This window comes from Cupriavidus yeoncheonensis (genome assembly GCF_905397275.1).
In the GTDB taxonomy this organism is placed as follows: Bacteria; Pseudomonadota; Gammaproteobacteria; order Burkholderiales; family Burkholderiaceae; genus Cupriavidus; species Cupriavidus yeoncheonensis.
The window spans coordinates 113,351-169,273 of the sequence record NZ_CAJPUY010000015.1 but is presented as its reverse complement, the minus strand read 5'-3'; the positions used below and the strand labels follow the sequence as shown (position 1 = coordinate 169,273).

Here is a 55,923-nt window from a genome sequence, read left to right as displayed (position 1 = left end):
GCGCTCCATGTCCTCGCGCGAAGCGTGGCGGACATCGGTCCCCTTGACGATATAGATGATGAACTCGGCAATGTTCTTGGCATGGTCGCCGATGCGCTCCACCGCCTTGGCCACGAACAGGAAGTCGAGCGCGACCGAGATCGTACGCGGGTCTTCCATCATGTAGGTAATCAGCTTGCGCACAAAACCGCGGAATTCCTCGTCGATGGCCTTGTCGTCCTTGACGATACTCGCGGCCGCCACCGTATCCAGGCGGGCAAAGGCGTCCAGCGCCTGGCGCAGCAGCGAGATGGCCATCTCGCCCGACAGCTTCACTTCGGCGTAGTTGATATTATGCGCCGCCGCGTCTTCCAAGATGTGCTTGGTGCGCTTGGCGATCTTCTCGGCCTCGTCCCCCGCGCGCTCCAGGTTCGTGATGGTCTTGGAGATCGCCATCACCAGGCGCAGGTCGCGCGCGGTAGGCTGGCGGCGCGCAATGATGTTGCCGCAGTCGGCGTCGATCTCGACTTCCAGCGCATTGAGCTGCTGTTCGCGCTCGATGACCTGGTCGGCCAGCGAGGCATCGAAGTCGGCCAGTGCCCGCATGGCGAACTGGATCTGCGACTCGACCAGACCACCCATCTGCAGCAGCTTGGTGTTGATGGCATTGAGGTCGGCGTCGAATTGCGTTGACAGGTGCTTGTCAGTCATGGGTATCTCCAGACCGCTATGGGTTTCCGGGGAGGTGGCGTGGCGCAGCGGCCGGCATCAGCCGAACCGGCCGGTAATGTAGTCTTCCGTTTCCTTGCGGTGCGGCTTGATGAAGATCTTCTCGGTCTCGCCGAATTCGATCAGCTCGCCCAGGTACATGTAGGCGGTGTAGTCCGAGCAACGCGCAGCCTGCTGCATATTGTGGGTCACGATCACCACCGTATATTCGTCTTTCAGCTCGGCGATCAGTTCCTCGATGCGGCCCGTGGAGATCGGGTCCAGCGCCGAGCACGGCTCGTCAAGCAGCAGGACTTCGGGACGGATGGCAATGCCGCGTGCAATGCACAGGCGCTGCTGCTGGCCGCCCGACAGGCCATAGCCCGACTGGTGCAGCTTGTCCTTGGCCTCGTTCCACAGCGCGGCCTTGGACAGTGCCCACTCCACGCGGTCGTCCATTTCCGAGCGCGACAGCTTCTCGAACAGGCGCACGCCAAAGGCGATGTTGTCGTAGATCGACATCGGGAACGGCGTCGGCTTCTGGAACACCATGCCCACCTTGGCGCGCAGCAGCGCGATGTCCTGGCGGCTGGTCAGCAGGTTCTCGCCGTCCATGTTGATCTCGCCCTCGGCACGCTGCTCGGGGTAGAGGCCGTACATCTTGTTGAAGGTGCGCAGCAGCGTGGACTTGCCGCAGCCCGACGGGCCGATGAAGGCCGTCACCTTGCGGTCCGGGATCGACATGTTGATGTCCTTCAGGGCATGGAACTGGCCGTAGAAGAAGTTCAGGTTGCGCACGTCGATCTTGGCGCGCACGGAGTCGGGAATATCGATGACAGTCGAAGTCATGCTGGTTCTCGCTTGGTATTCAGGTTCCGGTCCGATGCTTGCATCGCACGCCGGTCATTATTTCTTGAACAGGATGCGCGCCAGGATATTGAGCGCGAGCACGCCGATCGTGATCAGGAACACGCCTGCCCAGGCCAGCTGCTGCCATTCCGTGAACGGGCTCATGGCAAAGCGGAAGATGGTGACGGGCAGGTTCGCCATCGGCTTGTTCAGGTCGCTGGTCCAGAACTGGTTGGAGAGCGCGGTGAACAGCAGCGGCGCGGTTTCGCCGGCGATACGCGCCACGGCCAGCAGCACGCCGGTAACGATGCCGGCATAGGAGGACTTGACCGTGATCGACAGCACCATCTTCCACTTCGGCGTACCGAGCGCGAAGGCGGCTTCACGCAGTGCATTCGGCACCAGGTTCAGCATGTTCTCGGTCGTGCGCACCACGATCGGAATCTGCAGCAGCGCCAGCGCGCACACGCCTGCCCAACCGGAGAAATGGCCCATGCGGGTCACCACCAGCGCGTAGACGAACAGGCCAATCACGATCGACGGCGCCGACAGCAGGATGTCGTTGATGAAGCGGATCAGACTGGCCAGCGGCGACGACTTGCCGTACTCGGCCAGATAGATGCCTGCCAGAATCCCCAGCGGCGTGCCGAGCAGCGTGGCGAACCCGACCATCACGAAGCTGCCATAGATCGCGTTGGCCAGGCCACCGCCCGCGGTATTCGGCGCTGGCGTCATCTGCGTGAACAGGTCCAGCGACAGGCCGCCCACGCCCAGCGTGACGGTGGTGAACAGGATCCAAGCCAGCCAGAACAGGCCGAAGCCCATTGCGCCCAGCGAGGCCGTCAATGCGAACAGGTTGGTGCGGCGACGGCGCGCTTGCAGGCGCGTGCGCACGGCATCGGCGTCGGGCCGTACGGCCGGGATCGATGCGGAAGACACAGCGTGGCTGGCCTGGTTCATTTTGCCCCCTCATTCTTTGCCAGTCGCAGCAGCAGCAGCTTGGACAGCGCCAGCACCACGAACGTAATGAAGAACAGGATCAGGCCCAGTTCCATCAGCGCGGCCGTGTGCAGGCCGGCACCCGCTTCGGCGAACTCGTTGGCCAGTGCGGACGTGATGCTGTTGCCCGGCGAGAACAGCGATGCGTTGTCGAGCAGGTTGGTATTGCCGATCACGAAGGTGACGGCCATGGTTTCGCCCAGTGCGCGGCCAAGGCCGAGCATGACGCCGCCGATCACGCCGGCGCGGGTATAGGGCAGGACCACGTTCCACATCACTTCCCAGGTGGTGCAGCCCACGCCGTAGGCGGATTCCTTGAGCAGCACCGGGGTGACTTCAAATACGTCGCGCATCACCGAAGCGATGTACGGAATGATCATGATCGCGAGGATGACACCGGCGCACAGCAGGCCGATGCCCAGCGGGGCGCCCTGGAACAGCTTGCCGATCACCGGCAGCTGGCCGACAGTGGCCGCGAGCGGCTTCTGGAAGTACTCGCCAAAGAGCGGAGCGAACACCAGCAGGCCCCACATGCCGTAGACGATCGACGGCACGGCGGCCAGCAATTCGATTGCGGTGCCGAGCGGGCGGCGCAGCCAGGCCGGCGAAAGCTCGGTCAGGAACAGCGCGATGCCAAAGCTGACCGGCACGGCAATGATGAGTGCGATCAGCGAAGTCACGAGCGTGCCGTAGATGGGCACGAGCGCGCCATAGACGTCTGCGGGAGGATCCCATTCCGCCGTCCAGAAGAAGCGGGCGCCGAATGTCTGGATCGAAGGCCAGGCGCTGATCGCCAGCGACACGATGATGCCGCCCAGCAGGAGCAGCGTCACGATGGCGGCCCCGCGTGTCAGGCCGCCGAACAGGATGTCGCCAATGCGGCTGGGCGGCCGTACGGCTGGGAGATCGGACGAAGTCGCCATGGTGCAGAGAATACGGTCGATGATTTTGGCAGGCGCCGGCGGCAAGCCGCCGGGCCACTCAGCCGGCCGCGGCACACGCCGCGGCCGGCTGCCATGCAGGCAGACAGTGGCTTAGTACAGGGCCTTGCCCGAAGCGTCCTTGACGCTGGTCTTCCAGGTGGTGCGGATCTGGTTCACGACCGCTTCCGGCAGCGGCACGTAGTCCAGGTCGGCGGCCATATTGCCGCCGCTCTTGTAGGCCCAGTCGAAGAACTTCAGCACTTCAGCGCCCTGCGCCGACTTTTCCTGGTTCTTGTGGACCAGGATGAAGGTGGCACCCGCGATCGGCCATGCGGTCTTGCCCGGCTGGTTGGTCAGGATCTGGTAGTAGCTCTTGCTCCAGTCCGCGCCGGCAGCGGCGGCCTTGAAGGCATCGTCACCCGGCTGGACCACGGCACCCGACGAATTCTTCATGTTCAGGTGGGTCATCTTGTTCTGCTTGGCGTAGGCGTACTCGACATAGCCGATCGCGCCGTTCAGACGCTGCACGAACGCGGCCACGCCTTCGTTGCCCTTGCCGCCGGTGCCGCCGCCCGGCCAGTTGACCGTGGTGCCCTCGCCCACCGACTTCTGCCAGTCGGGGCTGACCTTCGACAGGTAGTTGGTGAAGATGAAGGTGGTGCCCGAGCCGTCAGCGCGGCGCACCGGCAGGATGTCCTGGCTCGGCAGCTTGGCGTGCGGGTTCAGCGCCTTGATGGCCGGATCGTCCCACTTCTTGATCTTGCCCAGGTAGATATTGGCCAGCACCTCGCCGGTGATGGTCAGCTCGCCCGGCTTCACGCCTTGCAGGTTGATCACCGGCACCACGCCGCCGATCACCGTCGGGAACTGGACCAGACCCTGCTTGGTCAGGTCCTCGTCCTTCAGCGGAGCGTCGGAGGCGCCGAAATCGACCGTCTTGGCACCAATCTGCTTGATGCCGCCCGACGAACCGATCGATTGATAGTTGACCTTGTTACCCGTTGCTTTCTGGTATGCGTCGGCCCACTTGGAATACACGGGCGCCGGGAAGGAAGCGCCTGCACCGGTAATTTCCGCCGCGAACGCAGTACCCGCTACGACCATCGAAACGATGCCTGCCACGGCAGTCTTGACCAGCTTCATATGTCCTCCAGAGAACATTGGTTGGGAATGACAAATTTTTGACAAGACGAACTCTATGCTCCGCATATGACAATTCCATGACATCTTCAAATCTTCGTGCAAGCCAATGCTGGCGCGGGTCGCGCTCGCCTGACCAGCCCCAACCGAGGTGGGGAAATGCCGTCGGTTAATTGCGTTATCAGGCAAAAAAAAGCGCCGGGGCATGCCCGGCGCAGTGATATCGCTGAATTCGTCTAGCGCGGCTCAGGCACGCAAGGCCTCTGCCAGCGTCTGCGCGGCGCGCTCGGCGGTCTCCGCCTGCTCGGCCTCGACCATCACGCGAACCACGGGCTCGGTGCCGGATGCACGGATCAGCACGCGACCGCGCCCTGCCAGTTCGGGTTCCACCAACGCTCGCGCCGCCTTCAGGCCGGCATGGGACTGCCAGTCGAATCCCTTCTCGACGCGGACGTTGATGAGCTTTTGCGGGAACAGGCTGACGCCCTCGAGCAGGCCAGCGAGCGTCTTGCCGCTGCGGCGCAGCGCCGCCAGCACCTGGAGCGCGGAGACGATGCCATCGCCGGTACTGTGGCGGTCCAGGCAAAGCAGGTGCCCGGAACCCTCGCCGCCAAGTGTCCAGTGACGCTTGTTCAACTCTTCGAGCACATAGCGGTCACCGACCTTCGCTCGCACGAACTCCACGCCGATACGCTTGAGCGCAAGCTCCACGGCCATATTGGTCATGAGCGTACCGACGGCGCCTTCGACTGCCTGCCCTCCGGCCATGCGGTCGCGCACGATCAGGTACAGCAGTTCGTCGCCGTTGTAGAGACGGCCTTCACTGTCCACAACCTGCAGCCGGTCCGCGTCCCCGTCGAATGCCAGCCCCAGGTCGGCACCGTGCTCGCGCACTGCCTCCACCAGCTTTCCGGGTGCAGTGGCACCGTATCCGTCATTGATGTTGCGGCCGTCCGGCTGGTTGCCGATCGCTACGACATCGGCGCCGAGCTCATGGAAGACATGCGGAGCGATGTGGTAGGCAGCACCGTGCGCGCAGTCCACGACCAGCTTGAGACCATGCAGGTCCTGGCTGGTCGGGAACGTGCTCTTGCAGAATTCGATGTAGCGTCCGGGGGCGTCGTTGATGCGCCGGGCCCGGCCCAGGTCATCGGACGGCGCGCAGACCATCGGCTCTTCAATGGCGGCCTCGATCTGCGACTCGACCTCGTCGGGAAGCTTGTCGCCGTCGGCCGAGAAGAACTTGATGCCATTGTCATAGTACGGATTGTGGCTGGCCGAGATCACCACGCCCGCCGACAGCCGCAGCGCGCGCGTCAGGTAAGCGATGCCGGGGGTCGGCAGCGGCCCCGTCAGCAACACGTGCACGCCAGCCGAGGTAAAACCGGCCTCAAGCGCCGCCTCCAGCATATAACCCGAGATCCGCGTGTCCTTGCCAATCAGCACGGTCGGCCGACCCTGCCCCGTGCGGGCGCCATGGGCGAGCACCTTGCCAGCGGCATGTCCCAGCCGCATGACGAAATCCGGCGTGATCGGCAGTTCACCAACCTTGCCGCGTACGCCATCTGTCCCGAAATACTTGCGCGTCATTCCCTTTCGTCCTTTCTTGCTTGCTCTGTCTGGCAACTATTGCTGCGATAACTGCTAGGGCTCGACGGTTGTCACAGCCTCATTCCGGACGGCCCACCACGTCTTGAGGGCATCCACCGTATCCTGCACATCATGCACGCGCACGATAAAGGCTCCGCGCTCCGCCGCACATACCGCCGCGGCAAGGCTCGCCGCCACACGCTGCATCGGCGGCCGGCCACCGAGGATCGCTCCTAGCGTCGACTTGCGCGACAGGCCCACCAGCAGCGGCAGGCCAGCCTTCGCCAGCGCAGGCAATTGCCCCAGCAGGCGCAGATTATGATCCGGAGTCTTGCCGAAGCCAAATCCCGGGTCCAGGGTGATGCGCGCCGGGTCGACACCGGCCTTGTGCAATACAGCCACGCGTTCTTCGAGGAAGTCGCCCACCTCGGCCACCACGTCGGCGTACTGCGGGTCCTCCTGCATGGTCTGCGGGTCCCGCTGCATATGCATCACGCACAGGCCGGCCTGCCCACTGGCGACCGCCTCGATCGCACCGGGCATGCGGAAGCCCCAGATATCGTTGATCAGGTCGGCACCGGCCGACAGCGATGCGCGCATCACCTCGGGCTTGTAGGTGTCGATCGACAGCGGCTTGCCACAGTCGCGCAATGCTTCGACGATCGGAATCACGCGGGCCAGCTCTTCGTCCAGCGGCAAGGCCGCGGAACCCGGGCGGCTCGACTCGCCGCCGATATCGAGGATGTCCACGCCTTCCGCGATAAGCTGCTCGGCATGCCGCAGCGCCGCGTCCCGCGTGGCGTGCTTGCCGCCGTCCGAGAACGAATCGGGCGTAACGTTGAGAATGCCCATGACGAGCGGGCGACGATCCAGCGCGAAGCGATAGCGGCCGCACTGGAAATACCGGGATGGCGAGGTCTGCTGCAAGGTAGGAAAGCGCAATGGGAAAGAAGTGGTTCTGCGCCTGTGCCGCGCAGAAACAAGAAAGCCGGTGCTCGCGCACCGGCTTGTCCGAACTACCAGGCGATCACGGTCCCGCGGACGGCGATCCGTGCCGTCAGGCCGTGGCGGGCGCGTTCGAAGGCGCCACCGGCGAGCCACCAGACGGGGCATTGCCGCCGCCGTTCGAGCCCGACACACCGCGCGGAGGACGCGGCGGCTTGCCAGCCATGATGTCGTTGACCTGGTCCGCGTCGATCGTTTCCCACTCCATCAGCGCGGCGGTCATGGCTTCGACCTTGTCGCGATTCTCTTCGAGCAGGCGCTTGGCCAGCGCGTACTGGTCGTCGATGATGCGGCGGATCTCGGCGTCGACCTTCTGCTGCGTGGCTTCCGACACGGTCTTCGACGACAGCTTGCCGAACATGCCATCCTGCTCGGTGTCGACATAGACCATGGCGCCAAGCTCGTCGCTCATGCCGAAGCGGGTCACCATGTCGCGAGCAATCTTGGTCGCGCGTTCGAAGTCATTGGACGCGCCAGTGCTCATGGCGTTGAGGAACACCTCTTCCGCCGCCCGGCCGCCGAAGAGAATCGCGACCTCTTCCAGCATGTTGTCCTTGTACTTCGAATACTTGTCATGCTCCGGCAGCTGCCAGGTCACGCCCAATGCCCAGCCGCGCGGCATGATGGTGACCTTGTGCACCGGGTCGGCCTTCGGCAGCAGCTTGGCTACCACCGCATGGCCGGACTCGTGGTAAGCCGTGGCCTTGCGCTCTTCTTCGCGCATGACCGTCGACTTGCGCTCCGGACCCATGTAGATCTTGTCCTTGGCATCCTCGAAGTCCTGCATGTCGACCACGCGCTTGCTGCGGCGGGCGGCAAACAGTGCAGCTTCGTTGACCAGGTTCGCCAGGTCGGCCCCGGAGAAGCCCGGGGTACCACGCGCGATGATCGAAGCATCCACATCGTTGCCGATGGGCACCTTGCGCATATGGACCTTCAGGATCTGCTCGCGGCCGCGGATGTCCGGCAGGCCCACGTAGACCTGGCGGTCGAAACGGCCCGGACGCAGCAGCGCCTTGTCGAGGACGTCGGCACGGTTGGTCGCGGCGATCACGATCACGCCCGAGTTGGCCTCGAAACCGTCCATCTCGACCAGCATCTGGTTCAGGGTCTGCTCGCGCTCGTCGTTGCCGCCGCCCATGCCGGCGCCACGATGGCGGCCGACCGCGTCGATTTCATCGATGAACACGATGCACGGTGCCTGCTTCTTGGCGTTCTCGAACATGTCGCGCACGCGGGCAGCACCCACGCCGACAAACATTTCAACGAAGTCGGAACCCGAGATGCTGAAGAACGGTACCTTGGCCTCGCCGGCAATGGCACGCGCCAGCAGCGTCTTGCCGGTACCCGGAGGGCCGACCAGCAGCACGCCGCGCGGGATGCGGCCGCCCAGCTTCTGGAACTTTTGCGGGTCCTTCAGGAAGTCGACCAGTTCGACCACTTCTTCCTTGGACTCGTCGCAGCCCGCCACATCCTGGAACGTGACGGCGTTCTGGTTTTCATCGATCAGGCGCGCGCGCGACTTGCCGAACGAGAAGGCTCCGCCTTTCCCGCCGCCCTGCATCTGCCGCATCATGTAGAACCAGAACACGATGATCAGGAGGGTCGGCCCGAGGTAGTACAGCGCCTGGACCAGCACGTTGGGTTCGTCGTCAGCCTTGCCGGTCACCTGGACGCCGTACTTCATCAGGTCGCCGACCATCCAGATGTCGCCCGGCGAGATGATGGTGTACTTGGCGCCTTCTTTCGGCGACACCACGAGGTTGCGGCCCTGCACGTCGACACGCGACACCTTGCCATTCTTGGCGTCATCCATGAACTGCGAGTAGGTGACGCCGTCCTGTGCACGGGGCTTGTCGAACTGCTTGAAGACGGTAAACAACACCAGCGCGATTACGAGCCAGATTGCCGCCTTTTGAAACAGGTTGTTATTCAAGGCCGAACTCCTTTGCGATTGCCTTGCCAACGGATAGCTGCATTGTAATGCAGCACCCGCCCCGAAGGGGTAACAGCGAAAACTATGGAGCCGATAGCCCCCGGGACCAGACGGCCCCGGCTTCCGCCGGATCCGTCAATTCATGACTTTGAGGTAACGCCCAAGGATAAATGTTTCAGAGGATTTGTCGCGCGACGCCTTGGGCTTGCGTGAGGCGACCACCTTGAACTGCCGTTTGAACTTCTCGACGATCTGGCTGTAACCACTGCCGTGGAAACACTTTACCAGCAATGCGCCGTCCGCCTTGAGATGGGCCTGCGCAAAATCCAAGGCCAGATCACACAGATACTCGATACGCGCAGCGTCGGCAAACGCCACACCTGACAAGTTGGGGGCCATGTCAGACAATACAAGGTCGATTTTTCCGCCGCCGGAAGCCGCCATCACCACCTCCTCTAGCTGGCGAAATACTTCTTCCTCACGAAAATCACCCTGGATAAACGTGACGTCGGCAACGGCCTCCATGGGCAGGATATCGATAGCCACCACCGCCCCATCAGGCTTGCCACCAACCGCCCGCGGCGAGGCCGCCAGCTTGTTGCGCGCGTACTGGCTCCAGCTGCCAGGCGCGGCGCCCAGGTCGACAATGACCTGGCCGGGCTGGATCAGCTTGTCCTGCTCGTCGATTTCCTTGAGCTTGTAGGCCGCGCGCGCACGATACCCGTCGCGCTGCGCCATCTTCACGTATGGGTCGTTGATGTGGTCGTGCAGCCACGACTGGTTGAACTTGTTCTTCGTCTTGCCTTTGGCCATTCTGATTACGCCTGTTTCCTGTCTGCCGGCGCCGCGAATCGAGCGCGCCGCAATTTCTTGCCTGTTTTGCCGTTTTTTGCCGCCAACCTGCACTGATTTGGCGGATAATACGCGCCAATCGCATGCCAGCGGTGGCCAATTCGGGCCGCCATTGCCCGTTCGGGCCGTTGGCAGCACTTATTCCTGCGCCGTCAGCGCCTATTTATGTCCGCACTTCAACTTATTCCAGCCCAGCGCTCCGAACTCCGCTCTCGTGCCCACGGCCTCAATCCGGTCGTTATGATTGGCGCGGAAGGACTCACGCGCGCGGTGCTGGGCGAAATCGACCGCAGCCTGGCGGCCCACGATCTGATCAAGATTCGCGTGTTCGGTGACGACCGCGAGGCCCGCGTCGCCATCTACGAAGCCATTTGCGATGAACTGAGCGCCGCTCCGATCCAGCATATCGGCAAGCTGCTGGTCGTCTGGCGTCCGGGCGAGGCTCGCCTCAAGGAAAACCAGCCGCAGGACCTCGGCCGCCACGCGCCGGCACGCCGCACTGGCGTCGCGCCTCGCACCGTGACGGTGAAGAAGCCCAGCGGTGCGCCCAATCGCCGCCCGACCCGCAAGGAAGTCACGGTGCTGGGCAATGAACGCGTCACGGCCGGCGGCAACGTCAAGCGCTCGCGCGCCCGGCCCGCCAGCCCGAAGAAGAAGGCCCTGGCCTGAACAACGGCGGCCCGGCGCGGGCCGCCCTCTCCGGGTCGCCGGATCGATTCGCCGGCTGGCTATTCGCCGGCCGAGCGCGGCGCCGAAGCGCGCCACACCAGTGCCAGCGCCAACAGGCTCTGCACCAGGTAGAAGGCGCTGGACACGCCGTGCAACATGCCGAACTGAGCCCGGAACGGCGACTCCGACACACCGACACCGAGCGCCGTCGCCTTCTCCTTGAGGCTGCCCATGAAAGGCTGTGTGCCGAAATAGCCCACCAGCACGCAACACAGCATGGCCAGCACCAGCCAGCGCAGGACCCGATAGCGGTTGGCTCCGCGCCGGATCAGCACATTGCACAGCACCAGCTGCAGTACGCCGATGGTCACGCCCAGGATGGCCTCGGTATGGAACAGGTGGCCGGCGATCATGCCCGCCGTCTCGCGGCTGGGCAGCACGGAAAACAGCGTCGGGGCCACCATGTAGCCCACCGTCCAAAGGCTGCCGGCCCAGACGACCGTCAGGAGCAGGAAAATGCGATGGGGCAGCGGCGGCAGGCTTGAGTAGGAGGAAGAGAACACGATCCGCTTGGTCCAGTCGGTCGGGGAACCGACCTCAGATGTAGCGGACGGTGATGACTTCGTACTCGCGTTCGCCGCCCGGAGCCAGGACGGTTGCAACGTCGCCCTCGAACTTGCCGATCAGCGCACGCGCGATCGGCGAACTGACGGAAATCTTGCCGCTATCCAGGTCAGCCTCGTCATCGCCGACAATCTGATAACTCACCGGGCTACCGGACTCCAGGTCTTCCAGGTCCACCGTGGCGCCGAACACAATGCGGCCGTCCGTATCGAGTTGGGTCGGGTCAATGACCTGCGCTGCGGACAGCTTGGACTCGACCTCCAGGATGCGGCCCTCGATGAAGGCTTGCTTTTCCTTGGCGGCGTCGTACTCCGCGTTTTCAGAGAGATCGCCCTGCGCACGCGCTTCGGAGATGGCATTGATCACCGCCGGACGCTCGACAGCCTTGAGGCGCTGCAGCTCTTCCTTGAGCAGTTCGGCGCCACGCTTGGTAATCGGAATGGTGCTCATGTTTTCGATCAACAAAAAAATGAGCCGCAGCGGAGCTGGAACCGTGCCCGGCCTATGTATCTGGCCTGGGGCACTTCCGCTCAACCGCGGCTTTCGGATGGGAAAGGCGCCCGGGGAAACCGGGCGCCGATCAACGAATTCGACGTAGTTTAGGCCAAGATGCCCGCCGGCAGCAACACCGGCAGGCTCGAGGTCCTTGACGGAGCGCAACCGCCCCGTCAGGCGTTCAAGTTACGCCAGCGACGCATGCAGGCCTTGCAGGTCGTAGACCTCCAGGCTCTGCATATGCTTCAGGCCCTCCACCGCGGCGCTCGCGCCGGCGATGGTGGTGTAGTAAGGCACGCGGTTGGCCAGCGCCGAGATACGGATCGAACGCGAATCGGCAATCGCGCCGCGGGTCTCGTCCACCGTAGTGAACACCAGCGCCAGTTCGCCGTTCTTGATCATGTCGACGATGTGCGGACGGCCGTCCTTGACCTTGTTGACCACCTTGACCGGGATGCCCGCGGCTTCGATGGCCGAGGCCGTGCCACGCGTGGCAACGATCGGGTAGCCCATGTCGTGCAGCATGCGGGCCACCGCGACGGCGCGTACCTTGTCGCTGTCCTTCACGGTAATCAGCACGGTGCCCTTTTCCGGCAGGCGCGAACCCGCGGCCAGCTGGCTCTTGAAGAGCGCCTCGCCGAACGACTTGCCCACGCCCATCACCTCGCCGGTGGAACGCATTTCAGGTCCGAGGACCGGATCGACGCCCGGGAACTTGTTGAACGGGAACACGGCTTCCTTGACGCTGTAGTACGGCGGCACCACCTCGTCGACCACCCCCTGCGAGTCCAGCGACTGGCCGGCCATGCAGCGCGCGGCGATCTTGGCGAGTTGCATGCCGGTCGCCTTCGACACGTACGGCACGGTACGCGAGGCACGCGGGTTCACTTCCAGCACGTAGACGGTGTCGACACCGTTGTTCTGCTGGATCGCGAACTGCACGTTCATCAGGCCGACCACGTTCAGGGCCCTGGCCATGGCGGCGGTCTGGCGCTTCAGTTCCGCCACGGTTTCAGCTGACAACGAGTACGGCGGCAGCGAGCACGCCGAGTCGCCCGAGTGCACGCCAGCCTGCTCGATGTGCTCCATCACGCCGCCGATGAACACGCGCTTGCCATCCGACAGCGCGTCGACGTCGCATTCGATCGCATCGTTCAGGAAGCGGTCCAGCAGCACCGGGGAATCGTTCGACACCTTGACGGCCTCGCGCATATAGCGCTCGAGGTCGCGCGGCTCGTGCACGATTTCCATCGCGCGGCCGCCCAGCACGTACGACGGGCGCACCACCAGCGGGTAGCCGATTTCCTCGGCCAGACGCAGCGCTTCGTCCTCGGCACGCGCGGTGCGGTTCGGCGGCTGGCGCAGGCCGAGTTCCTGCAGCAGCTTCTGGAAACGCTCGCGGTCTTCCGCGGCGTCGATCATGTCCGGGCTGGTGCCGATGATGGGCACGCCATTGCGCTCCAGGTCGAGCGCGAGCTTCAACGGGGTCTGGCCGCCATACTGCACGATCACGCCGACCGGCTTCTCGATCGCGACGATCTCCAGCACGTCTTCCAGCGTCACCGGCTCGAAGTACAGGCGGTCCGAGGTGTCATAGTCGGTCGACACGGTTTCCGGGTTGCAGTTGACCATGATGGTCTCGTACCCGTCTTCGCGCAGTGCCAGCGCGGCGTGCACGCAGCAGTAGTCGAACTCGATGCCCTGGCCGATCCGGTTCGGGCCGCCGCCCAGCACCATGATCTTCTTCTTGTCGGTCGGGCTGGCCTCGCACTCGCCATGCTCGGCCTCGTAGGTCGAGTACATGTAGGCGGTGTTGGTGCCGAACTCGGCCGCGCAGGTGTCCACGCGCTTGTAGACCGGACGCACGTTCTTGGCGATGCGCGCCTCGCGCACGGCCTTGGCATCGGTCTTCAGCAGCCTGGCCAGGCGTCGGTCCGAGAAGCCCTTCTGCTTCACGTGGCGCAGCTCGGCCGTCGACAGGCTTTCCAGCGTGCGCGCCTTGATCTGGCCTTCGGTCTTGACGATGTCCTCGATCTGGGCCAGGAACCACGGGTCGATGGCGGTCTCGGCGTACACCTCTTCCAGCGACATGCCCAGGCGGAATGCGTCGCCCACGTACCAGATGCGGTCCGGGCCTGCCTCGCCGATTTCCTCGACGATCTCGTCGCGGTCGGTGGACTTCTCGTCCAGGCCGTCCACACCGACTTCCAGGCCGCGCAGGGCCTTCTGGAAGGATTCCTGGAAGGTACGGCCCATGGCCATCACCTCGCCCACCGACTTCATCTGGGTGGTCAGGTGGCTGTCGGCCTGCGGGAACTTCTCGAACGCGAAACGCGGCACCTTGGTGACCACGTAGTCGATCGACGGCTCGAACGAAGCCGGGGTCGCGCCGCCGGTGATCTCGTTCTTCAGCTCGTCCAGCGTGTAGCCGACGGCCAGCTTGGCCGCGACCTTGGCGATCGGGAAGCCGGTGGCCTTCGAGGCCAGCGCCGACGAACGCGACACGCGCGGGTTCATCTCGATCACGATCATCCGGCCATCCTTCGGATTGATCGAGAACTGCACGTTCGAGCCGCCGGTGTCGACGCCGATCTCGCGCAGCACGGCCAGCGAGGCGTTGCGCAGGATCTGGTATTCCTTGTCGGTCAGCGTCTGGGCCGGGGCCACGGTGATCGAGTCACCGGTGTGGATGCCCATCGGGTCCAGGTTCTCGATCGAGCAGATGATGATGCAGTTGTCCGCCTTGTCGCGGACCACTTCCATCTCGTATTCCTTCCAGCCCAGCAGCGACTCTTCGATCAGCAGCTCGCGCGTCGGCGACAGGTCCAGGCCGCGCTTGCAGATCTCCTCGAATTCTTCGCGGTTGTAGGCAATGCCGCCGCCGGAGCCGCCCAGCGTGAACGAGGGGCGGATCACGATCGGGTAGCCGCTGGTGCCGGTTTCACGGGCGATATGCGCCTGCACACCCATGGCTTCGTCCATGGAATGCGCGATGCCGGACTTGGCCGAGCCCAGGCCGATCTTGGTCATCGCGTCCTTGAACTTCTGGCGGTCTTCGGCCTTGTCGATGGCTTCCGGCGACGCGCCGATCAGTTCCACCTTGTACTTGTCCAGCACGCCGTGGCGATGCAGATCCAGGGCGCAGTTCAGCGCGGTCTGGCCGCCCATGGTCGGCAGGATCGCGTCCGGACGCTCTTTCTCGATGATGCGCTCGACCACTTCCCACGTGATCGGCTCGATGTAGGTCACGTCGGCCGTGGCCGGGTCGGTCATGATGGTCGCCGGGTTCGAATTGACGAGGATGACCTTGAAGCCTTCTTCGCGCAGCGCCTTGCAGGCCTGCGCGCCGGAATAGTCGAACTCGCACGCCTGGCCGATGATGATGGGGCCGGCGCCGATGATCAGGATGCTCTTGATGTCTGTGCGTTTTGGCATTGCACGCTCTCTTTATGGGCCGGTCCGCTTCGCAGGCGGACCGCACCGGTAATCAGGAATCCGTCCGGATTCAAAAATGTCAGCAGTTCGGGCTTCTTGAACTTCAGCCCACGGTGGCCGTTGCCAGCTTCGCGCCGAAGCCGATGAACATGGCCCCCACGCCGCTCGCCATGCCGGCCGACAGGCGGCGTCGACGGCGGAAGGCATCGGCCAGCTTCGCGCCCACGAAGATGATCGTGGTCAGGTAGGCGAAGCTGCAGATCTGGCAGATCAGCCCCAGCACGCCGAACGACAGCGCCGGATAGGCGAAAGCCGGGTCGACGAACTGGATGAAGAACGAGATAAAGAACAGGATGGCCTTCGGGTTCAGCAGGCTGATCAGCAGCGCCTTGCGGAACGGGTTGGACTGGTCCGGCGCGCCGGCTGCCGGCGCCTTGGCAGCGCCTGCCTCACCGCGCGACGACCAGTTGCGGATGGCCCCGCGCAGCATGTTGAACCCGATCCAGCCCAGGTAGGCCGCGCCGATGTACTTCACCACATAGAACAGCGCCGGGCTGGCCTTGAGCAGCGAGGCCACGCCCGCCGCCGACAGCACCATCAGCACCGCGTCGCCGAGGAACACGCCGCAGGCGCCCTTGTAGCCCACGCGCACGCCGCGCTGCGCCGCCACCGACAGCACGTACATCGAGTTCGGCCCCGGCAGCAGCACGATGAAGATCGTGCCCAGCACATAGGTCCAGAAGTCGGTGATGCCGAAAGCGGTATGCATGAAGGCGTTCATGGCGTGTCCTTGTTCCCTGCTCGTCCCTGTTACTGAATGGCTTCGCGCTTGCTTCGCGCTTACTTGCGCGCGTCCGCCATCATCTTCGTGAAGCGGTCGAACAGGTAAGCCACGTCGTTCGGGCCCGGCGACGCTTCCGGGTGCCCCTGGAAGCAGAAGGCCGGCTTGTCGGTCAGCGCGAAGCCCTGCAGCGTGCCGTCGAACAGCGACACGTGCGTCACGCGCGCATTGGCCGGCAGGGTTTCCGCATCCACCGCGAAACCGTGGTTCTGCGACGTGATCATCACACGGCCGTCATCCATGTCCTTGACCGGATGGTTGGCGCCGTGGTGGCCGGCCTTCATCTTCAGCGTCTTGGCACCGATGGCCAGGGCCATGATCTGGTGGCCCAGGCAAATGCCGAAGGTCGGGATGCCGCGGGCGATGAATTCGCGCGTGGCGGCAATGGCGTAGTCGCACGGCTCCGGGTCGCCGGGGCCGTTGGACAGGAACACGCCGTCCGGATTCAGCGCCAGGGCGTCGGCCGCGCTGGCCTGGGCCGGCAGCACCGTCACCTTGCAGCCGCGCTCGGCCAGCATGCGCAGGATGTTGAACTTCACGCCGTAGTCATAGGCGACCACGTGGAACTGCGGCTGGTCCTGCTTGCCGTAGCCCTCGCCCAGCGCCCATTCCGACTGGGTCCACTCGTACGGTTCCTTGACCGACACCACCTTGGCCAGGTCCATGCCGGCCAGGCCGGGGAACGAGCGGGCCAGGTCGATGGCCTTCTGCACATTGTCCTCGCCGGCCAGGATGCAGCCGTTCTGGGCGCCCTTCTCGCGCAGGATTCGGGTCAGCTTGCGGGTATCGATGCCCGCGATCGCGACCACCTTTTCCTGCTTCAGGTAATGGCCGAGCGTGTGCTCCTTGCGGAAATTCGATGCCAGGATCGGCAGATCCTTGATGATCAGGCCGGCGGCATGGACTTTCGTGGCTTCAATATCCTCACGGTTGACGCCGTAATTCCCGATGTGCGGATACGTCAGCGTGACGATCTGCCGGGAATAGCTCGGGTCGGTGAGGATTTCCTGGTAACCGGTGATGGCGGTGTTGAACACCACTTCGCCGATGGTATGGCCGGATGCGCCAATGGAATAGCCACGAAAGACCGTGCCGTCTGCAAGCGCGAGAATGGCGGACGGAAAAGACGGTAACACGGGTAGGCTCCTGCTGGACTCACCCCGTGACCGACCTGATCAACGCCTCGTGCCCCAGGGAGAGATCCGGTACGGCTGCAGTGGCAGGCTGCCATTGCGGCGCGACTCGGTCGCAGCGTGCACTTTGCATCACATGTTTCAATGCTGGCAAAGCTGCGCGGACGGGGGCGGCGGAAGGTGGAAAGCGGTAGGCGCTAGGGTGAAGGGTTCTGAAAGCGAAACTTTCGGATTATACCTCGCACCCGGCAATTTCTCAAGTTTTCAAGGACTTGCGTGCGGCTCCGGCAATGCCCGAGCCGCCCCGCCCGGCCGCTTTCACCCTGTCACCTCGCCTGTATGCAGCCCTTTATGCAGCCGGCGGCACCACCGCTGTCACCTCGATTTCCACCTTGGCGCGCGGCTCCACCAAGTCCGCCACTTCCACCGCCGTCATCGCCGGGAAATGCCGGCCGATGGTGTCCCGGTAATGCTGGCCGATGACCGGGTACGCCGCCACGTATTCCGCCTTGTCCTTCACATACCACGTCATGCGCGTGATGTGCTCCGGCTTCGCGCCGCCCGCCGCCAGCACGGCGACGATATTGCGCAGGGTCTGGGCCACCTGCAGGCCGAAGTCGTCGGTCTCGAATTCGCACTGGCCGTTCCAGCCGATCTGGCCTCCGACAAAGATGAGCCGGCTGCCGGCCTGCATCTCCGTCATGATGCCGTTGGAATAGCCGCGCGGTGCGGCCCAGTCGGGCGGCTGCAGAATCTTCATGATTGCGTCCTGATGTCTCGGTTACTCGAATGGCCTGGATGCTTCAGATGCCCCGGCCGCCGGGTGCGGCAAGGCTGGCATCCAGGTACTGCGTCATCGCCTGCCGCACAGGGTCCGGCAGCGGTCTTGGCGCGATCTTGCCCGTATCGACGCAGACCAGCCGCTGCGTCACTTCCAGCCGCAAGCCGCCGTCCGGGCCAACGAAGCGCACCTGCACCGTGAAGCTCGATTGCCCCAGCTTCTGCACGCGCAGTTCACGCGTGAGCGATTCGCCCATGCGGCTGGGCGCGACAAAGCGGCAGTGCAGGTCGGCGGTGGGCACGCCGGCATGCCCGGCGCCGTGCATGGCGTTGAAAGGCCAGTCCAGCGCCTGGGCAAACCAGTCTTCGATGAAGTCGTTGAGCATCTCGAAGTAGCGCGGATAGAACACGATGCCGGCGGCATCGCAATGCCCGAACCGCACCAGCACGGTGTTGCGGAACACGGCGCTCATGGCTGCACGGCTCCGGCCGCGCCGCCATTGCCCTGCTCCGCCAGCTGGCGCAGCCGGAAGCGCTGCAGCTTGCCGGTTTCCGTGCGCGGCAGCGCCGGCACGAAGACGATGCGCCGCGGGTACTTGTATGGCGCGATCTGGCGCTTCACGTAGTCCTGCAGCGCGGCACGCGTGGCATCGCTGGCCTCCACGCCTTCGCGCAGCACGACGTAGGCCGTCACCACCTGGCCGCGCTCCGCGTCCGGCGCACCGACCACGCCGCATTCGGCCACGTCCTTGTGCTGCATCAGCGTGCTTTCGACTTCCGGGCCGGCGATGTTGTAGCCGGCGGAGATGATCATGTCATCGGAGCGGGCCTGGTAGAAGTAGTAGCCTTCCTCGTCCATGTAGAAGGTGTCCCCGGGCAGGTTCCAGCCGGCCTTCACGTAGTTGGCCTGGCGCGGATCGTCCAGGTAGCGGCAGCCCGTGGGGCCACGCACCGCGAGCTTGCCCACTGTCCCCGGCGGCACCGGCTGCATGTCTTCGTCGACGATCTGCGCGACGTAGCCCGGCACGACCTTGCCGATGGCGCCCGGCTTCACCTCGGCGCCGGCGCTCGAGATGAAGATATGCATCATCTCCGTGCCGCCGATGCCGTCGGTCATCTCGATGCCCGTGGCCGCCTTCCACGCCTGGCGCGTGGCATCGGGCAGCGCCTCGCCGGCCGACACGCTCTTCTTCAGGCTGCGCAGGTCGTAGCGCGAAGCCTGCGCGGCCATCTGGCGGTAGAAGGTGGGCGCGGTGCACACGATGGTCGCGCGGAAATCCGCAATCAGCTCCAGCAGTCCATCCGGCGTGAGCTTCTCGGCCAGCACGGTGCTGGCGCCGATGCGCCAGGGAAAGCACAGGATGCCGCCCAGGCCGAACGTGAAGGCGATCGGCGGCGTGCCGCAGAAGATATCGTCCGGCTCCGGGCGCAGCACATGGCGCGGGAACAGGTCGCACATCGCCAGCACATCGCGGTGGAAGTGGACGGTGCCCTTGGGCTGGCCGGTCGTGCCGCTCGTGAAGGCGATCAGGCATACGTCGTCGGCCGCCGTGTCGCAGGCATCGAATGCCTCGGGCTTGCCGGCCATCGCGGCTTCCAGCGAACCCTCCCCCTCGCCGTTGAAATACAGCGCCTGGGCCAGCGTCGGACTATGGAATTCGCCGCCCTGCTGCCGGTTGGCCTCGAGATCCTCGCGCAGCCGCACATCGCACAGCGCCGCGGTGACCTGGGCCTTGTCGAGAATCTGCTTGAGTTCCTTCGCACGCAACAGCGGCATGGTCGGCACGGCGATCAGCCCCGCCTTGATGGTCGCCAGCCAGCTCGCCGCCATCATCAGGTTGTTGGGCCCGCGCAGCAGCACGCGGTTGCCTGGCACCAGCCCCATGTCCTCGGTCAGCACATGGGCGATGCGGTTGCTCAGCGCCGCAAGCTGCGCATAGGTGATGGCCTCCATGCCGCCATCGCGCCGGTGACGCACGGCCACGCGCTCGCCGCGGCCTTCGCGCACGTGCCGGTCAACCAGTTCCACGGCGCAGTTCAGGCGCTCGGGGTAGTCGGTATCCGCGTTGAAACGGAATTCTGGCCACGCCTGCGGCGGGGGCAGCCGGTCGCGGGCGAAGGTATCGAGATGGGCGGTGGTCGCCATGACTTGTCTCCTGTCTGCTGTGTCGCTGACTTGATGGGGTGCCCTGTCGGCTCAGGGCTCAGCCCGCCGCCGCGAGCGTTTCGCGCGCGATGATCAGCTTCTGCACCTCGGTGGCGCCTTCGTAGATGCGCAGCGAGCGGATCTCGCGGTAGAGCCCTTCCACGCGCGTGCCGATCTTGACACCAAGCCCGCCAAACATCTGCAGCGCGCGGTCGATCACCTGCTGCGCGTTTTCGGTGGCGACCATCTTGGCCATGGCCGCCTCGCGCGTGGTGCGCACGCCCTTCACATCGCGCAGCCAGGCCGCGCGATAGGTCAGCAGCGCCGCCGCGTCGATCGCGGTTGCCATATCGCCGATGGCTGCCTGCGTGAGCTGCAGGTCGGCCAGCACGCCGCCGAACATCGGCCGCGCGCGGGCACGCGACAGCGCTTCATCGAGCGCGGCGCGGCCAAAGCCGAGCGCCGCCGCCGCAACGGAGGCACGGAAGATGTCCAGCGTCATCATCGCCACCTTGAAGCCCTGCCCGGGCTCGCCCAGGCGATTGGCCACCGGCACGCGGCAGTTGTCGAAGCGCAGCGTGGCGAGCGGGTGCGGCGCCATCACGTCGATCCGTTCGGCAATGCTCAGGCCCGGCGTGTCGGCATCGACCACGAAGGCGGAGATGCCGCGCGCGCCCGGCGCTTCGCCGGTGCGCACGAACACGCAGTAGAAATCGGCAATGCCGCCGTTGGAGATCCAGGTCTTGGCGCCATCGATCACGTAGTGGCTGCCGTCGGCGTCGAGCCGCGCGCTGCACTGCATGGCCGCCACGTCGGAACCGGCTTCCGGCTCGGACAAGGCAAAGGCCGCGATGGCCTCGCCGCGCGCCACGCGCGGCAGGTAGCGCTCGCGGATGCCGGGGCTGCCGGCGAGCGAAATCGCGCCGGAACCGAGGCCCTGCATGGCAAAGGCAAAATCGGCCAGGCCATCATGGCGGGCCAGCGTTTCCCGCAGCAGGCACAGCGAACGCGAATCGAGCTTCGGCAAGGCGCCGCCATGCTCTGCCGGCACGCAGTAGCGCAGCCAGCCGGCTTCACCGAGCTGGCGCACCAGTGCGCGGCAGGCGGCGTCGGTATCGCTGTGGTCCACCTTCAGCTTGGCCGCGCACCATGCGTCCAGGTCGCGTTCGAGCACACGGTGCGAGTCGTCGAGCAGGGGCAGGTCGAGATAGGTCTTGTCGGACATCGGAAATCCCTTTGGTTCGCGCCTTCGGTCGCGCTCAGTCGCCTTCGAACACCGGCTTGCCCTTGGCGACGAAGGCCTCGTAGGCGCGCCGGAAGTCGCGCGTCTGCATGCAGATGGCCTGGGCTTCGGCCTCCGCCTCGATGGCTTCATCGAGACCCATGTTCCACTCCTGGTGCAGCAGCTTCTTGGTCACGCCGTGCGCGAAGGTCGGGCCCGCGGCAAGCTGCGCGGCGAGCGCGTGCGCCTCGGCCAGGACCTGGTCCGACGCATGCAGCGCATTGAAGAAGCCCCACTGCAGGCCTTCTTCGGCCGTCATCACGCGCCCGGTGTAGAGCAGTTCGCTGGCGCGGCCCTGCCCGATCACGCGCGGCAGCAGCGAGCACGCGCCCATGTCGGCACCGGCCAGGCCCACGCGCACGAACAGGAATGCGGTCTTGGCCCGCGCCGTACCCACGCGCATGTCGGAGGCCAGCGCCATCATCGCGCCGGCGCCCGCGCAGATGCCGTCAATCGCGCTGATCACGGGTTGCGGGCAGGCACGCATGGCCTTGACGAGATCGCCGGTCATGCGCGTGAAATCGAGCAGTTCAGGCATGCTCATCTTCGTGAGCGGGCCGATGATCTCGTGCACGTCGCCGCCGGAGCAGAAATTGCCGCCGGCGCCCGTGACCACCACGGTCTTGATGTCGCTGGCATAGCACAGCGCGCGGAACAGGTCGCGCAGCTCGGCATAGGAGTCGAACGTCAGCGGGTTCTTGCGCTCCGGGCGGTTCAGCGTAATGGTGGCTACCTTGCCGTCGCCCGAGACGGACCACAGGAAGTGCTTCGGCGTGTAGTCCGCGAAGCTGCGCTTATGGTGGCGCATGTCGAGTGCGATTTCGGTCATGTTCTCTCTCTGTCAGTTCGGTGTGCGGCGCGGTGTGCAGCGCGGTGGGCAGCTCGATCCGCTGCCATGTTCGCTGGCCCTGCCGCGCTTATCCTGTCATCACTTCCCCGCCCGCCACGGCGATCGCCTGCCCCGTCATCGCGCTGGCCGACGGGCGGCACAGCCATGCCACCGCGTCCGCCACTTCGTCGGGCTGTACCAGGCGCCGCTGCGGATTGCGCGCGGCCAGTTCGGCGCGCGCCTCGGCCTCGCTGCGGCCGGTCTTGTCCACGATATTGGCCACCGCGTCGCGCACGATGTCGGTCTCGGTATAGCCCGGGCACACCGCGTTGACGGTCACGCCGCTGCGCGCCGTCTCCAGCGCCAGCGCGCGCGTCAGGCCGATCACGCCGTGCTTGGCCGCGCAGTAGGCGCTGACGTAGCCATAGCCGACGAGGCCGGCGGTGCTGGCCACGTTGACGATGCGCCCCCACCCCGCCGCCGTCATGGCGGGCAGCGCGGCCTGCGTGCACAGGAAGGTGCCGGTCAGGTTGACGTCCAGCATGCGTTGCCACAGCGCCAGGCTGGTCTTGCCGAACGGCGCGCTGTGCGCCTGGCCGGCGTTGTTCACGAGCACGCTGACCGGGCCGGCCTTGGCCTGCGCCGCGGCGAACGCGGCGGAGACGCTGTCGGCATCGCTGATGTCCGCCGGCACCGCCGTCAGCACGGCGCCCTCGGCCAGCAGCGGACGCAGTTCGTCGGCCGCACGCTCCAGCACCTGCACGTCGCGGCCCACCAGCGTGACGCTGGCGCCTTCGGCCAGCAGGCGGCGCGCAATGGCCGCGCCTATGCCGCGCCCGCCGCCGGTCACCAGCGCGTGCCGGCCTTGCAGGGAATCGACCGTCATCGTCAATGCTCCACCACGCCGCGGGCCAGGGCCGCGGCGCGTTCCAGGTTGGTTTCGAGCTGGCGCTTGCCGGCTTCATACTGGCGCGGCCAGCTCACGTCGCGATAACCAAGCTTGGCCGCCTCATGCAGCGTCCAGGCCGGATCGGCGAGGTGCGGGCGCGCCACGGCACACAGGTCGGCGCGACCGGCCGCGATGATGCTGTCGACATGGTCGGCCTCGAAGATCGCGCCCACCGCAATGGTCGGGATGTCCGCCTCGTTGCGGATGCGGTCGGCGAAGGGCGTCTGGTACATGCGGCCATACACCGGCGCCTGGTCGGCGCTGACCTGGCCGGACGAACAGTCGATCATGTCGGCGCCTGCCGCCTTGAAGGCCCGTGCGATCTCCACGGCGTCGTCCGGCGTGATGCCGCCCTCGACCCAGTCGTGCGCGGAGATGCGCACTGACATGGGCCTGTCCTCCGGCCACGCCGCACGCACTGCCGCGAACACTTCAAGCGGGTAGCGCAGGCGGTTGGCCAGCGTGCCGCCATACTCGTCGGTGCGCTGGTTGGACAGCGGCGAGATGAATGTCGACAGCAGGTAGCCGTGGGCGCAGTGCAGTTCGAGCCAGTCAAAGCCGGCCTCCGCGGCGCGGCGCGCGGCGGCGACGAAGTCATCGCGCACGCGGTCCATGTCGTCGCGCGTCATCTCGCGCGGCACCTGGGATTCGCCGGGCAGGTACGGGATCGGCGACGCCGACAGCAGCGGCCAGTTGCCCTGCGGCAGCGGATGGTCCATGGCCTCCCAGCCGAGCTGCGTCGAGCCTTTGCGCCCGGCATGGCCGATCTGCATGGCGATGCGCGCATCGCTGTTGGCATGGACGAAATCGACGATGCGCTTCCAGGCATCGCGCTGCGCATCGTTCCACAATCCCGGGCAGGCCGGCGTGATGCGCGCATCGGGCGACACGCAGGTCATCTCGGCCACCACCATGCCGGCGCCACCGAGCGCGCGCGAGCCAAGGTGCACCAGATGGAAGTCGCCCGGCACGCCGTCCACGCTCGAGTACATCGCCATCGGCGATACCACCACGCGGTTCTTCAGGGTCACGCCACGCACGTGGAAAGGCGTGAACATGGGGGGCACCGGCTTGTCCTGACGCAGGCGCAGCGCCTCGGGCCGCACGCCGGCCTGGGCTGCCAGCCAGTGCTCGAACTTCTGCACATAGCCAGCATCGCGCACGCGCAGGTTCTCGTGCGAGATCCGCTGCGAACGCGTCAGCAGCGAATAGGCGAACTGCTCGGGTTCCAGCCCCGCATAGCGCTCGACATTCTCGAACCACTCGGTGGAATTGCGCGCGGCGTTCTGGATCTTCAGCACCTCGACGCTGCGGGTGGCCTCATAGCGCTCCAGCGCCGCCGGCAACGCATCATGCGCGGACGGGCCCGATCCGGCGATCTCCGTGGCGAGGTCGATCGCATCCTCCAGCGCCAGCTTGGTGCCGGAGCCGATCGAGAAGTGAGCCGTATGCGCGGCATCGCCCATCAGCACCACCGGCACGCGGCGGCCATCGGGCAGCGTGTTCCAGTGCACCCAGTGCTTGCAGATCACGCGCGGAAAGCGGATCCAGTTCGCCGAGCCGCGCAGGTGGGTGGCATTGCTGATCAGCTTGTTGCCGTCGAGGTACCTGGCGAAGAGCCTTTCACAGTACGCGATGCCCTCCTCCTGGCTCATCTGCTCGATGCCGGCAGCGCGCCAGACTTCTTCGGGCGTTTCCACGATGAAGGTGGAGGTGTCGTCGTCGAAGCGGTAGGCATGGGCCTGGAACCAGCCGTGCTCGGTCTTCTCGAAGGCAAAGGTGAAGGCGTCGAACAGCTTGTGCGTGCCCAGCCAGACGAAGCGGCACTGGCGCGTGTCGATATCGGGCTGGAAAGTATCGGCGTAGCGCGTGCGGATGCGGCTGTTCAGGCCGTCCGAGGCGATGACGAGGTCGGCCTGGTACTGCATGGCCAGCGTCTGGTCGTCCGTGACATCGGTCTCGAACACCAGCTTCACGCCGAGCGCTTCGCAGCGCGCCTGCAGGATATTGAGCAGCCGCTTGCGGCCGATGCCGATGAAGCCATGGCCACCCGAGCGGATGGTGCGCCCGCCGATGTGGATGTCGATATCGTCCCAGTGGTTGAAGGCCTCGTTGATCTCGACGGCGCTGACCGGGTCGGACTGCTTCAGGTTGTCCATGGTGGCGTCGGAGAACACCACGCCCCAGCCGAAGGTATCGTAGGGCCGGTTGCGCTCCACCACCACGACCTCGTTGTCCGGGTCCTGCAGCTTCATCAACAGGCCGAAGTACAAGCCTGCCGGGCCGCCGCCAATACAAAGCACTCGCATCTGTCGTCTCCTGCCGGGCTGCCCGCCGCTGGCGGGAGCGCATCTAAATCATGTTTAAATATTTTATGCTTCAAATATTAGTCTGCATGCGCGGCCCTTGCAAGCCGAATTTGCGATGTGCCCTGACCGGCGCACACCCCAACGTTCGTCAGCCGGGCGCGGCTGCCCGGTCCCCGCTCAGCCCTTCAGGGCCGACAGCAACTGTTCCAGCGCGGTGGGATCCTCGATCGTGGTGAGGTCGCCCGGGTCGCGCCCTTCCGCCACGGCCTGGATGGCGCGCCGCAGCATTTTTCCCGAGCGCGTCTTTGGCAGTGCGTTGACGAACAACACGCGCGCCGGGCGCGCCACCGCGCCAAGCTGCTGCTCTACCGTCTTCATGAGTTCGCCTTCGAAGGCGAGCCGCGCCTCCGGCGTCGCGGTGCGCGCGGCGTCACGGGGAATGCAGAACCCCATCGCCACCTGCCCCTTGAGCGCTTCCTGCACGCCCACGACCGCCACTTCGGCCACGCCTGCGTGCGAAGACAGGCTCTCCTCGATCTCGCGCGTGCCCAGCCGGTGGCCGGCCACGTTGATGACATCGTCGGTACGGCCCAGGATGAACACATAGCCATCCTTGTCGCGCACGCCCCAGTCGAACGTCGAATAGCACAGCCGGTTCGGCACCGCCGACCAGTAGGTGCGCACGAACCGCTCGTCGTCGCCCCACACCGTGCTCATGCAGCCGGGCGGCAGCGGGCCGTCGATGGCCACTACGCCCTTCTGGCCGGCGGCGCATTCCTCGCCCGTAGTCTCGTCCACGATGCGCAGGTCGTAGCCATAGGCCGGCACGCCCGGCGAGCCCAGCTTGGGCGGCAGCACCTCGATGCCGCGCTGGATCGCGATGATCGGCCAGCCCGATTCCGTCTGCCAGTAATTGTCGACCACCGGCTTGCCGATGCCGTCCTGGATCCAGCGCGCGGTGGGCTCGTCGAGCGGCTCGCCGGCCAGGAACAGCAGCCGCAGGCTCGACAGGTCGTATTTCGTCAGGAAGGCGGGATCCTGTTTCTTCAGCACGCGGATCGCGGTGGGCGCGCTGAACATCAGGTTGACCTTGTACTGCTCCACCAGCCGCCACAGGATGCCGCCGTCCGGGCGGATCGGCGTGCCTTCGTACATCAGCGTGGTCATGCCGGCCAGCAGCGGGCCATAGACGATGTAGCTGTGCCCGACGACCCAGCCGATGTCCGACGCCGTGAACATGGTGTCGCCGGCCTTGCCGCAGAAGATGTACTCCATCGAGGTAGCCAGCGCCACCGCGTAGCCCCCGGTGTCGCGCTGCACCCCCTTGGGCTTGCCGGTGGTGCCCGAGGTGTAGAGCACGTAGGACGGCTCGGACGATTCCAGCCACGTGCATGGCACCTCGGTACCGGCCGCGCGTTCGCGCCAGGCCGCGTAGTCTTCGTCGCGGCCCTCCACGCGCGGCATGTCGGCGAGCTGGCGATCGACCAGCAGCACCTTCTCGGGCTTGTGGCCGGAGAGCCGGATGGCCTCGTCGAGCAGCGGCTTGTACGGCACTACCTTGCCGGCCCGCGAACCCGCGTCGGCGCTGACAATCACGCGCGGCTGCGCGTCGTCGATGCGCGCCGCCAGGCTGACCGAGGCAAAGCCGCCGAACACGACCGAATGGATCGCGCCGATGCGCGCGCATGCCAGCATGGCAAACGCTGCCTCGGGAATCATCGGCATATAGACCAGCACGCGGTCGCCCTTGCGCACGCCGAGCCCTTGCAGGGCAGCGGCCATGCGGCTGACCTCGTCGTGCAACTGGGCGTAGGTAAAGGTGCGCTCCTGCTCCGTCTCGGTAGACACCCAGAGCAGCGCCGGCTGCTGCGCGCGCGCGGCCAGATGCCGGTCCACGGCGTTGTGGCAGAGATTCGTGCGCCCACCGACGAACCAGCGCGTAAATGGCGCGCGGCTGTTGTCCAGTACTTGTCCGAACGGGGTTTCCCAGTCGATGCGCTGCGCCTGTTCGGCCCAGAACCCCTCGGGGTCGGCCAGCGAACGGGCATGCACGGCTTGGCTTGCCGTCATGGCAGGTCTCCTCCGCGTCTTGCGGATAGTTATCGTCCTGCTAGTTTGCCACCGGCACGACGTCCTGTGCGCCCCCCGGCAGGATCGGCATGCGCCACGCCCCGCAGCGGCGCAGGGGCAAAAAAAAACGGGGCGTGCCGCCGGCGACGCCCCGTTTTTCCGTTCATTCCGCCACCTCAGCGGGCCTTGGCCGCCTTGGAAGCCCCCTTGGACGAGGCCTTCACCGACGGCGCCGACTTGGCCGCCGCCGAACGCGACGCCCCGGAGCTCTTGCTTGCCGCCTGTCGTGGCGCGGCTTCCACCGTCATGCGCGTGCGCCCTGCGGCCTTGCCCCTGGCGGGCGCCGACACGCGCACCACTTCGGCCCTGTCGGATGCCGGCTCCGCGTGCGCCGTACGCGCCGACCTGGCCGCCCCGCCGCCGCGCACCGGCACCATCAGCACCAGGCTTTGCCCCGCCACCAGCTTGGTGCCGGAAAGCTTGTTCCACGATTGCACCTGGCCGGTCGACACGCCATAGCGGTGCGCCACCGAGGCGACGGTATCCCGGCGCCCGGCACGCACCACCACGCGGCGCGCATCGGGCAGGTCGGGCTCCATCGCCAGCATGGCGTTGTCGGCGAGCGTCGCGCTGATGTCCTGGTCATGGTGGCCCGAACGCGGGATCATCACCGTCGAGCCGGCCTTCAGGCGCATGCCGCGCGGAATGCTGTTGATCTCGCGCAGCGTGTCCGGGTCAACGTTCAGGCGCGCCGCCAGCGCTTCCACGCGCTCGCGGTTGTCTACCGTCACCGCGGTCCAGCTCGACAACCCGCCCCGGTAGGTGTTCAGGTTGTACTGGAAACGTTCCGCGTTATCGAACGGCAGCAGGATCTGCGGGTTCGAAGCCCCCAGGATCACCGGCTGGTTGAACGACGGGTTCAGCGCCTTGAACTCCTCCAGCGACATATTGGCCAGCTTGGCCGCCAGCTTGACGTCGATATCGCGGCTCGTGGTGACCGTGACGAAATACGGATGGTCCGGGATCTCGGGCAACCGGACGCCGTAGGCCGCGGGGTTGGCGATGATGTTCTTCACCGCCTGCAGCTTCGGCACGTAGTAGCGCGTCTCGTTCGGCATCGTCAGGCTGGCGTAGTCCGTCGGCAGGCCACGCGCCTGGTTGCGCGCGATCGCGCGTGAAACCGCCCCTTCGCCCCAGTTGTACGCCGCGAGCGCCAGGTGCCAGTCGCCGAACATGTCATAGAGGCGCGCGAGGTAGTCGAGCGCCGCATCGGTCGAGGCCAGCACATCGCGGCGCTCGTCCCGGAACATGTTCTGCTTCAGGTTGTAGGACTTGCCGGTGCTCGGGATGAACTGCCACATGCCCGCCGCCTTGGCACTCGACTGCGCCTGCGGATTGAACGCGCTCTCGACGAACGGCAGCAACGCCAGCTCGGTCGGCATATTGCGCCGCTCCAGCTCCTCCACGATGTGATAGAGGTAGCGGCTCGACCGGGCCACCATGCGCTCCATGTATTCCGGACGCTGCGCGTACCACTGCGTGCGGTCATCCACCAGCGTCCCCTCCAGGTCCTGCATGGCAAAGCCACGGCGGATGCGGTCCCAGATATCGGAGGACGGGCCCCGCAGCCAGTCCAGGCCAGGCTGATCGGGGTTGATGCTGGCGGCGCCAGGCGCGAGCGTCTTGTCGACGCTGAGCGAGTTGAGCGGATCTTTGCCGCTGCGCGCGGAAGTCAGGGCGGTCGGGACACCAGACGCATTGGCGCCGGGCGGTGTGGGCGTGCTGGCGCAGGCAGCCAGCAGCGCCACGCTTGCAAACACCGCCAGTAATCGACCAAATTTCATCAAGTTCTCGAATTGTGACGCTAAAAGGTTGCGTGATGCTAAAAAAAACGGGCTTTCGCGTCAATGGGATTTTCCAGACGACAAAGATGCCGGCGCACGCCGTGCCGCCGCCGCACCGGGCCGTTGCGGCTCAGCGGAAGTTGTCCTTCCAGCCGCGCAGTGCGCCGAAGGCCTCGGCATCGCCCGCCACGTTGCCGCCCTGCGCCCGCACCGCCGCGCGCACTGCCGGCTCGCGCGAACGCAGGAACGGATTGACCTCGCGCTCCAGCGCAATGGTGGATGGCACGGTCGGCTGGCCCTGCCCGCGCAACGTCTCGACGCGCGCATCCCAGGCAGCCAGGGCCGCATTGCCGGGCTCCACGGCACGCGCAAAGCGTACATTGCTGCGCGTGTATTCGTGCGCGCAGTAGACGCGCGTTTCTCCCGGCAGCGCCGCCAGCTTGTCCAGCGACGCCAGCATCTGCGCCGGCGTGCCTTCGAACAGGCGGCCGCAGCCGGTGGCGAACAGGGTATCGCCGCAGAACACGGCGGGCCCGGCTCCCTGCAGTTCGCCGACATAGGCGACATGGCCCGCAGTATGGCCCGGCACGTCGAGCACGCGCAGTTGCAGCGCGGGCGCCTGCAGCGTCACCGTGTCGCCTTCGCGCACGGCCCGGGTGCGTGCGCCGATGCGCTCGCCGGCCGGCCCGATCACGGGCATCGGCGTGCCGTCGGGGCCGGTCGGATGCGCCGCGAGCAGGTCCGCCACGCCGCCCTGGTGATCGCCATGGTGATGGGTGATTACAATAGCGCCCAGAGCCAGGCCCTTGTCCGCCAGGAACCGCTCCACCGGCGCCGCCTCGCCGGGATCGACCACGGCGGCATTGCGGCCGTCGTGGATGGCCCAGATATAGTTATCCTGAAATGCGGGGATCGGCTCCACTTTCAACATGCGTGTACTCCTATGGCTGACCATCCGATTGTAAGCTGGGACGACTGGCTGGCTTCGCCTCCCGGGCAATACATGCTCCGGTGGGAGGCGCAGCAATACGACCGGACCGTGACGGATATTTTCGGCTATCACGCGGTCCAGATGGGCCTGCCCGCCATCGATACCCTGCGCGAGAACCGGATGCCGTTCTCGGCGCTCGCGCTCGATCCCGCCAGCGGCCCCCACGGGCCGCGCGCGGCGCATCCCGATACGCGCCAGCTGCTGTGCCGGTTCGACGAACTGCCGTTCGACACGCAGAGCATCGACCTTGCCACCCTGCCCCATGTGCTCGAGTTCGCCGAGGATCCGCACGAAGTGCTGCGCGAGGTGTCGCGGGTGCTGATGCCCGAAGGCCGCGTCGTGGTGACGTGCTTCAACCCGATGAGCCTGTGGGGTGCGCGCCAGGGCCTGAACCGCCTGGGCGCCATGCCATTCCTGCCCACTGACGCGCAATCGATCGGCTTTGTCCGCATCAAGGACTGGCTCAAACTGCTGGGCTTTGACATCATCCGTGGCCGCTTCGGCTGCTACTGTCCGCCGTACCGCACCGACCGCTGGCTGCAGCGCGCCGCCTTCATGGAAAAGGCCGGCGACCGCTGGTGGCCGATCTTTGGCGCGGTGTACATGATTTCCGCGGTCAAGCGCGTGCGCAATATCCGCCTGGTCGGCCCGGCCTGGAAGACCGCCAAGGCGGCGCTTACCCCCGTAGCCTCTCCGGTGGCGACCCCGACCGGCACACACGGCAAGACTCCCGGCGACGACAGCTGATCCTGCCGGGCGCCCCCATCCACCCTGCGGCAGCCCGACGGGCTGCCCTGACGAACGACACATGCAAGAAGTTACGATCTATTCCGATGGCGCCTGCAAGGGCAATCCCGGCCGCGGCGGCTGGGGAGCTGTGCTGGTTGCCGGCACCAGCGAGAAGGAGCTGTTCGGCGGCGAACCCAACACCACCAACAACCGCATGGAGATGACCGCGGTCATCGAAGCGCTGCGCGCGCTCAAGCGACCGTGCATCGTGCGCGTGTACACCGACTCGCAATACGTGCAGAAGGGCATCAGCGAATGGCTGCCCGGCTGGAAGGCGCGAGGCTGGAAGACCGCCGACAAGAAGCCGGTGAAGAATGCCGACCTGTGGCAGATCCTCGACGGGCTGGTGCAGCCGCACCAGATCAGCTGGCACTGGGTACGCGGCCACAATGGCCACCCGGGCAACGAACGCGCCGACGCGCTGGCCAACCGCGGCGTCGAATCGCTCAACGCCTGAGCCGGCCCGCCCCTCCGCTAGAATGCCCGCCATGCGACAAATCGTTCTCGACACCGAAACCACCGGCCTGAATGCCGCCAGCGGCGACCGCCTGATTGAAATCGGGTGTGTCGAACTGGTCAACCGGCGACTCACGGGCCGCCACCTGCACTTCTACGTCAACCCCGAGCGCGATATCGACGAAGGCGCCGTGGCCGTCCACGGCATCACCGTCGACTTCCTGGCCGACAAGCCGAAGTTCGCCGAGGTCGTCAACGAGATCCGCGACTTCGTGCAGGACGCCGAGCTGATCATCCACAACGCCCAGTTCGACCTTGGCTTCCTGGACATGGAGTTCCGCCTGCTGGGGCTGCCGCCGTTCCGGGGCCACGCCGGCAGCGTGATCGATACCCTGCTCGAAGCGCGCCAGATGTTCCCCGGCAAGCGCAATTCGCTCGATGCGCTGTGCGACCGGCTCGGCGTGAGCAACGCCCACCGCACGCTGCACGGCGCCTTGCTCGATGCCGAGCTGCTGGCAGAGGTCTACCTGGCCATGACACGCGGCCAGAACTCCCTGGTCATCGACATGCTGGACGGCACGGAATCCGCGGATGGCTCCGTCGCGGATTCAGACCTGTCCCACATCGTCCTGCCTGTATTGCGCGCCAGTGAAGAAGAAACGGCAGCGCATATCGGCGTGCTCAAGCAACTGGACAAGGCGAGCGGCGGCAAGACCGTATGGCAGGAATCACCTGCTGCGTAAGGCCCTCCGGCACCCACACCCAGAAAAATCTCGCGGAAGGGCTTTACAAGATACAAGAAGGTCTGCATAATCTCATTTCTCCGCTGCACGAAGAAGTCAACGCGAAAGCGACGCAGCAGCTGGGGTGGTTAGCTCAGCGGTAGAGCACTGCCTTCACACGGCAGGGGTCACAGGTTCAATCCCTGTACCACCCACCAGATTCAGGAAAGCCAGCCCTGCGCTGGCTTTTTTCATTTCTGCCCCACCTCCCCCTCGTTCTCTCCCGCAGGTTCCCGCAACGCCCCGGTTCCTATTAAACGGCACCGTCTCATTCCGGCACGAGCCCTGAGCCAATACGGTAGTCCGCTCCACCATCCAGCAAGGAGCGGGTCATGCCGCAGCGTTTGCTCCCCGCTCTGTCACCGCCGGCCGCGACCCAGGCTGTATTCGCCTGGGCCGGACGCTACCCGGTATCGCCCGGCTGGTTCGAAGTCCGCCCCGCACGTGTTCCCCGCGACGCCAGGCCCGTCTATGACGAAGACATCGACTGCATCACCGGCTACCACCGTATCTTTGGCCGCACGGCCCTTACCTACGATCTGCTGGGCAGCTTCGTGGCGATCGACGAGTCGCGCGAAGCCAGGCCGACGCAGGCCGCCCTGCCCGACCTTGCCATTGGCGCGCTGTGGCAGCCGGAAGCCCGTGGCATGACGCGCGCCGGCTTCCACGCCGAAGGCGCTGCACTCGACGCGCGTACGTGCGGCAAGCTGCGCGAGCGCTTCGTCCGGCTGTCCCGCCTGCCGCTGCATTTCTCCATGGAGGCCCTGGCGGACATGCAGCAGGCCGAGCGCTTCGTGCCGCTGCATATCCTGAGGCTCGCCATCCGGTGCGGCTGCCGTGAAGCGCCAGAGGGCGACTACGAAGCCGCCACAGTGCGCTATACCGCCGGCATCACTCGCAGGCGGGTACCCGCTTTGCTGGAATTGACGGTCCGGCTCGCCGACGGGGTCATCCTGCGCATCCGCCAGTGGCACATCGGCGCGCCGTGACAACCATGACCATCGATACCGTCGCGCCGTTGCCACCAATGTGCCGACAGAGTGCAGCAAGCCCCACAATGCCGCGCCGTATGCGCCAGTGCGCATCGCGATAAAGGGGACATCTGCTACCCTGAACGCCTGGTTCCGTACTAGAAGGGCGGGGTCGTCAGTCCATATGCCCTGGGACCGGAAACGGGTCAGTGCGCAGAAAAACAAAGCAAATCATGCGTCACTCAATAAAACTGCGGATGGCGGTGACAACCGCCATGGTGGTTACGTTGATCATCGTGCTGCGGGCACTGGCTTCGCAGTACTACGCTTACTACGGCCTCAGGGAGCTGCAGCAGAGCCATCAGGATTCCATGGTCAGGCTGGTCGCGGAGCAACTCGATGAGAAGATCGAGAACCGGGCCTCCGTCCTGCGCCATATGGCCCACCAGTTCGCGCCTGCGCTTGGCAATCGCCCGTCCGATCTCAGGCGCATCGCCATGCAGATGCCGGACCTGGCGGGTACCTTCAACGCCGTGTTCATGGCGGGCCCCACCGGTGAACTGATCTTCAGCACGGCGGTGCCGGAAGGTGTGCACATGAACCTGGGCGACCGCGACTATTTCGGCGCGATCGTCCACGGAGCCCCGCTTGCGGTTTCGGACCTGCTGCAAGGCAGACTGACCAAGGCGCCCGGCGTGGTGCTCGCCGTCCCGCTGCGCGGGCCTGGAGGCGAGTTGCGCGCGGTGGTGGGCGGCGTCATCAACCTGTCGCTGGACAACTTCCTGCACGAACTGGCGCGCAGCCCGGTCGGCGTCACCGGCAGCTTCTGCCTGGTTTCCGCCGGCCCCCAGCCGCGCTACGCCATGCACCGGGATTCCGCAAAGCTGCTGACCCCCGCCAGGGCCGTCGGCGAGACGTGTGGCGCCGAGCGGCCCGAATCGCTCTGGGAGCCCATTCGTCCGCGCCAGCCCGTCATTGCACGCTACCTGCTGGAATCCAATGGCTGGGAACTGGTTGCCGTGCTGCCGGCAGACGAGGCCTATGCCCCACTGCTCGAGGCGCGGCACCGCGTACTCGCCATTGCCGCGCTCTCGCTCGCGATCGCAGCAGCGCTGATGTGGCTGGTGATGGTCTGGCTGCTCGCGCCGCTGCAGCAACTGCACCGCGCGGTGCGCCGCGTCGCCGCCAACCCGGCCGCCGCCGCGGAACTGCCTGTTGATCGCGAGGACGAGATCGGCGAACTGTCCGCGACGTTCGCCGAGGTCATGCACCAGCTCTCCGAGCGCGAAGCCGCGCTGAAGGCAGCCAAGGACCACGCCGCCGAGAGCGAGAAGCGCATCGAGGCGATCGCCAACCACGTGCCGGACTTTGTCTCGTTCGTCGACATGAACGAGCGCTTCGTTTTCGTCAACCAGGCCTATGCGCGCCATTTCGGGCTGCCGGCCCAGCAGATCATCGGCCTGTCGCTGCGCGAGCTGTGGGGCACGCAGGCCTATCTGGCGTCACGCCCGTACCTGGAGCAAGCCTTTGCCGGCAAGGCGGTCAGGTTCACCCGCGAAAGTCCGGACGGCTCGGAATACATGCAGGTCACCTGCCAGCCGGCGTGGAACGACGCACAGGACGCCATCCACGGGCTGCACCTGTTTGCGCGCAATGTCACGAGCGAGCGCCAGAAGCTGCGCAGCCTGGAAGCGCAGACCATGTCCGACCACCTGACCGGCCTGCTCAACCGCAAGGGCTTCGACCGGCGTTTTGCCGAAGCCCTGGCACGCGCCGACGCCGACGGGCGGGCCGCTGCGCTACTGCTCGTCGACCTGGACGACTTCAAGGCCGTCAACGATGGCTACGGGCACGCCATCGGCGACCGTCTGCTGATTGCCTTTGCCCAGAGCCTGACCGCCAGCGTGCGCAAGGAGGACGCCGTCGCCCGCATTGGCGGTGACGAATTCGCGGTGATCCTGGAGAACGTCAACGATGTCCGCGCAGTCGAGCGTATCGCCAACACCATCGTGCAGACGGCGCTGGCGCCGGTCGTCATCGATGGACAGGCGCACGCCGCCACCGTCAGCGTCGGCTCGGCCATTCACCGGCCCGGACAAGGCATGTCCGTCAGCGAGCTGTTCATGCGGGCCGACATGGCGCTGTATGAAGCCAAGCGCCATGGCAAGGCGCGCTATGCCGCGCCGCTGGCGGACACGCCAGCGTAGCTGGCAAGGACAGATGGGGCCCGCCATGCGCCGGCAGGCCCCGGCTCGACACTTCAGCGCACGCGCCCTTCCTTCCACGCTTGCAACAGCTTGTCATAGGCGATGGTCTCGCCCTTCGGCTTCTCGTTGTCGAGCTTTTTCCACGGCGCGTGGTCGCCGGACAACCACTTGGACGGGTCGCTCTTGGCGTTGAGCTTGGGCGCGCAGTTGCTCATGCCCGCACGCTGCAGGCGGGCCATGACCTGGTCCATCTCTTCGGCCAGGTTGTCCATGGCGGCTTGCGGCGTCTTCTCGCCGGTCACCGCCGTGGCCACGTTCTTCCACCAGAGCTGCGCGAGCTTCGGATAATCGGGCACGTTGGTACCGGTCGGCGTCCACGCCACGCGTGCCGGGCTGCGGTAGAACTCGATCAGCCCGCCGTACTTGGCCGCGTTCTTGGTCAGGTAGTCATGATGGATGTCACTGTCGCGGATGAACGTCAGGCCGACCAGCGACTTCTTCAGCGACACCGTCTTGGCCGTCACGAACTGGGCATAGAGCCATGCGGCCGCCAGACGGTTGGGATCGGTGTTCTTGAAGAAGGTCCACGAACCCACGTCCTGGTAGCCGTTCTGCATGCCCTGCTTCCAGTACGGGCCGTACGGCGAGGGTGCCATGCGCCATTTGGGCGAGCCGTCGGCATTGACGACGGGCAGCCCCTTCTTGGTCATGTCGGCCGTAAAGGCCGTGTACCAGAACACCTGCTGCGCGACCTGGCCCTGTGCCGGCACCGGGCCCGCTTCCGAGAAGGTCATGCCCATGGCCTGCGGCGGCGCGAACTTCTTCATCCAGTCGATGTACTTGGTCAGTGCGTAGACCGCCGCCGGGCTGTTGGTCGCACCGCCACGCGACACCGAGGCACCCACCGGCGTGCATTTGTCCTCGGCCACGCGGATGCCCCACTCGTCGACCGGCATGCCATTGGGCAGGCCCTTGTCGGCCGTGCCCGCCATGGACAACCACGCGTCGGTAAAGCGCCAGCCGAGCGACGGATCCTTCTTGCCGTAGTCCATGTGCCCGTACACCTTCTTGCCGTCCAGCTCCTTCACGTCGTTGGTGAAGAAGTTGGCAATGTCCTCGTACGCGGACCAGTTGGTCGGCACGCCCAGGTCATAGCCGTACTTGGCCTTGAACTTGTCCTGCAGGTCCTTGCGTGCAAACCAGTCGGCGCGGAACCAGTACAGGTTGGCGAACTGCTGGTCGGGCAGCTGGTACAGCTTGCCGTCCGGCGCGGTGGTGAACTTGGTGCCGATGAAGTCCTTCACGTCCAGGCCGGGATTGGTCCATTCCTTGCCGGCGCCGGCCATGTAGTCCGACAGCGGCAGGATGGCGCCATAGCGGTAGTGGGTGCCGATCAGGTCGGAATCGGAAATCCAGCCGTCATAGATGGACTTGCCCGACTGCATCGAGGTCTGCAGTTTTTCGACCACGTCGCCTTCCTGGATGATGTCGTGATTCACCTTGATGCCGGTGATCTCCTCGAAGGCCTTGGTCAGCGTCTTGGACTCGTACTCGTGCGTGGTGATGGTCTCCGACACCACGTTGATCTGCGTGACCCCCTTGGCCTTGAGCTTGGCGGCCGCGTCGATGAACCACTTCATCTCGGCCTGCTGCTTGTCCTTGGACAGCGACGACGGCTGGAACTCGTTGTCGATCCACTTCTTCGCCTCGGCTTCGCCAGCCCAGGCGTGGCCGCATGCCAGCGCGGCCGCGCAGGCAAGGACCGTCATTCCCGACTTCACGTGCAAGTTCATCAGTGTCTCCTCAAGAGTCCCCTCCCCGTTTGCTGTCCGGGCGCGGCCCCGGGGAAGGGATAAGCCGCATGTCCCATGAATGCTGGCGCGGGCCGGCCTTCAGCCCTTGCGCATGACCAGCAGCAGGACCAGCATCGACAGGCCGAAGCTGATCCAGATGGACGGCTCCTCGGCCAGCGAAAACCAGTGCGTCATGCTCTCGCCAAGCCCCACCCACGCCAGGTTGATCCAGGCTGCGCACATGAGCCCGATGAACAGGCGGTCGCCGCGCGTGGTGGCAATCGGCAGGAAGCCCTTGCGCAGCACTGCCGGCGAGCGCACCTCCCATGCCGTCATGGCCACCAGCATGACCACGATGCAGGCAAAGAACACGGCCACCGGCGTGGTCCAGACCATCCAGCTCAGCATGGCGTTCTCCTCATCTGCGGGGGGCTAGACGCGGCCCATCGCGAAGCCCTTCGCGATGTAGTGGCGCACGAACCAGATCACGATGCCACCCGGCACGATGGTCAGCACGCCGGCAGCGGCCAGCACGCCCCAGTCCATGCCCGACGCCGACACCGTGCGCGTCATGGTGGCGACGATCGGCTTGGCGTGGACCGAAGTCAGCGTGCGCGCCAGCAGCAGCTCCACCCAGCTGAACATGAAGCAGAAGAACGCGGCCACGCCCACGCCGGCCTTGATCAGCGGCAGGAAGATGGTCAGGAAGAAGCGCGGGAACGAATACCCGTCCACGTAGGCGGTCTCGTCGATCTCGCGCGGCACGCCCGACATGAAGCCTTCCAGGATCCACACCGCCAGCGGCACGTTGAAGACCAGGTGCGCGAGCGCCACGCCCAGGTGCGTATCCATCAGCCCGATGGTGCTGTAGAGCTGGAAGAACGGCAGCAGGAACACCGCCGGCGGCGTCATGCGGTTGGTCAGCAGCCAGAAGAAGACATGCTTGTCGCCGATGAACTGGTAGCGCGAGAACGCGTACGCCGCGGGCAGCGCGACCGTGATCGAGATCGCCGTGTTCATGGCGACGTAGATCAGCGAATTGATATAGCCCGAGTACCACGAGGCATCGGTGAAGATCGTCCGGTAATGCTCCAGCGTGAATTCCGCCGGCCACAGCGACAGCGTGGAGAGGATCTCCTCGTTGGTCTTGAACGACATGTTCACCATCCAGTAGATCGGCAGGATGGCGAACAGCAGGTAGGCGAGCAGGAACGTAGTGCGCCACGCCGTGGCGCGGTTGCGGGTATCAGCCATGGGGCATGTCCTCGCTGCCGGCGGTGCCCGCGCGCTGCATCCAGTTATAGAGGATGAAGCACATGAGCAGGATGATCAGGAAATAGACGATCGAGAATGCCGCGGCCGGGCCCAGGTCGAACTGGCCGACGGCCTTCTGCGTCAGGTACTGCGACAGGAAGGTGGTGGCGTTGCCCGGGCCGCCGCCGGTCAGGACGAAGGGCTCGGTGTAGATCATGAAGCTGTCCATGAAGCGCAGCAGTACCGCGATCATCAGCACGCCGCGCAGCTTCGGCAGCTGGATGTAGCGGAACACGGCGAAGCGGCTTGCGCCGTCGATCTGCGCGGCCTGGTAGTAGGCGTCGGGGATGGCGCGCAGTCCGGCGTAGCAGAGCAGCGCCACCAGCGGTGTCCAGTGCCAGACATCCATGACCAGCACGGTCACCCAGGCATCGAAGGCGCTGCCGGTGTAGTTGTAGTCAAACCCCATGGCATCGAGCGCGGCGCCGAGCAGGCCGATGTCGGTGCGCCCGAAGATCTGCCAGATCGTGCCCACCACGTTCCACGGGATCAGCAGCGACAGCGCGATGATGACCAGCACGGCCGACGCCTTCCATCCCTTCGCGGGCATCGACAGCGCCAGCAGGATGCCCAGCGGGATCTCCACCACCAGCACCGCCAGCGAGAAGCCAAGCTGGCGCAGCAGCGCGTCATGCAACTCGCCATCGCGCAGCACGGTGCGGAACCACTCCGTGCCCACGAACACGCGCCGCTCGGGCGAGATGATGTCCTGCACCGAGTAGTTGACGATCGTCATCAGTGGCAGGATGGCCGAAAACGCCACGCACAGCACGACCGGCAACACCAGCAGCCAGGCCTTCTGGTTGATCGGCTTCATGGCTGGCTCCATGGCACCAGCACTTCATTCACGTAGTAGCAGGTATGGCGGTTGAACACGGACAGCCACGCCGTATCGCCGGGGCGCAGCGCCGCGGCCTCTGGCCCGAGGCGCGCGCGCAGCGTGCCAGCCTGCCCGCCGGCCTCCTGCAAGGTGCCGGTCACCAGCCAGTAGGTGCCGATGTCCTGCGCGCGCTCCACGCGCACCGGCACGGCCTGCGTATCCGCGTTGCCGGCCAGGCGCAGGTACTCGGGCCGCACGCCGACGCGGAAACTGCCGGCGTCGCGCAGCGCGCCGGCCACCGCATCTGGCAACGCCGGCATATAGAGGCGCCCCGCCATATCGACAGCACCGTCGCGCCAGGTCGCCGGGAGGAAATTCATGCCCGGCGAACCGATGAAGTGTCCGACAAAGGTATGCGCGGGCCGTTCGAACAGCGCGTCGGCCGGCCCAACCTGCACGGCCTTGCCGCGCGACATCACCACCACCTGGTCGGCAAAGGTCAGCGCCTCGGTCTGGTCATGCGTCACGTAGATCAGCGTCAGCCGGAACTCGTGATGGATCTCCTTGAGCTTGCGCCGCAGCTGCCATTTGAGCTGCGGGTCGATCACGGTCAGCGGCTCGTCGAACAGGATCGCCGACACATCCTGCCTTACCAGCCCGCGGCCCAGCGAGATCTTCTGCTTGGCGTCGGCCGCCAGCCCGCTCGCGCGCCGGTCCAGCGAGCCCGACAGGTCCAGCATTTCCGCCACGCGCGCTACCCGTTCCCGCACCTGCGCGGCCGGCACGCCGCGGTTGCGCAGCGGGAAGGCCAGGTTCTCGCCGACGGTCATGGTGTCGTAGATCACCGGGAACTGGAACACCTGCGCGATATTGCGCGCCTGCGGCGAGTCGGCGGTCACGTCGCGGCCGTCGAACAGGATGCGGCCCTGCGACGGGCGCAGCAAGCCGGAGATGCAGTTCAGCAACGTGGTCTTGCCGCAGCCGGACGGTCCCAGCAGCGCATAGGCCCCGCCGTCCTCGAAGCTGAACCTGAGCGGCAGCAGCGCGTAGTCTTCGTCCGAGTGCGGGTTGGCGACGTAGGCATGGGCCAGGTCCAGGTCGATGCGCGCCATGTCAGCCCCTCGCCGCCGCGCCGGGCAGCCGGACGTCGGCCGCCAGGCCGGCTGGCCGCCGCGGCGCGCAGAGGCGCCGGCCTCCCTCATCGAACACGTAGAGCTGCTCAGGCAGAAGATGCAGCATCAGCGGCGCGCCCAGCCGCAGGTCGAACACGCCGGCGAACTGCGCGACCAGGTTGCCCACGGGCGTGTCGGCATGCACGAAGGTATCGGAGCCGGACAGCTCGGCCAGCGCCACGCGGCCCGGCACCGGCACCGATCCCGGCAAGCCCTCCAGGCGCAGCGCCGCGGCGCGCACGCCGACGGTGACGGGGCCGCCGTAACGGCCGGCTTCGGGCACAGGCACCGAGATGTCGTCCGACAGCGTGACCCAGCCGCCTTGCAGCGTGCCTTCGACCAGGTTCATGGGCGGATCGCTGAAGGCGCGCGCCACGCGCAGTGAATCGGGATAGTGGAAGACTTCGGGCGTCGGGCCGTACTGCAGCAGTTCGCCGGCATCGAGCACCGCGGTATATCCGCCCAGCAGCAGCGCCTCCGCCGGCTCGGTGGTGGCGTAGACCACGGTGGCATCGCCCTGCGCGAACAGGTGGGTCAGCTCTTCGCGCAGTTCTTCGCGCAGCTTGTAGTCCAGGTTGACGAGCGGCTCGTCCAGGAGCATCAGCGGCGCGCCTTTGGCCAGCGCACGCGCCAGCGCCACGCGCTGCTGCTGGCCACCCGACAGTTCGGACGGGTAGCGGTCCAGCAGATGGTCGATATGCAGCCTGGCGGCCAGCGACCGCACGCGCGCGGCGATGTCGTCGCGGTCAGCCTGCCGCCGCAGCCGCAGCGGCGATGCGATATTGTCGAATACGCGCAGCGACGGGTAGTTGATGAACTGCTGGTACACCATCGAGACGTTGCGCTCGCGCACGGGCACGCCGGTCACATCGGCGCCATCCACCAGCACGCGGCCCGCGCTGGGCCGGTCCAGGCCGGCCATCACGCGCATCAGGGAAGTCTTGCCGGCCTGCGTGGCGCCAAGCAGCACCGTCACCGCGCCCGGAGCGGGCGCCAGCGACATCGGGTAAAGGCAGGCTTCCGAGCCCGCCTGCTGCGCAATGCCCTCGAGACTCAGCTGCATCCGATCTCCCTGTTCGAAATGCCCCTTACATCATAGGAATTGGCGCGCCTCACGCGTACAGTAATTGGCTTTATGCTCGTTTTAGTAAATTAACGAACATAAAACAATAGTGCAGCGCATCATTTGTTTTCGTTTGTGTTTGAACTAGAATCCCCGGCATGACCCTCAATCCGCGCCAGACCGCCCTGCTCGATGAAGTCCGCAGCCAGGGCTTTGCCTCGATCGACGCGCTTGCACGCAAGTTCGGCGTGACGCTGCAGACCGTGCGGCGCGACGTCAACCTGCTGGCGGAAAGCGGCATGCTGGCACGCTTCCACGGCGGGGTGCGGGTCGAGGGATCGACCACGGAGAACATCGGCTACCGGCAACGGCAGGTACTTAACGCCGAAGGCAAGGTACGCATCGCGCGTGCGGTGGCCAAGGCGGTGCCCGAGGGCTGCTCGCTGATCCTGAACATCGGCACCACGGTCGAAGAGATTGCGCGCGCGCTGATGCATCATCGCGGCCTGCGCGTGATCACCAACAACCTGAACGTGGCCGGCATCCTGGCCGACAACCCCGACTGCGAAGTCATCGTGGCCGGCGGCGTGCTGCGTTCACGCGACCGCGGCATCGTCGGCGAAGCCACGGTGGAGTTCATCCGCCAGTTCAAGGTGGACATCGGGCTGATCGGCATCTCCGGGATCGAGGCCGACGGCACGTTGCGCGACTACGATTTCCGCGAGGTCAAGGTGGCGCGGACCATCATGGAGCAGGCGCGCGAAGTGTGGCTGGCTGCGGACGCCAGCAAGTTCCACCGCCAGGCCATGGTGGAACTGGCTCACCTGTCGCAGGTGGACAGGCTGTTCACCGACCAGCCGCTGGCGGCCCCGTTCGGGCAGATCGTCGCGGACAGCGGAGTGAACTGTGTGGTGGCGGACCAGGACTGAAGCAGCCGCCAGGGCGGCGCGCGACCGTGTCCGCCGGCCGGCCGGCGCGATGCGCGCCGGCGGCAAGCTGCGGGATTTACTTGAAGACGACGGTCTTGTGGCCGTTCAGCAGGATGCGGTGTTCGGCGTGCCACTTGACCGCGCGCGCGAGCGCCACGCATTCCACGTCGCGGCCGACGGACGTCAGTTGCTCCGGATCCATGCTGTGGTCCACGCGCGCGATTTCCTGCTCGATGATCGGGCCTTCGTCGAGGTCGGCCGTCACGTAGTGCGCGGTCGCGCCGATCAGCTTCACGCCGCGGTCATGGGCCTGGTAATACGGCTTGGCGCCCTTGAAGCTCGGCAGGAACGAGTGGTGGATATTGATGGCACGGCCGGCCAGCTTGCGGCACAGGTCGTCGGACAGCACCTGCATGTAGCGCGCCAGCACCACCAGGTCGATGTTCTGGTCGCGCACCACTTCAAACACGCGGCCTTCCTGCGCGGCTTTCTGCTCGGCCGATGCGTTCATCAGCGGCAGGTGGAAGAACGGCACGTCGTAGGACGCGGCCAGCTGGTAGAAGTCGCGGTGATTGGACACGATCGCCGCGATCTCGACCGGCAGCCCGCCCACCTTGGCGCGGAACAGCAGGTCGTTCAGGCAGTGGCCGATCTTCGACACCATGATCATCACGCGCGGCTTGGCCGCGGCGTCGTTCAGCTCCCACTGCATGCCGAACTGGTCGCCCACCGGCGCGAATGCCGCCTTCAGCGTGTCCAGGCCAGGGCCGCCGGCCGGCGGGGTGAAATGCACGCGCATGAAGAAGCGGCCGGTGAATTCATCGCCGTACTGGTCGGAATCGACGATATTGCAGCCGTTCTGGAACAGCAGGCCCGATACGGAATGGACGATGCCCGGCTGGTCCGGGCACGAAAGAGTAAGAATGAATCCGGTGTTGCTCATCGTGAATTGTTCTGTCGGGTGCGTGCGGCACATGGCCGCGAGGGCGCAGGCGGGGCCCGGGGCCCGGCGTCAGGCGGAATCGCCCGCGGCTGCCAGCCAGCCGCGCCGGCGGAGGGCATCCAGCGTCACCAGTGTCGCATCGACCGTCATGGTGCCGGCCGACATGATAGCAAGCAATGCGGCGTGACCGATGCGGCGGTGTTCGGCCACCTCGCCGTCCTGGTTGCGCGGAATGAAGTCGGCGGGCAGTTCCAGGTCATAGGCATAGACGTGCTCCCACTGCACGCCTTCCGGAATCTCGCGCAGCACTTCGATGCGGCCGTGGGCCTGCACGCCACGGGCCAGCGAGGCCGGGATGCCCGATTCTTCCTCGCATTCGCGCACCAGCGTGGCCAGGGGGTCGCTGCCGTGGGGCATGCCGCCGGCCACCAGGTTGTCCCACATGCCGGGGTCGACCGCCTTGGTCTGGCTGCGCCGCGAGATCCAGAAGGCCGGTTCGCCCCGGATCACGCCGTTCATGTGCGAGGCGAACGTGAGCAGGCCAAGGAAGCGCGCCGCCGCGCGCTCCACCACGGCCAGTGCGGGGGCGTCGAGTGCCGGCGTCACCGCGAACAGCTCGTTGCGCCAGCCACGCACATGGCCGGCATCGGCAAGCTGCCTGGCCAGCGCTTCCAGCGCGGCGCTGCGTACCGCGAAGTCGCCACGGCCCGGCAACAGGTCGACGCCGGGGCCGGACGGCGTGTCCTCCTCCGGCCCCAGCACGCAGCCCATGCCGCGCAGGATGTCGGCATGGGCGCGCGGCAGCCAGCCGACCTGCTGCCCCGACACCATCAGGCGCAGCTTGGTGGCGCGGTCGAACGGGCTGCGCGCGGCAATGGATGCTTCGATGGCGGCAAGGGTGTCGGTAGGCATCGGAAGACGCAATTTGAGGTTTTTCAGGGACTTCAGGGACAAAAGGCATGAACCAGCAGACCACGCAGGCCGGGCAGCAGTTCGTACTGGCGCTCGACCAGGGCACCAGCAGTTCGCGTGCCATCCTGTTCGATCACAGCGGCAATGTGGTAAGGCTTGCCCAGCGCGAATTCCGCCAATATTACCCACATCCCGGTCACGTCGAACACGACCCGTACGAAATCTGGCAGTCGCAGCTCGCGGTCGCGCATGAGGTCCTGAACAGCTCGGGCATCTCGGCTTCGCAGCTGCGCGCAGTCGGCATCACCAACCAGCGCGAGACCACGCTGCTGTGGGACCGCAAGACCGGCGAACCCGTGGGCCGCGCGCTGGTCTGGCAGGACCGCCGCACGGCGCCGATGTGCGAGGCGCTGCAGGCGGCCGGCCATGACGAGATGATCCGCGAGAAGACCGGGCTGGTCGTCGACGCCTACTTCTCCGGCACCAAGCTGCGCTGGATGCTCGACAACATCCCCGGCGCACGCGAACGTGCGCAGCGCGGCGAACTGGCCTTCGGCACCGTGGACAGCTGGCTGATCTGGCAGCTCACCGACGGCGCGCGCCACGTGACCGACGTGTCAAACGCGTCGCGCACGATGCTGTTCAACATCCACACCTTCCAATGGGACGACGCACTGCTGGCGCTGCTCGACATCCCGCGCAAGGTGTTGCCCGAGGTGGTGCCATCCAGCGGCGAGGTGGCCCGCACGGCGCCGCGCCTGTTCGGCCTGGAGGTGCCCATTGCCGGCATCGCGGGCGACCAGCAGGCGGCCACCTTCGGCCAGGCCTGCCTCTCGCCGGGCATGGCCAAGAACACCTATGGCACGGGCTGCTTCCTGCTGATGAACACCGGCGATCAGCCGGTGGTGTCGCGCAACCGGCTGCTCACCACGATCGGCTGGCAGATCGGCGGCCAGACGCAATACTGCCTGGAAGGCGGCGTCTTCATGGGTGGCGCCACCATCCAGTGGCTGCGCGACGGCCTGAAGATCATCGAGAGCGCGCCCGAGGTGGAGCCACTGGCGCGCCAGTGCGACGATACCGGCGGCGTGGTGCTGGTGCCGGCCTTTGCCGGCCTGGGCGCGCCCCACTGGGATGCGTTCGCGCGCGGCACGCTGGTCGGCATGACGCGCGGCACCGGCCGCGCGCAGATTGCACGCGCCGCACTGGAATCGATCGCGCTGCAGAGCGTGGACGTGCTCGACGCCATGCAGAAGGATGCGGGCATCTCGCTGGCCGAACTGCGCGTGGACGGCGGCGCCTCGCGCAGCGACCTGCTGATGCAGATGCAGGCCGACCTGCTCGGCACGACCGTCGTCCGTCCGCGCATCACGGAAACCACGGCACTGGGCGCCGCCTACCTGGCCGGGCTGGCCACCGGATACTGGAGCGATGTGGGGCAGATCGCCAGGCAATGGCAGGTTCAGCAACGTTTCGAGCCGAACCTGTCCAGTGACGAGCGCGCGCACCGGCTGGCCCGCTGGCACCGCGCCGTGGCACGCGCCCGCGACTGGGCACGCGAAGACGACGCAGCCGCTGGCGCCGCGACCTCCTGATTGCCGCGCCATCCCAGCCTCCCCACCACTACCCGAACGCGTCATGCAGAAAGTCCCGACCCCGGTCCAGCCGCCTTCCCGCGCCGCCTTGCTCGCGAGCCTGGAACGGGAGCCCCGCTGGGATGTGATCGTCATCGGCGGCGGCGCAACCGGCCTCGGCACGGCCGTCGACGCGGCCTCGCGCGGGTACCGCACGCTGCTGGTGGAAGCCGCCGACTTCGCCAAGGGCACGTCGAGCAAGGCCACCAAGCTCGTGCATGGCGGCGTGCGCTACCTGGCGCAGGGCAATATCAGCCTGGTGCGCGAAGCCCTGCACGAGCGCGGGCTGCTGGCCCGCAACGCGCCGCACCTGGTCTGGCCGCTCGGCTTTGTCGTGCCGGCCTACCAGCTCTTCGACCAGCCGTTCTATGGCATCGGCCTGAAGCTCTATGACATGCTGGCCGGGAGCCTGAACCTGGACGGCAGCCGCTGGCTGAGCCACCGCGAGGTGCTGGCCGCGGCGCCGGCGCTGGCCGAGCACGTGGGCGGGCGCCCGCTGCGCGGCGGCAACCTGTACTTCGACGGCCAGTTCGACGACGCCCGCCTGGCCATTGCGCTGATGCGCACGCTGTTCGACGTGGGCGGCACCGCCGTCAACTACCTGCCGGTGACCGGCCTGTCGCAGCAAGGCGGCGTGGTCAACGGCGTGACCGTGCGCGATGCACTCGGCGATGCCACCTTCCGCCTGCGCGCCGACTGCGTGGTCAACGCCACGGGAGTCTGGGTGGACGCCATCCGCCAGATGGAAGACGGCCACGCACGCACCATGGTCGCGCCCAGCCAGGGCGTGCACCTGACGCTGCCGCGCAGCTTCCTGCCGGGCGACCGCGCCGTCCTGATCCCGAAGACCGACGACGGCCGCGTGCTGTTCGTGGTGCCCTGGAACGGGCACACGATCGTCGGCACGACCGACACGCCGCGCAAGGACCTGCCGCTGGAACCCGATGCCAGCGCCGACGATGTCGACTTCATCCTGGAGACCGCCTCGCGCTACCTGGCACGGGACCCCAGCCGTGCCGATGTCACCAGTGTCTGGGCCGGCCTGCGGCCGCTGGTCAGGGCGACCGGCGAGGCATCGACCGCTTCGCTGTCGCGCGAGCACACCATCGTGGTGTCGCGCGCCGGGCTGATCACGGTCACCGGCGGGAAATGGACCACCTACCGCAAGATGGCCGAAGATGTCATCGAGACGGCCATCCAGCGCCAGATGCTGCGTGCCGCGCCTTGCGTCACGGCCGACCTTGCCCTGCACGGCGCCAGCGGCCTGCCCGCGGACCTGCCGGCGCCCAACTCGGTCTCGCCGGACCGTTACTATGGCAACGAGTTGCCGGCATTGCGGGCCCTGCCCGGCTGCGAGAACTTCCTGGCGCCCACGGCAGGGCTGACCGAGGCCCACGTACGCTTCGCGGCGCGCCATGAGCTGGCGCGACGTGTCGAGGATGTGCTGGCCCGGCGCAACCGGGCGCTCTTCCTGGATGCCCGCGCGGCCGTTGACGCCGCACCGCGGGTGGCGGCAGTCCTGGCGGAAGAACTGGGCCACGACAGCGCCTGGCAGGCCGGCGAAGTGGAAAGTTTCCGCAAGCTTGCCGCGGGCTACATGCTCGCCTGAGCCGGCCGCTGCCACCAATGCTCCGCTACTGACAGGACTACCGACATGATCCACCGCCCGAAGCCGTTCGCCCTCCCCATCCTGCTGCTGGCCATATGCGCCAGCGCCGGCGCATACGCTGCCGGCGCTCCGGGCATCGACAGCGTGCGCTTTCCCGAGGTCCGCACCGTGCGGTACCAGTGCGACGGCGACAAGCCGCTGACCGTGCGCTACTTCAACAGCACCGACAACCAGGCGGCCATCCTGCGGCTGGAGGGCAAGCCCGTGCTGGCCGTGAGCGTGGTCAGCGGTTCCGGCGCGCGCTATGTGGGCGGACGCTACGAATGGTGGACCAAGGGCGACGAGGGCACATTGCGCGACCTGATGCAGACGGACAGCAATCCGCCCATGCTGGGCGGCTGCCGCGCCATGCGATAGCGCGGCCTGTCATCGCCCACCATTTGAGGCAACCGCAATCCGGGGGATAATGCGGGCCATTGCAATACGGAGAACACCATGGACGAAATTGAAGACCTGTCCGACCTGCCAATGCCGCGCTTCATCTGGGGCTTCGCCATCGCCGCCGGCCGGGGCGGAGAGGTGCTGCACGACGAATTCGAGTACCTGACCCATACGCGCACCCCGCGCTTCACCTGCCGCGTGGTCGAGCTCGAAGACATGCCCGCCGACAGTGACGAAGGCGGCATCGACGGACGCATCGTCCACCCTGACGACCCGCGCCGCATGTTCTACATCACCGATGCCGGCATGGCGCTGGTCAACTTCTCGATGTTCGACAAGATGCCGGATCGCCAGAAGTTCAAGAAAATCTGCGACGAGGCGATCGCCAACTGGATGTTGCGCCGCGAATTCCTCGGAGACGAGGAAGACGAGGACGACGAAGAGTAAGGCTCGGGCGCAACGCGGCCAGGGCTGCCGCCCGCGTTGCGCCGGAACGCTTACCTCACCTCGATGAGGTCCGCCGCCACGCGCTGGATTTCCGCATACACCGGAATGGCCTCGAGCGGGCCCGTGCATCCGACGGCCGTGGCCTGGCTTGCATCGGCGCCTGGCGGCAGGAACACGAAGGCCATGCCGGGCCGCCAGCCCGGATGGTTGCGCAAGCTGTCATTGAGGATGTCGAGATACTGAGCACGCGTGAAAACATGCTTTGCCATGGTCCGTCTCTCCGTCTCGCTGCAGGCGGGCCAGATGGCCCGCAGGCGCTTCGCACTACCGCCGCGGGGATCGTAGCATGGCATGCCGCACGGGTGTCACCGTGCGGCACGCGGCATCAGGCCACCCTTCGGCATGGCTTCAGCATTCGCCTTTCTTGGCGTGGCCCGGAGGGCAGTGATACCCCTTGGGGCCCTTCCCCTTGCCGCCATGATCGTCCCAGCGGCCAGGCACCAGCACCCAGCCATCGCGTGACTGGACCCAGCGCGGAGACTCATAAACGTAGCCGGCGCGTTCGCGCTCCCAGCGACCCTGCTTCCACGCATGCTTGTGGTGGTGATCGTCCCAGTCCCAGTAGCCCGGCGCCCAGACATAACCGGGGCGCGGCGCAGGCACGGCCTCGTAAATGGGCGCCGGCGGCGGCACGCCAATGGCAATGTTGACCGAGACCTGGGCCTGCGCCGGATGAACTGCGGCAAGACCGCCGCAAATGAAGGCCGCAAGCAGGACCGCACGCGGCAGGACGCGGGAACGATTCGTCATGGAAACCCTTTCTTGTAAATGTGCCCCAAGTCTAACGCCGACAGGAGCACCGCTGCTGTAAGAAAGGGTATCCAGGGATGGCCGCTGTGCTTCGGCACAACGGCGCGGTAGGCTAGTGGTCCGCGGCCATGGCCTTCAGTTCGGCATCGCCAGCCACGCGCGCTGCATCCGACGTGGTGAACGTATCGTCGGAGACAATGGTGCGCCGGATCTGCTGGGCATTGAAATCGACCAGTGAAATGATCCAGACATAGCGGCCCGCCTGGGGCGCGGTCTGCACGAAAGCCTTCAGGCCGGAACGGGACTCACTCGCCATGATCCACCTCCTCGCAATGCGTGTCTGGAAAGACTAGCACAGCATGGCGACAGTTCCCCGAACCCGTCACGACTCAGCCCATCAGCCGGCCATGCGTCCAAGCGTGGCTACCGCGACATTGAGCAGGCCCAACGCCAGATTGATGCCAACCGCCTGCCGGATCCGGTTGAGCGCGGCGCCGGCAATTGGCCATTCGCCGGCATCCACGGCGCGACGCAAGACCGGATAGGGCCCGAAGAAGACGAAGAGGAAAATCGCGGCCATCACCACGCCGATGCCCGCCATCAGGTGCCAGTTCGGCGGTGCGGAGGCCATGCCGACGCGGGCCATCATGGCCCCGCCGCTGAGCAGGATCAGTACCAGTGCCACCCAGACCCAGCGGAAGAAGCGCTCGAAGACCCCGCGCCAGAGGCGCAAGCGCGACGGCGGGTCCAGCACCTGTCCCGCGACCGGGCGCAGGCAAAGGTAGGCGAAGAACATGCCGCCCACCCAGACGACGGCGGCCATGACATGCAGGAACAGGAGAATCGGCAGGAAGGTCATCATTGCTGTGCGGGAACGAGCGCTGCGCGCCAAGCCTGCATTCTATGCGCCGCGCGCATTCCAGCGCACAGGATGCCGCGGGGGACCGCAAGATTCAGGATTGCTGCGATCCTGCCGATAACCGCCTCTGACAATGCCGGGAACCGCCCCCATCGTGCGCCCCGGCCGGATCACAACCAGAACGCAGCCGCGGCATGGCGCCAGGCAGCCGGTGCATGCCTTGACCGCCCTGCTGCCAGCGGGACAATATTTCGCCACACCGCCTGCACTGCGCCCTGCTCACGGAATGCACGCACGTGCTGCCGGGAGCAGCCCAAGACAACCCGACCAGGCCCTACGCACACTCCGCCCACCTCATGGCTCGCGCCCCAGCCAGAATCCGCTCCAGGCGGAACCGAACCTCCTTCCGCTACTGCCTGCGCCTGCTGGCGGCCGCCGTGCTTGCCATCGTGCCCGCCGTGCTGCCTCCGGGCGTCACCGCGCAGCCGGCCCCGCAACGCGTCGACATGGTGGCGCGGGTAGTCTTCAGCCTGCTCGGCTATGCGCGCTGGCCGGCGGAGCGAGAGTCGATTCGCCTGTGCGTGGACAACACCAGCCGGTATCCGGCGCGCCTGCTCGAGGGCGGTACACTGAGCAACGGCCGACAGGTGCGCACGCGCGAGGTCGATGTCATGGCGGACGCGCTCGCGAGCCAGTGCGATGCGCTCTATCTTGGCGCCATGACCGACGTCCGGCGCCAGCGCCTTGCCGCGGAACTGACGGGCCGGCCTGTGCTGGTGATCAGCGAAGAGGACTTCGAGTGTGAGGTCGGCAGCATGTTCTGCCTGAACATCCGCGAAAGCCAGGTGTCGTTCCGCGTGAATCTCGATTCGCTCGCCCGCAGCGGGGTCCATGTCCATCCGGCCGTGCTGCAACTGGGCCGGCGCAGGGGCGCATCGTCATGAAGCCCGGATCGCGGCCTGCCAATGGCCGGCAACGCCCTACCCTCTACGGTGCGCTGCGCCGCATCCACCTCGGCGTGGCGCTGCTGGCGGTCTGCACGGCCGGGCTCTCGCTGACCGCACTGGGCCTGACGGCACTGCGGGTCTATGCAGACCACAACCTGCGGCTGGTGGCGCGTTCGATTGCCTATACGCTCGAAGCACCCGTGGTATTCCGCGACAAGGCGGCCACCAACGAGACCCTGGCCCTGATTGCCGAGTCCGAAGACGTATCCCGCGCCACCGTGCTGGACCTGGACAACCACGTCCTGGCGGACTGGCAGCGTCCGGGCCACGAACGCCGTGACGGCTTGCGGTACGCGATCGGGGAATGGCTCAGCACCGGCGTGATCGAGCAGCCCATCCTGCATGACGCCCAGCCGGTCGGCACCCTGCGCATGGCGGGCGATCCGTCCAACCTGCTGCATTTCCTGCTGCAGGGCGGGCTGGGCCTGCTCGCCTGCCTGCTACTGACGGCGGTGAGCGCGCACTACATGTCGAGCCGCATGCTGGTGCAGATCATCGAACCGCTGCGGAATCTGATGCGCGTGGCCCACGCCGTGCGTTCGGAGCGCGATTTTGCCCAGCGCACACCGCCCGCCCGCATCGAGGAACTGAATGCGCTGGGCGATGACTTCAACGGCCTGCTCGACGAACTGGAAACCTGGCAGAACCAGATGCAGCACGAGAACCGGTCGCTCGCCCATCGTGCCAGCCATGACTCGCTGACCGGCCTGCTCAACCGGTCCGCGTTCGAGGAGCTGCTGGAACTCGCCGTACGCGCCGCGGCCGCCAGCACCGGCTATGCAGCCCTGCTCTACCTCGACAGCGATGACTTCAAGGGCATCAATGACCGCTTCGGCCACGCTGCCGGCGACGCCGTGCTGGTGGCCCTGGCGCAACGCATCCGCGCCAGCGTGCGCGAAGGCGATGTCGTCGCCCGCCTGGGCGGCGACGAGTTCGCGGTGCTGACCACGTCCCTGCGCGCGCCGGCGGATGCCATCCAGATCGCCGAGCACGTCCTGCAACGGATTCCCGAGCCTATCCATCTGTCCGATGGCACCTGCATCACGGCTTCGCTTAGCATTGGCATAGCCGTGTTCCCGGTGCATGCGCACGGCAGCCAGGGACTGCTGCACGCGGCCGACGCGGCCATGTACGGCGCCAAGCGCCGATCTGGCGGAGCCTGGCAAAGCGCCGAGCCACGCCTGGAGGCCAGCCAGGACCATCCATGACACCTGCCTATCGCCCCACTGAGGAAAGCCAGTTGCCGCATGCCGGCCTGCCGGATATCCGCAGACAGGCGGCGCGCGCGCTGGTGGTGGTCGTGGTGGCGATGGCGGCGGCCCTGTCGGGCTGCAGGACCACCCCGCCGGCCCGGGGACTGACGCAGGTACAGCTCGCTGTCCTCCAGCGCGAAGGCTTTACGCTGACGGATGTGGGCTGGGAACTCGGCCCGTCCGAGAAAGTCCTTTTCGGCTTTGATGAAGACGTGATCCCGCGGGAACGCATCGCGGGCATTCTGCATCTGGCCCGCGCGCTGACCGGTATCGGCATCGACCACGTACGCGTGGATGGCCACACAGATGACATCGGCACGGCGGATTACAACCAGCAGCTTTCCCTGCGGCGCGCCGAAGCAGTGGCCAGGGTGCTGGTAACCGCCGGTTTCGAACGCAGGAACATCGAGGTAAGGGGAATGGGCAAGCGCCGGCCGGTGGCAGACAACCGCACCGCCGGCGGTCGCGCGGAGAACCGGCGCGCTTCCATCGTGGTGACAGTGGAATAGTCAGGCCGGGTCTGTCAGGACCTCAGCCCGAGTGGGGCGGCCGGCTGAATCTGCGGAACTGATTTGCTCAGTCGCCGAATGGATTGGGCGCGCGGTTTTCCACGGCGTCCGACAGATCGAACTCGTCGCGCACCTTGTCGACCACGGCGCGGATGCCGGCTTCATAGCCAGTGGCCCTGCCGAAGCCCTTCATGTCCCAGTTCCGGCCGCGCGCATCACGCGGGTGAGGTTCGGGCATTGGCGTGCGGATCTTTGCACCGTCCTCTCCAATTTCGTCGATCTGCTGCACCCGCCGGCTCACCTCGTCCTGCAAGGCGCGCCGGCCGCGCTCGCGCTTGGCCATCGCTGTCTCCCGGAAGCGGTTCCGCAGTCATGCTAGCACGGGCACACCCCCGTGCTCAAAGTGCGGATTTTGCGGCCTGGTAGGCTTCATAAAGCTTGCGGAACACCGGTCCGGGCGTGCCGGCGCCAATGACCTGCCCGTCAATCGACACGACCGGCAGAAGCTCCTTGCTTGCCGACGACAGCAAGATCTCGTCGGCGCCGAAGACCTCGTCCCGCGAGATGCGGCGTGCCTCCAGCGAAATATCCAGCGCCGCGCACAGCTCTTCCATCAGGCCATAGCGGATGCCTTCCAGGATGAGGTTGTCCTTGGGCGGCGCCGACACCCGGCCTTTGCACACCACCCAGACGTTTGATGACGAAGCCTCGGTGAGCCAGCCATCGCGGAACTGAATAGCCTCGGTTACGCCGTGTTCCGCCGCGTATTGTGCGGCCAGCACATTGCCCAGCAACGACGTCGACTTGATCTGGCAATTGAGCCAGCGGCGGTCCTCCATCGTCACGCACGCCACCCCCTTCGCCACCGCCGACGCCGACGGCAGCGCCATCGGATTGGTCATGACTAGGACCGTCGGCGTGACTTCCTCCGGAAACGCATGCGTGCGCCGCGCCACGCCACGCGTGACCTGGATATACACCATCTGGTCGGACAGGCCGTTCGCCTCAATTACGCGAGCAATCAGCGCCAGCCATTCGGACTCGCTGTGCGGGTCGGGGATGCCGATGGCTGCCAGGCTACGCGCGAGGCGCGCCAGGTGCTGGGCGCCGCGGAACGGCTTGCCGTTGTAGATCGGAATGACTTCATAGATCCCGTCGCCAAAGATAAAGCCGCGGTCCAGGACTGGGATGCGGGCTTCGGACAAGGGGGTCAGTTCGCCATTGAGATAGACGGTAGAGTCGGACATGGTGGGGGTGCCGTGGAGAAGATGTCCGATTTTTTCACAGGGAACGAGCGCAGCCTATGCAATTAGCGCATAAGGTGAACGCAGCAATCCGGCACCCGTTCGAGGCGATAACCAAAAACTACGAATGCAATCAGTTATGATTCTCATTTAATAACGTGCAGCTGCGACTCCCATAAGGGAACCGCGCCAGCACAGGAACACATCTGCTGGCATGCCCGATGACATTTGACTTCGAGCTGTTTCCGGTTCTGGCCGCAGCCGACAACCCACGCACCGGCGCAAAGGTCCTGCGCCTGCTCGAATCCATTCGAGACACCAGGTCCATGGGCAAGGCCGCCACAGCCAACGGACTATCCCAACGGCATGGCTGGACGTTGATCAGGAGTTGGGAGAAGGCGCTGGCTCAGCCGCTCATCGTCGGCGCGCGTGGCAATGGCTCGATGCTGACGCCATTTGCAGTTCGGCTATTGCATGCCGAATGGCGTTTCCGGCAGGCTACGCAGCCGGCCCTTGAGGCGGCCATGGCGGAATTTTTGGCGACGCTACTGGAAGAGGACCGGTAGCCGATCGCCATCGCCCGCTCCAGGCAAACTGCTGCAGGCAAACAAAAAGGGCCGGGGTCAATGACCCAAGCCCTTGTTCATGACCCTGCCGTTAGCGACTGCTGACCGGCAAAGCCTTGCAGAATATCTGGCGGAGAGAGGGGGATTCGAACCCCCGATAGGCTATTAACCTATACACGCTTTCCAGGCGTGCGACTTAAACCGCTCATCCATCTCTCCGGGAAGTCCGCGATTATAGCAGAGGCCGCCGACGAGTCCAGCGTTTCGTGATGTGGCGCCTACCCCTTCCGCAAGTAACTTACCAGGCGATCGATCACGGGCGCGTTCCGTGGCGTGACAAGGCTGACCAGGATGGCCACGGTGAAGCCTGCCGGAACCCCGAAGGCGCCTGACGCGATCGGGTCCACGCCAAACCACCGGTCGCCAAAGATCCCGGTCATGCGGGTGAAGAATGGATAGTTGACGAATATGTAGTAGACCGAGATGCCAAGGCCGGCGGCCATGCCCGCTACCGCACCGGCGGCGGTGGTGCGGCGCCAGAAGATGCCCAGCACCAGCACCGGGAAAAAGCTGGAGGCCGCCAGCGAAAAGGCGGCGCCGACGAGGAACAGGATGTTGCCAGGACGCAGGGAGGTGACGTAGGACGCGAACAGCGCCACGCCGAGCAGCACGATCTTGGCCGTGGTCACGCGCCGCTGGTGGCTCGCCTGGCGGTCGACCATGTGATAGAAGACATCATGCGACAGCGCGTTGGCGATCGTCAGCAACAAGCCGTCCGCGGTGGACAGCGCTGCCGCCAGCGCGCCGGCGGCGATCAGCCCCGATATCACGTAGGGCAGCCCGGCGATCTCGGGCGCCGCCAGTACGATCATGTCAGGCTGGAGCAGGATTTCCGCCCATTGCACGATGCCGTCGCCGTTGACGTCGCGCAGCGCGAACACGGGCGGATCCACTTTGCGCCACTGCACGACCCACTGCGGCAGTTCGGCATAAGGCGTGCCGACCACGTGCTGGA

Annotated in this window: 54 protein-coding genes and 2 tRNA genes (2 of these 56 only partly in view); 16 read left to right on the top strand and 40 right to left on the bottom strand. The window is 66.1% G+C overall.

Translation table 11 applies throughout. From position 1 onward, the window contains the following. The 9 genes from phoU to KHO22_RS21005 all read right to left on the bottom strand — a co-directional run. Positions 1-690 carry the 5' portion of a phosphate signaling complex protein PhoU gene (gene phoU, locus KHO22_RS21045; RefSeq protein ID WP_211949105.1) on the bottom strand. Its footprint begins 15 nt before the window's first position, so the window shows 690 of its 705 coding nt (coding positions 1-690); the start codon lies at positions 688-690; its stop codon lies off the left edge, out of view. Between the two features lie 57 nt (positions 691-747). Continuing rightward, positions 748-1,536, bottom strand: coding sequence for a phosphate ABC transporter ATP-binding protein PstB (gene pstB, locus KHO22_RS21040; protein ID WP_211949104.1), 789 nt, complete (start codon positions 1,534-1,536; stop codon positions 748-750). Positions 1,537-1,593: 57 nt separating this feature from the next. Further along, positions 1,594-2,496, bottom strand: a complete 903-nt coding sequence (gene pstA, locus KHO22_RS21035) for a phosphate ABC transporter permease PstA (protein ID WP_211949103.1) — start codon at positions 2,494-2,496, stop codon at positions 1,594-1,596. Beyond that, on the bottom strand, positions 2,493-3,458 hold the full coding sequence (gene pstC, locus KHO22_RS21030) for a phosphate ABC transporter permease PstC (RefSeq protein ID WP_211949102.1): 966 nt from the start codon (positions 3,456-3,458) through the stop codon (positions 2,493-2,495). The genes pstA and pstC overlap by 4 nt, the downstream gene beginning before the upstream one ends. Positions 3,459-3,569: 111 nt before the next feature. Continuing rightward, positions 3,570-4,601, bottom strand: a complete 1,032-nt coding sequence (pstS, locus tag KHO22_RS21025) for a phosphate ABC transporter substrate-binding protein PstS (RefSeq protein ID WP_211949101.1) — start codon at positions 4,599-4,601, stop codon at positions 3,570-3,572. 243 nt (positions 4,602-4,844) lie between these two features. Continuing rightward, positions 4,845-6,188 (bottom strand): phosphoglucosamine mutase, encoded by a 1,344-nt coding sequence (glmM, locus tag KHO22_RS21020; protein WP_211949100.1) that lies wholly within the window; start codon positions 6,186-6,188, stop codon positions 4,845-4,847. Between the two features lie 54 nt (positions 6,189-6,242). Continuing rightward, positions 6,243-7,040, bottom strand: a complete 798-nt coding sequence (gene folP, locus KHO22_RS21015; protein ID WP_211949114.1) for a dihydropteroate synthase — start codon at positions 7,038-7,040, stop codon at positions 6,243-6,245. A 205-nt stretch (positions 7,041-7,245) separates the two neighbouring features. Beyond that, positions 7,246-9,129 (bottom strand): ATP-dependent zinc metalloprotease FtsH, encoded by a 1,884-nt coding sequence (gene ftsH / locus KHO22_RS21010; protein ID WP_211949099.1) that lies wholly within the window; start codon positions 9,127-9,129, stop codon positions 7,246-7,248. A gap of 135 nt (positions 9,130-9,264) precedes the next feature. Then, a complete protein-coding gene (locus KHO22_RS21005) occupies positions 9,265-9,942 on the bottom strand; it encodes an RlmE family RNA methyltransferase (RefSeq protein WP_211949113.1) in 678 nt (225 codons plus the stop codon). Positions 9,943-10,146: 204 nt separating this feature from the next. On the opposite strand from KHO22_RS21005, the gene KHO22_RS21000 reads away from it, so the two are divergent. Beyond that, positions 10,147-10,650 (top strand): YhbY family RNA-binding protein, encoded by a 504-nt coding sequence (locus tag KHO22_RS21000; RefSeq protein ID WP_211949098.1) that lies wholly within the window; start codon positions 10,147-10,149, stop codon positions 10,648-10,650. Between the two features lie 59 nt (positions 10,651-10,709). On the opposite strand, the gene KHO22_RS20995 is transcribed toward KHO22_RS21000, so the two are convergent. The 15 genes from KHO22_RS20995 to gloB all read right to left on the bottom strand — a co-directional run bounded on the left by KHO22_RS20995 (position 10,710) and on the right by gloB (position 30,318). Continuing rightward, entirely contained in the window at positions 10,710-11,213 is a 504-nt protein-coding gene (locus tag KHO22_RS20995; protein WP_211949097.1) for a DUF4149 domain-containing protein, read from the bottom strand. A 34-nt stretch (positions 11,214-11,247) separates the two neighbouring features. Then, positions 11,248-11,724 (bottom strand): transcription elongation factor GreA, encoded by a 477-nt coding sequence (greA, locus tag KHO22_RS20990; protein WP_211949096.1) that lies wholly within the window; start codon positions 11,722-11,724, stop codon positions 11,248-11,250. Between the two features lie 231 nt (positions 11,725-11,955). Beyond that, positions 11,956-15,204, bottom strand: a complete 3,249-nt coding sequence (gene carB / locus KHO22_RS20985; protein WP_211949095.1) for a carbamoyl-phosphate synthase large subunit — start codon at positions 15,202-15,204, stop codon at positions 11,956-11,958. Positions 15,205-15,307: 103 nt separating this feature from the next. Then, a complete protein-coding gene (gene leuE / locus KHO22_RS20980) occupies positions 15,308-15,985 on the bottom strand; it encodes a leucine efflux protein LeuE (protein ID WP_211949094.1) in 678 nt (225 codons plus the stop codon). Positions 15,986-16,044: 59 nt separating this feature from the next. Beyond that, positions 16,045-17,181, bottom strand: coding sequence for a glutamine-hydrolyzing carbamoyl-phosphate synthase small subunit (carA, locus tag KHO22_RS20975; RefSeq protein ID WP_211949093.1), 1,137 nt, complete (start codon positions 17,179-17,181; stop codon positions 16,045-16,047). Between the two features lie 346 nt (positions 17,182-17,527). After that, entirely contained in the window at positions 17,528-17,938 is a 411-nt protein-coding gene (locus KHO22_RS20970) for a RidA family protein (RefSeq protein WP_211949092.1), read from the bottom strand. Between the two features lie 43 nt (positions 17,939-17,981). Further along, positions 17,982-18,431 (bottom strand): acyl-CoA thioesterase, encoded by a 450-nt coding sequence (locus KHO22_RS20965; protein ID WP_211949091.1) that lies wholly within the window; start codon positions 18,429-18,431, stop codon positions 17,982-17,984. Next, complete coding sequence (locus KHO22_RS20960; protein WP_211949090.1) at positions 18,428-20,104, bottom strand: AMP-binding protein; 1,677 nt, start codon at positions 20,102-20,104, stop codon at positions 18,428-18,430. Before KHO22_RS20960 ends, KHO22_RS20965 begins: the two co-directional genes overlap by 4 nt. Before the next feature lie 58 nt (positions 20,105-20,162). Further along, the gene (locus KHO22_RS20955) at positions 20,163-21,329 is read right to left on the bottom strand and encodes an acyl-CoA dehydrogenase family protein (RefSeq protein ID WP_211949089.1); all 1,167 of its coding nucleotides are present in this window, start codon (positions 21,327-21,329) and stop codon (positions 20,163-20,165) included. Between the two features lie 34 nt (positions 21,330-21,363). Then, a complete protein-coding gene (locus KHO22_RS20950) occupies positions 21,364-22,215 on the bottom strand; it encodes an enoyl-CoA hydratase family protein (protein ID WP_211949088.1) in 852 nt (283 codons plus the stop codon). 88 nt (positions 22,216-22,303) lie between these two features. Continuing rightward, a complete protein-coding gene (locus KHO22_RS20945; RefSeq protein WP_420839629.1) occupies positions 22,304-23,101 on the bottom strand; it encodes an SDR family NAD(P)-dependent oxidoreductase in 798 nt (265 codons plus the stop codon). A 2-nt stretch (positions 23,102-23,103) separates the two neighbouring features. Continuing rightward, on the bottom strand, positions 23,104-25,473 hold the full coding sequence (locus KHO22_RS20940; protein ID WP_211949086.1) for a bifunctional salicylyl-CoA 5-hydroxylase/oxidoreductase: 2,370 nt from the start codon (positions 25,471-25,473) through the stop codon (positions 23,104-23,106). A gap of 177 nt (positions 25,474-25,650) precedes the next feature. Further along, entirely contained in the window at positions 25,651-27,543 is a 1,893-nt protein-coding gene (locus KHO22_RS20935) for a propionate--CoA ligase (RefSeq protein WP_211949085.1), read from the bottom strand. 176 nt (positions 27,544-27,719) lie between these two features. Then, positions 27,720-29,387 carry a transglycosylase SLT domain-containing protein gene (locus KHO22_RS20930; protein WP_211949084.1) on the bottom strand — a complete coding sequence of 556 codons (1,668 nt, stop codon included), beginning with the start codon at positions 29,385-29,387 and terminating at the stop codon, positions 27,720-27,722. Between the two features lie 130 nt (positions 29,388-29,517). Continuing rightward, complete coding sequence (gloB, locus tag KHO22_RS20925) at positions 29,518-30,318, bottom strand: hydroxyacylglutathione hydrolase (RefSeq protein ID WP_211949083.1); 801 nt, start codon at positions 30,316-30,318, stop codon at positions 29,518-29,520. A gap of 12 nt (positions 30,319-30,330) precedes the next feature. Between gloB and KHO22_RS20920 the strand changes: the two genes are divergently transcribed. From KHO22_RS20920 to KHO22_RS20895, 6 genes are all read left to right on the top strand, one after another. After that, positions 30,331-31,125, top strand: a complete 795-nt coding sequence (locus KHO22_RS20920; RefSeq protein ID WP_211949082.1) for a class I SAM-dependent methyltransferase — start codon at positions 30,331-30,333, stop codon at positions 31,123-31,125. Between the two features lie 61 nt (positions 31,126-31,186). Next, complete coding sequence (rnhA, locus tag KHO22_RS20915; RefSeq protein ID WP_211949081.1) at positions 31,187-31,624, top strand: ribonuclease HI; 438 nt, start codon at positions 31,187-31,189, stop codon at positions 31,622-31,624. Positions 31,625-31,655: 31 nt separating this feature from the next. Continuing rightward, positions 31,656-32,366: a DNA polymerase III subunit epsilon gene (gene dnaQ, locus KHO22_RS20910; RefSeq protein WP_211949080.1), complete on the top strand. Its 711-nt coding sequence runs from the start codon at positions 31,656-31,658 to the stop codon at positions 32,364-32,366. Positions 32,367-32,488: 122 nt separating this feature from the next. Beyond that, positions 32,489-32,563: transfer RNA gene (locus KHO22_RS20905), tRNA-Val, on the top strand. Positions 32,564-32,737: 174 nt separating this feature from the next. Continuing rightward, positions 32,738-33,394 (top strand): hypothetical protein, encoded by a 657-nt coding sequence (locus KHO22_RS20900; RefSeq protein WP_211949079.1) that lies wholly within the window; start codon positions 32,738-32,740, stop codon positions 33,392-33,394. A 215-nt stretch (positions 33,395-33,609) separates the two neighbouring features. Next, complete coding sequence (locus KHO22_RS20895; RefSeq protein ID WP_420839628.1) at positions 33,610-35,583, top strand: sensor domain-containing diguanylate cyclase; 1,974 nt, start codon at positions 33,610-33,612, stop codon at positions 35,581-35,583. Between the two features lie 53 nt (positions 35,584-35,636). Here KHO22_RS20895 and KHO22_RS20890 read toward each other — a convergent pair whose 3' ends face one another. From KHO22_RS20890 to KHO22_RS20865, 6 genes are all read right to left on the bottom strand, one after another. Further along, positions 35,637-37,352 (bottom strand): ABC transporter substrate-binding protein, encoded by a 1,716-nt coding sequence (locus KHO22_RS20890; protein ID WP_211949112.1) that lies wholly within the window; start codon positions 37,350-37,352, stop codon positions 35,637-35,639. A 123-nt stretch (positions 37,353-37,475) separates the two neighbouring features. After that, entirely contained in the window at positions 37,476-37,784 is a 309-nt protein-coding gene (locus KHO22_RS20885) for a DUF2160 domain-containing protein (protein ID WP_211949077.1), read from the bottom strand. Between the two features lie 24 nt (positions 37,785-37,808). Next, positions 37,809-38,630, bottom strand: a complete 822-nt coding sequence (locus KHO22_RS20880) for a carbohydrate ABC transporter permease (RefSeq protein ID WP_211949076.1) — start codon at positions 38,628-38,630, stop codon at positions 37,809-37,811. Then, positions 38,623-39,507: a carbohydrate ABC transporter permease gene (locus tag KHO22_RS20875; RefSeq protein ID WP_211949075.1), complete on the bottom strand. Its 885-nt coding sequence runs from the start codon at positions 39,505-39,507 to the stop codon at positions 38,623-38,625. Before KHO22_RS20875 ends, KHO22_RS20880 begins: the two co-directional genes overlap by 8 nt. Beyond that, positions 39,504-40,622 (bottom strand): ABC transporter ATP-binding protein, encoded by a 1,119-nt coding sequence (locus KHO22_RS20870; protein ID WP_211949074.1) that lies wholly within the window; start codon positions 40,620-40,622, stop codon positions 39,504-39,506. Before KHO22_RS20870 ends, KHO22_RS20875 begins: the two co-directional genes overlap by 4 nt. Position 40,623: 1 nt before the next feature. After that, entirely contained in the window at positions 40,624-41,745 is a 1,122-nt protein-coding gene (locus KHO22_RS20865; protein ID WP_211949073.1) for an ABC transporter ATP-binding protein, read from the bottom strand. A 158-nt stretch (positions 41,746-41,903) separates the two neighbouring features. Here KHO22_RS20865 and KHO22_RS20860 point away from each other — a divergent pair, with 158 nt between their 5' ends. Continuing rightward, on the top strand, positions 41,904-42,674 hold the full coding sequence (locus tag KHO22_RS20860; RefSeq protein WP_211949072.1) for a DeoR/GlpR family DNA-binding transcription regulator: 771 nt from the start codon (positions 41,904-41,906) through the stop codon (positions 42,672-42,674). A 76-nt stretch (positions 42,675-42,750) separates the two neighbouring features. Here the strand turns inward: KHO22_RS20860 and purU are convergent, their stop codons facing one another. Both purU and KHO22_RS20850 read right to left on the bottom strand, forming a co-directional pair. Then, a complete protein-coding gene (gene purU / locus KHO22_RS20855) occupies positions 42,751-43,617 on the bottom strand; it encodes a formyltetrahydrofolate deformylase (RefSeq protein WP_211949071.1) in 867 nt (288 codons plus the stop codon). 69 nt (positions 43,618-43,686) lie between these two features. Further along, positions 43,687-44,529, bottom strand: a complete 843-nt coding sequence (locus tag KHO22_RS20850) for an NUDIX hydrolase (RefSeq protein WP_211949070.1) — start codon at positions 44,527-44,529, stop codon at positions 43,687-43,689. Positions 44,530-44,576: 47 nt separating this feature from the next. Here KHO22_RS20850 and glpK point away from each other — a divergent pair, with 47 nt between their 5' ends. The 4 genes from glpK (at position 44,577) to KHO22_RS20830 (ending at position 48,660) form a co-directional block, all read left to right on the top strand. Then, positions 44,577-46,124 carry a glycerol kinase GlpK gene (glpK, locus tag KHO22_RS20845; protein WP_211949069.1) on the top strand — a complete coding sequence of 516 codons (1,548 nt, stop codon included), beginning with the start codon at positions 44,577-44,579 and terminating at the stop codon, positions 46,122-46,124. Positions 46,125-46,167: 43 nt separating this feature from the next. Next, positions 46,168-47,772 carry a glycerol-3-phosphate dehydrogenase/oxidase gene (locus tag KHO22_RS20840; RefSeq protein WP_211949068.1) on the top strand — a complete coding sequence of 535 codons (1,605 nt, stop codon included), beginning with the start codon at positions 46,168-46,170 and terminating at the stop codon, positions 47,770-47,772. 45 nt (positions 47,773-47,817) lie between these two features. Continuing rightward, complete coding sequence (locus tag KHO22_RS20835) at positions 47,818-48,189, top strand: MliC family protein (RefSeq protein WP_211949067.1); 372 nt, start codon at positions 47,818-47,820, stop codon at positions 48,187-48,189. Positions 48,190-48,267: 78 nt separating this feature from the next. Then, positions 48,268-48,660: a hypothetical protein gene (locus KHO22_RS20830; protein ID WP_211949066.1), complete on the top strand. Its 393-nt coding sequence runs from the start codon at positions 48,268-48,270 to the stop codon at positions 48,658-48,660. 50 nt (positions 48,661-48,710) lie between these two features. Here KHO22_RS20830 and KHO22_RS20825 read toward each other — a convergent pair whose 3' ends face one another. The 4 genes from KHO22_RS20825 to KHO22_RS20810 all read right to left on the bottom strand — a co-directional run bounded on the left by KHO22_RS20825 (position 48,711) and on the right by KHO22_RS20810 (position 50,329). Further along, positions 48,711-48,929, bottom strand: a complete 219-nt coding sequence (locus KHO22_RS20825) for a hypothetical protein (RefSeq protein ID WP_211949065.1) — start codon at positions 48,927-48,929, stop codon at positions 48,711-48,713. Between the two features lie 139 nt (positions 48,930-49,068). After that, positions 49,069-49,470 (bottom strand): YXWGXW repeat-containing protein, encoded by a 402-nt coding sequence (locus tag KHO22_RS20820; RefSeq protein ID WP_211949064.1) that lies wholly within the window; start codon positions 49,468-49,470, stop codon positions 49,069-49,071. A 112-nt stretch (positions 49,471-49,582) separates the two neighbouring features. Further along, on the bottom strand, positions 49,583-49,786 hold the full coding sequence (locus KHO22_RS20815; protein WP_211949063.1) for a hypothetical protein: 204 nt from the start codon (positions 49,784-49,786) through the stop codon (positions 49,583-49,585). 81 nt (positions 49,787-49,867) lie between these two features. Then, positions 49,868-50,329 (bottom strand): DUF4149 domain-containing protein, encoded by a 462-nt coding sequence (locus tag KHO22_RS20810; protein ID WP_211949111.1) that lies wholly within the window; start codon positions 50,327-50,329, stop codon positions 49,868-49,870. A gap of 356 nt (positions 50,330-50,685) precedes the next feature. On the opposite strand from KHO22_RS20810, the gene yfiR reads away from it, so the two are divergent. The 3 genes from yfiR to yfiB are packed head-to-tail and all read left to right on the top strand — an operon-like array spanning position 50,686 to position 53,098. After that, on the top strand, positions 50,686-51,273 hold the full coding sequence (yfiR, locus tag KHO22_RS20805) for a regulatory sequestration protein YfiR (protein WP_211949062.1): 588 nt from the start codon (positions 50,686-50,688) through the stop codon (positions 51,271-51,273). Then, positions 51,270-52,544, top strand: coding sequence for a diguanylate cyclase DgcN/YfiN (gene dgcN / locus KHO22_RS20800; protein WP_211949061.1), 1,275 nt, complete (start codon positions 51,270-51,272; stop codon positions 52,542-52,544). The genes yfiR and dgcN overlap by 4 nt, the downstream gene beginning before the upstream one ends. After that, positions 52,541-53,098 carry an outer membrane lipoprotein YfiB gene (yfiB, locus tag KHO22_RS20795; protein ID WP_211949060.1) on the top strand — a complete coding sequence of 186 codons (558 nt, stop codon included), beginning with the start codon at positions 52,541-52,543 and terminating at the stop codon, positions 53,096-53,098. Before dgcN ends, yfiB begins: the two co-directional genes overlap by 4 nt. Before the next feature lie 67 nt (positions 53,099-53,165). Here yfiB and KHO22_RS20790 read toward each other — a convergent pair whose 3' ends face one another. Next, positions 53,166-53,441 carry a hypothetical protein gene (locus KHO22_RS20790; RefSeq protein ID WP_211949059.1) on the bottom strand — a complete coding sequence of 92 codons (276 nt, stop codon included), beginning with the start codon at positions 53,439-53,441 and terminating at the stop codon, positions 53,166-53,168. 55 nt (positions 53,442-53,496) lie between these two features. Further along, entirely contained in the window at positions 53,497-54,345 is an 849-nt protein-coding gene (locus KHO22_RS20785; protein ID WP_211949058.1) for a D-amino acid aminotransferase, read from the bottom strand. Positions 54,346-54,563: 218 nt separating this feature from the next. Between KHO22_RS20785 and KHO22_RS20780 the strand changes: the two genes are divergently transcribed. Then, positions 54,564-54,908, top strand: coding sequence for a winged helix-turn-helix domain-containing protein (locus tag KHO22_RS20780; RefSeq protein WP_211949057.1), 345 nt, complete (start codon positions 54,564-54,566; stop codon positions 54,906-54,908). A gap of 128 nt (positions 54,909-55,036) precedes the next feature. On the opposite strand, the gene KHO22_RS20775 is transcribed toward KHO22_RS20780, so the two are convergent. After that, positions 55,037-55,127 (bottom strand) — tRNA-Ser (locus tag KHO22_RS20775). A 59-nt stretch (positions 55,128-55,186) separates the two neighbouring features. Continuing rightward, positions 55,187-55,923, bottom strand: the 3' portion of a protein-coding gene (locus tag KHO22_RS20770; RefSeq protein ID WP_211949056.1) for a VC_2705 family sodium/solute symporter. The gene runs 1,315 nt beyond the window's last position; only the last 737 of its 2,052 coding nucleotides appear in the window; the start codon falls outside the window, past its right edge; it ends in the stop codon at positions 55,187-55,189.

What these genes read in the sequence shown, in the direction of transcription:
- pstS (WP_211949101.1), bottom strand. Translation starts at nt 4,601, where the DNA reads ATGAAGCTGGTCAAGACTGCCGTGGCAGGCATCGTTTCGATGGTCGTA.
- KHO22_RS21000 (WP_211949098.1), top strand. Translation starts at nt 10,147, where the DNA reads ATGTCCGCACTTCAACTTATTCCAGCCCAGCGCTCCGAACTCCGCTCT.
- glmM (WP_211949100.1), bottom strand. Translation starts at nt 6,188, where the DNA reads ATGACGCGCAAGTATTTCGGGACAGATGGCGTACGCGGCAAGGTTGGT.
- pstC (WP_211949102.1), bottom strand. Translation starts at nt 3,458, where the DNA reads ATGGCGACTTCGTCCGATCTCCCAGCCGTACGGCCGCCCAGCCGCATT.
- gloB (WP_211949083.1), bottom strand. Translation starts at nt 30,318, where the DNA reads ATGTTGAAAGTGGAGCCGATCCCCGCATTTCAGGATAACTATATCTGG.
- KHO22_RS20785 (WP_211949058.1), bottom strand. Translation starts at nt 54,345, where the DNA reads ATGTCCGACTCTACCGTCTATCTCAATGGCGAACTGACCCCCTTGTCC.
- KHO22_RS20820 (WP_211949064.1), bottom strand. Translation starts at nt 49,470, where the DNA reads ATGACGAATCGTTCCCGCGTCCTGCCGCGTGCGGTCCTGCTTGCGGCC.
- rnhA (WP_211949081.1), top strand. Translation starts at nt 31,187, where the DNA reads ATGCAAGAAGTTACGATCTATTCCGATGGCGCCTGCAAGGGCAATCCC.
- KHO22_RS20810 (WP_211949111.1), bottom strand. Translation starts at nt 50,329, where the DNA reads ATGACCTTCCTGCCGATTCTCCTGTTCCTGCATGTCATGGCCGCCGTC.
- pstB (WP_211949104.1), bottom strand. Translation starts at nt 1,536, where the DNA reads ATGACTTCGACTGTCATCGATATTCCCGACTCCGTGCGCGCCAAGATC.
- KHO22_RS20945 (WP_420839629.1), bottom strand. Translation starts at nt 23,101, where the DNA reads ATGACGGTCGATTCCCTGCAAGGCCGGCACGCGCTGGTGACCGGCGGC.
- KHO22_RS20935 (WP_211949085.1), bottom strand. Translation starts at nt 27,543, where the DNA reads ATGACGGCAAGCCAAGCCGTGCATGCCCGTTCGCTGGCCGACCCCGAG.
- KHO22_RS20835 (WP_211949067.1), top strand. Translation starts at nt 47,818, where the DNA reads ATGATCCACCGCCCGAAGCCGTTCGCCCTCCCCATCCTGCTGCTGGCC.
- leuE (WP_211949094.1), bottom strand. Translation starts at nt 15,985, where the DNA reads ATGAACGCCTTCATGCATACCGCTTTCGGCATCACCGACTTCTGGACC.
- glpK (WP_211949069.1), top strand. Translation starts at nt 44,577, where the DNA reads ATGAACCAGCAGACCACGCAGGCCGGGCAGCAGTTCGTACTGGCGCTC.
- KHO22_RS20780 (WP_211949057.1), top strand. Translation starts at nt 54,564, where the DNA reads ATGACATTTGACTTCGAGCTGTTTCCGGTTCTGGCCGCAGCCGACAAC.
- carB (WP_211949095.1), bottom strand. Translation starts at nt 15,204, where the DNA reads ATGCCAAAACGCACAGACATCAAGAGCATCCTGATCATCGGCGCCGGC.
- KHO22_RS20960 (WP_211949090.1), bottom strand. Translation starts at nt 20,104, where the DNA reads ATGGCGACCACCGCCCATCTCGATACCTTCGCCCGCGACCGGCTGCCC.
- KHO22_RS20850 (WP_211949070.1), bottom strand. Translation starts at nt 44,529, where the DNA reads ATGCCTACCGACACCCTTGCCGCCATCGAAGCATCCATTGCCGCGCGC.
- pstA (WP_211949103.1), bottom strand. Translation starts at nt 2,496, where the DNA reads ATGAACCAGGCCAGCCACGCTGTGTCTTCCGCATCGATCCCGGCCGTA.
- KHO22_RS20865 (WP_211949073.1), bottom strand. Translation starts at nt 41,745, where the DNA reads ATGCAGCTGAGTCTCGAGGGCATTGCGCAGCAGGCGGGCTCGGAAGCC.
- dnaQ (WP_211949080.1), top strand. Translation starts at nt 31,656, where the DNA reads ATGCGACAAATCGTTCTCGACACCGAAACCACCGGCCTGAATGCCGCC.
- KHO22_RS20875 (WP_211949075.1), bottom strand. Translation starts at nt 39,507, where the DNA reads ATGAAGCCGATCAACCAGAAGGCCTGGCTGCTGGTGTTGCCGGTCGTG.
- KHO22_RS20965 (WP_211949091.1), bottom strand. Translation starts at nt 18,431, where the DNA reads ATGAGCGCCGTGTTCCGCAACACCGTGCTGGTGCGGTTCGGGCATTGC.
- KHO22_RS20895 (WP_420839628.1), top strand. Translation starts at nt 33,610, where the DNA reads ATGCGTCACTCAATAAAACTGCGGATGGCGGTGACAACCGCCATGGTG.
- KHO22_RS20830 (WP_211949066.1), top strand. Translation starts at nt 48,268, where the DNA reads ATGGACGAAATTGAAGACCTGTCCGACCTGCCAATGCCGCGCTTCATC.
- yfiR (WP_211949062.1), top strand. Translation starts at nt 50,686, where the DNA reads ATGGCTCGCGCCCCAGCCAGAATCCGCTCCAGGCGGAACCGAACCTCC.
- KHO22_RS20940 (WP_211949086.1), bottom strand. Translation starts at nt 25,473, where the DNA reads ATGCGAGTGCTTTGTATTGGCGGCGGCCCGGCAGGCTTGTACTTCGGC.
- KHO22_RS20815 (WP_211949063.1), bottom strand. Translation starts at nt 49,786, where the DNA reads ATGGCGAGTGAGTCCCGTTCCGGCCTGAAGGCTTTCGTGCAGACCGCG.
- KHO22_RS20870 (WP_211949074.1), bottom strand. Translation starts at nt 40,622, where the DNA reads ATGGCGCGCATCGACCTGGACCTGGCCCATGCCTACGTCGCCAACCCG.
- KHO22_RS21005 (WP_211949113.1), bottom strand. Translation starts at nt 9,942, where the DNA reads ATGGCCAAAGGCAAGACGAAGAACAAGTTCAACCAGTCGTGGCTGCAC.
- KHO22_RS20970 (WP_211949092.1), bottom strand. Translation starts at nt 17,938, where the DNA reads ATGAAGATTCTGCAGCCGCCCGACTGGGCCGCACCGCGCGGCTATTCC.
- KHO22_RS20885 (WP_211949077.1), bottom strand. Translation starts at nt 37,784, where the DNA reads ATGCTGAGCTGGATGGTCTGGACCACGCCGGTGGCCGTGTTCTTTGCC.
- dgcN (WP_211949061.1), top strand. Translation starts at nt 51,270, where the DNA reads ATGAAGCCCGGATCGCGGCCTGCCAATGGCCGGCAACGCCCTACCCTC.
- KHO22_RS20825 (WP_211949065.1), bottom strand. Translation starts at nt 48,929, where the DNA reads ATGGCAAAGCATGTTTTCACGCGTGCTCAGTATCTCGACATCCTCAAT.
- KHO22_RS20880 (WP_211949076.1), bottom strand. Translation starts at nt 38,630, where the DNA reads ATGGCTGATACCCGCAACCGCGCCACGGCGTGGCGCACTACGTTCCTG.
- KHO22_RS20860 (WP_211949072.1), top strand. Translation starts at nt 41,904, where the DNA reads ATGACCCTCAATCCGCGCCAGACCGCCCTGCTCGATGAAGTCCGCAGC.
- KHO22_RS20950 (WP_211949088.1), bottom strand. Translation starts at nt 22,215, where the DNA reads ATGACCGAAATCGCACTCGACATGCGCCACCATAAGCGCAGCTTCGCG.
- purU (WP_211949071.1), bottom strand. Translation starts at nt 43,617, where the DNA reads ATGAGCAACACCGGATTCATTCTTACTCTTTCGTGCCCGGACCAGCCG.
- KHO22_RS20790 (WP_211949059.1), bottom strand. Translation starts at nt 53,441, where the DNA reads ATGGCCAAGCGCGAGCGCGGCCGGCGCGCCTTGCAGGACGAGGTGAGC.
- KHO22_RS20955 (WP_211949089.1), bottom strand. Translation starts at nt 21,329, where the DNA reads ATGTCCGACAAGACCTATCTCGACCTGCCCCTGCTCGACGACTCGCAC.
- KHO22_RS20920 (WP_211949082.1), top strand. Translation starts at nt 30,331, where the DNA reads ATGGCTGACCATCCGATTGTAAGCTGGGACGACTGGCTGGCTTCGCCT.
- KHO22_RS20930 (WP_211949084.1), bottom strand. Translation starts at nt 29,387, where the DNA reads ATGAAATTTGGTCGATTACTGGCGGTGTTTGCAAGCGTGGCGCTGCTG.
- KHO22_RS20840 (WP_211949068.1), top strand. Translation starts at nt 46,168, where the DNA reads ATGCAGAAAGTCCCGACCCCGGTCCAGCCGCCTTCCCGCGCCGCCTTG.
- yfiB (WP_211949060.1), top strand. Translation starts at nt 52,541, where the DNA reads ATGACACCTGCCTATCGCCCCACTGAGGAAAGCCAGTTGCCGCATGCC.
- KHO22_RS20890 (WP_211949112.1), bottom strand. Translation starts at nt 37,352, where the DNA reads ATGACGGTCCTTGCCTGCGCGGCCGCGCTGGCATGCGGCCACGCCTGG.
- folP (WP_211949114.1), bottom strand. Translation starts at nt 7,040, where the DNA reads ATGGGCATTCTCAACGTTACGCCCGATTCGTTCTCGGACGGCGGCAAG.
- greA (WP_211949096.1), bottom strand. Translation starts at nt 11,724, where the DNA reads ATGAGCACCATTCCGATTACCAAGCGTGGCGCCGAACTGCTCAAGGAA.
- KHO22_RS20900 (WP_211949079.1), top strand. Translation starts at nt 32,738, where the DNA reads ATGCCGCAGCGTTTGCTCCCCGCTCTGTCACCGCCGGCCGCGACCCAG.